At 69.6% G+C, this 54,829-nt stretch carries 56 protein-coding genes, 4 pseudogenes and 1 riboswitch (1 of these 61 cut by a window edge); of the genes and pseudogenes, 40 read left to right on the forward strand and 20 right to left on the reverse strand.

All coding sequences use genetic code 11. The features are described 5' to 3' along the window. The 4 genes and pseudogenes from OHA64_RS07630 to OHA64_RS07645 form a co-directional block, all read left to right on the forward strand. On the forward strand, positions 1–110 hold the final stretch of the coding sequence (locus OHA64_RS07630; RefSeq protein ID WP_405609835.1) for an ABC transporter ATP-binding protein. Its footprint begins 604 nt before the window's first position; only the last 110 of its 714 coding nucleotides appear in the window; the start codon falls outside the window, past its left edge; its stop codon occupies positions 108–110. Positions 111–121: 11 nt separating this feature from the next. Then, complete coding sequence (locus OHA64_RS07635; RefSeq protein ID WP_405609838.1) at positions 122–1,294, forward strand: ABC transporter permease; 1,173 nt, start codon at positions 122–124, stop codon at positions 1,292–1,294. A gap of 134 nt (positions 1,295–1,428) precedes the next feature. Then, positions 1,429–1,740: pseudogene (locus OHA64_RS07640) on the forward strand (helix-turn-helix domain-containing protein); the annotation flags it as partial. Positions 1,741–1,767: 27 nt separating this feature from the next. Further along, positions 1,768–2,047 (forward strand): annotated as a pseudogene (locus OHA64_RS07645) (NADP-dependent oxidoreductase); the annotation flags it as partial. Here OHA64_RS07645 and OHA64_RS07650 read toward each other — a convergent pair. The 4 genes from OHA64_RS07650 to OHA64_RS07665 form a co-directional block, all read right to left on the reverse strand. Next, entirely contained in the window at positions 1,986–3,650 is a 1,665-nt protein-coding gene (locus OHA64_RS07650; RefSeq protein WP_405623892.1) for an MDR family MFS transporter, read from the reverse strand. The pseudogene OHA64_RS07645 and the gene OHA64_RS07650 sit on opposite strands and share 62 nt — an antisense overlap. Before the next feature lie 281 nt (positions 3,651–3,931). Further along, positions 3,932–4,585 carry a TetR/AcrR family transcriptional regulator gene (locus OHA64_RS07655; protein WP_405609841.1) on the reverse strand — a complete coding sequence of 218 codons (654 nt, stop codon included), beginning with the start codon at positions 4,583–4,585 and terminating at the stop codon, positions 3,932–3,934. Between the two features lie 228 nt (positions 4,586–4,813). Beyond that, the gene (locus OHA64_RS07660) at positions 4,814–5,491 is read right to left on the reverse strand and encodes a DUF3159 domain-containing protein (RefSeq protein WP_405609844.1); all 678 of its coding nucleotides are present in this window, start codon (positions 5,489–5,491) and stop codon (positions 4,814–4,816) included. 157 nt (positions 5,492–5,648) lie between these two features. Next, positions 5,649–5,852: a hypothetical protein gene (locus tag OHA64_RS07665; RefSeq protein ID WP_405624439.1), complete on the reverse strand. Its 204-nt coding sequence runs from the start codon at positions 5,850–5,852 to the stop codon at positions 5,649–5,651. Positions 5,853–6,039: 187 nt separating this feature from the next. Here OHA64_RS07665 and OHA64_RS07670 point away from each other — a divergent pair, with 187 nt between their 5' ends. The 3 genes from OHA64_RS07670 to OHA64_RS07680 all read left to right on the forward strand — a co-directional run bounded on the left by OHA64_RS07670 (position 6,040) and on the right by OHA64_RS07680 (position 7,954). Further along, positions 6,040–6,603, forward strand: a complete 564-nt coding sequence (locus OHA64_RS07670; RefSeq protein WP_405623893.1) for a transposase — start codon at positions 6,040–6,042, stop codon at positions 6,601–6,603. After that, positions 6,587–6,925 carry a hypothetical protein gene (locus OHA64_RS07675; RefSeq protein WP_405609847.1) on the forward strand — a complete coding sequence of 113 codons (339 nt, stop codon included), beginning with the start codon at positions 6,587–6,589 and terminating at the stop codon, positions 6,923–6,925. The genes OHA64_RS07670 and OHA64_RS07675 overlap by 17 nt, the downstream gene beginning before the upstream one ends. 177 nt (positions 6,926–7,102) lie before the next feature. After that, complete coding sequence (locus OHA64_RS07680; RefSeq protein WP_405609850.1) at positions 7,103–7,954, forward strand: thioesterase family protein; 852 nt, start codon at positions 7,103–7,105, stop codon at positions 7,952–7,954. 371 nt (positions 7,955–8,325) lie between these two features. Here OHA64_RS07680 and OHA64_RS07685 read toward each other — a convergent pair whose 3' ends face one another. After that, a complete protein-coding gene (locus OHA64_RS07685) occupies positions 8,326–8,889 on the reverse strand; it encodes a GrpB family protein (RefSeq protein WP_266836744.1) in 564 nt (187 codons plus the stop codon). A 594-nt stretch (positions 8,890–9,483) separates the two neighbouring features. Here OHA64_RS07685 and OHA64_RS07690 point away from each other — a divergent pair. The 5 genes from OHA64_RS07690 (at position 9,484) to OHA64_RS07710 (ending at position 14,997) form a co-directional block, all read left to right on the forward strand. Then, positions 9,484–9,840: a hypothetical protein gene (locus tag OHA64_RS07690; RefSeq protein WP_405609853.1), complete on the forward strand. Its 357-nt coding sequence runs from the start codon at positions 9,484–9,486 to the stop codon at positions 9,838–9,840. Positions 9,841–10,589: 749 nt separating this feature from the next. After that, a complete protein-coding gene (locus OHA64_RS07695; protein ID WP_405609856.1) occupies positions 10,590–12,095 on the forward strand; it encodes an amidase in 1,506 nt (501 codons plus the stop codon). A 23-nt stretch (positions 12,096–12,118) separates the two neighbouring features. Continuing rightward, positions 12,119–12,568, forward strand: a complete 450-nt coding sequence (locus tag OHA64_RS07700) for an HIT family protein (RefSeq protein ID WP_405609859.1) — start codon at positions 12,119–12,121, stop codon at positions 12,566–12,568. A gap of 34 nt (positions 12,569–12,602) precedes the next feature. After that, entirely contained in the window at positions 12,603–13,364 is a 762-nt protein-coding gene (locus OHA64_RS07705; RefSeq protein WP_405609862.1) for a MerR family transcriptional regulator, read from the forward strand. A gap of 76 nt (positions 13,365–13,440) precedes the next feature. Continuing rightward, positions 13,441–14,997: an FAD-binding oxidoreductase gene (locus OHA64_RS07710; RefSeq protein ID WP_405609865.1), complete on the forward strand. Its 1,557-nt coding sequence runs from the start codon at positions 13,441–13,443 to the stop codon at positions 14,995–14,997. Between the two features lie 324 nt (positions 14,998–15,321). On the opposite strand, the gene OHA64_RS07715 is transcribed toward OHA64_RS07710, so the two are convergent. Further along, positions 15,322–16,038 (reverse strand): TetR/AcrR family transcriptional regulator, encoded by a 717-nt coding sequence (locus OHA64_RS07715; RefSeq protein ID WP_405609868.1) that lies wholly within the window; start codon positions 16,036–16,038, stop codon positions 15,322–15,324. Positions 16,039–16,294: 256 nt separating this feature from the next. Between OHA64_RS07715 and OHA64_RS07720 the strand changes: the two genes are divergently transcribed. Both OHA64_RS07720 and OHA64_RS07725 read left to right on the forward strand, forming a co-directional pair. Then, on the forward strand, positions 16,295–18,055 hold the full coding sequence (locus OHA64_RS07720) for a CocE/NonD family hydrolase (RefSeq protein WP_405609871.1): 1,761 nt from the start codon (positions 16,295–16,297) through the stop codon (positions 18,053–18,055). A gap of 249 nt (positions 18,056–18,304) precedes the next feature. Next, positions 18,305–18,757, forward strand: coding sequence for a VOC family protein (locus OHA64_RS07725; protein ID WP_405609874.1), 453 nt, complete (start codon positions 18,305–18,307; stop codon positions 18,755–18,757). A 283-nt stretch (positions 18,758–19,040) separates the two neighbouring features. Here the strand turns inward: OHA64_RS07725 and OHA64_RS07730 are convergent, their stop codons facing one another. Next, entirely contained in the window at positions 19,041–19,583 is a 543-nt protein-coding gene (locus OHA64_RS07730) for a TetR/AcrR family transcriptional regulator (RefSeq protein ID WP_266836778.1), read from the reverse strand. Positions 19,584–19,676: 93 nt separating this feature from the next. On the opposite strand from OHA64_RS07730, the gene OHA64_RS07735 reads away from it, so the two are divergent. Next, positions 19,677–20,423, forward strand: a complete 747-nt coding sequence (locus OHA64_RS07735) for an alpha/beta fold hydrolase (RefSeq protein ID WP_405609878.1) — start codon at positions 19,677–19,679, stop codon at positions 20,421–20,423. 862 nt (positions 20,424–21,285) lie between these two features. On the opposite strand, the gene OHA64_RS07740 is transcribed toward OHA64_RS07735, so the two are convergent. Next, on the reverse strand, positions 21,286–22,242 hold the full coding sequence (locus OHA64_RS07740; protein WP_405609881.1) for an IS481 family transposase: 957 nt from the start codon (positions 22,240–22,242) through the stop codon (positions 21,286–21,288). Here OHA64_RS07740 and OHA64_RS07745 point away from each other — a divergent pair. Continuing rightward, the gene (locus OHA64_RS07745; RefSeq protein WP_405623894.1) at positions 22,241–23,353 is read left to right on the forward strand and encodes a helix-turn-helix domain-containing protein; all 1,113 of its coding nucleotides are present in this window, start codon (positions 22,241–22,243) and stop codon (positions 23,351–23,353) included. The genes OHA64_RS07740 and OHA64_RS07745 overlap by 2 nt on opposite strands. Positions 23,354–23,596: 243 nt before the next feature. On the opposite strand, the gene OHA64_RS07750 is transcribed toward OHA64_RS07745, so the two are convergent. Both OHA64_RS07750 and OHA64_RS07755 read right to left on the reverse strand, forming a co-directional pair. Further along, a complete protein-coding gene (locus tag OHA64_RS07750; RefSeq protein ID WP_351196477.1) occupies positions 23,597–23,947 on the reverse strand; it encodes a hypothetical protein in 351 nt (116 codons plus the stop codon). A 2-nt stretch (positions 23,948–23,949) separates the two neighbouring features. After that, entirely contained in the window at positions 23,950–24,414 is a 465-nt protein-coding gene (locus OHA64_RS07755) for a prevent-host-death protein (RefSeq protein ID WP_405609884.1), read from the reverse strand. Positions 24,415–25,010: 596 nt separating this feature from the next. On the opposite strand from OHA64_RS07755, the pseudogene OHA64_RS07760 reads away from it, so the two are divergent. Continuing rightward, positions 25,011–25,085: pseudogene (locus tag OHA64_RS07760) on the forward strand (hypothetical protein); the annotation flags it as partial. Between the two features lie 62 nt (positions 25,086–25,147). Further along, a pseudogene (locus OHA64_RS07765) lies at positions 25,148–25,252 on the forward strand (helix-turn-helix domain-containing protein); the annotation flags it as partial. A 190-nt stretch (positions 25,253–25,442) separates the two neighbouring features. Here OHA64_RS07765 and OHA64_RS07770 read toward each other — a convergent pair. Continuing rightward, positions 25,443–25,718 carry a hypothetical protein gene (locus OHA64_RS07770; protein WP_405609887.1) on the reverse strand — a complete coding sequence of 92 codons (276 nt, stop codon included), beginning with the start codon at positions 25,716–25,718 and terminating at the stop codon, positions 25,443–25,445. Positions 25,719–26,189: 471 nt separating this feature from the next. Between OHA64_RS07770 and OHA64_RS07775 the strand changes: the two genes are divergently transcribed. The 3 genes from OHA64_RS07775 (at position 26,190) to OHA64_RS07785 (ending at position 28,173) form a co-directional block, all read left to right on the forward strand. Next, positions 26,190–26,825, forward strand: a complete 636-nt coding sequence (locus OHA64_RS07775; protein WP_405609890.1) for an ATP-dependent Clp protease proteolytic subunit — start codon at positions 26,190–26,192, stop codon at positions 26,823–26,825. Between the two features lie 7 nt (positions 26,826–26,832). Next, a complete protein-coding gene (locus OHA64_RS07780) occupies positions 26,833–27,138 on the forward strand; it encodes a hypothetical protein (RefSeq protein ID WP_405609893.1) in 306 nt (101 codons plus the stop codon). A 415-nt stretch (positions 27,139–27,553) separates the two neighbouring features. Then, a riboswitch (cyclic di-AMP (ydaO/yuaA leader) is annotated at positions 27,554–27,697 on the forward strand. 2 nt (positions 27,698–27,699) lie between these two features. Beyond that, the gene (locus tag OHA64_RS07785; RefSeq protein ID WP_405609896.1) at positions 27,700–28,173 is read left to right on the forward strand and encodes a C40 family peptidase; all 474 of its coding nucleotides are present in this window, start codon (positions 27,700–27,702) and stop codon (positions 28,171–28,173) included. 94 nt (positions 28,174–28,267) lie between these two features. Here OHA64_RS07785 and OHA64_RS07790 read toward each other — a convergent pair whose 3' ends face one another. Beyond that, positions 28,268–28,726, reverse strand: a complete 459-nt coding sequence (locus tag OHA64_RS07790; RefSeq protein WP_405609899.1) for an ATP-binding protein — start codon at positions 28,724–28,726, stop codon at positions 28,268–28,270. A 212-nt stretch (positions 28,727–28,938) separates the two neighbouring features. Here OHA64_RS07790 and OHA64_RS07795 point away from each other — a divergent pair, with 212 nt between their 5' ends. Together OHA64_RS07795 and OHA64_RS07800 are read left to right on the forward strand one after the other, a co-directional pair. Then, a complete protein-coding gene (locus tag OHA64_RS07795) occupies positions 28,939–29,799 on the forward strand; it encodes a helix-turn-helix domain-containing protein (RefSeq protein WP_405609902.1) in 861 nt (286 codons plus the stop codon). Positions 29,800–29,808: 9 nt separating this feature from the next. Beyond that, a complete protein-coding gene (locus tag OHA64_RS07800) occupies positions 29,809–30,036 on the forward strand; it encodes a DUF397 domain-containing protein (protein ID WP_405609905.1) in 228 nt (75 codons plus the stop codon). 48 nt (positions 30,037–30,084) lie between these two features. Here OHA64_RS07800 and OHA64_RS07805 read toward each other — a convergent pair whose 3' ends face one another. Then, entirely contained in the window at positions 30,085–31,212 is a 1,128-nt protein-coding gene (locus OHA64_RS07805; protein ID WP_405609908.1) for an 8-amino-7-oxononanoate synthase, read from the reverse strand. A gap of 154 nt (positions 31,213–31,366) precedes the next feature. On the opposite strand from OHA64_RS07805, the gene bioB reads away from it, so the two are divergent. From bioB to OHA64_RS07825, 4 genes are all read left to right on the forward strand, one after another. After that, positions 31,367–32,590: a biotin synthase BioB gene (gene bioB / locus OHA64_RS07810; protein ID WP_405609911.1), complete on the forward strand. Its 1,224-nt coding sequence runs from the start codon at positions 31,367–31,369 to the stop codon at positions 32,588–32,590. After that, positions 32,583–33,887 (forward strand): adenosylmethionine--8-amino-7-oxononanoate transaminase, encoded by a 1,305-nt coding sequence (locus OHA64_RS07815; RefSeq protein WP_405609914.1) that lies wholly within the window; start codon positions 32,583–32,585, stop codon positions 33,885–33,887. Before bioB ends, OHA64_RS07815 begins: the two co-directional genes overlap by 8 nt. Positions 33,888–34,050: 163 nt before the next feature. After that, positions 34,051–34,767, forward strand: a complete 717-nt coding sequence (gene bioD / locus OHA64_RS07820) for a dethiobiotin synthase (protein ID WP_405609917.1) — start codon at positions 34,051–34,053, stop codon at positions 34,765–34,767. A 311-nt stretch (positions 34,768–35,078) separates the two neighbouring features. Then, complete coding sequence (locus tag OHA64_RS07825; protein WP_405609920.1) at positions 35,079–35,786, forward strand: class I SAM-dependent methyltransferase; 708 nt, start codon at positions 35,079–35,081, stop codon at positions 35,784–35,786. Here OHA64_RS07825 and OHA64_RS07830 read toward each other — a convergent pair whose 3' ends face one another. Both OHA64_RS07830 and OHA64_RS07835 read right to left on the reverse strand, forming a co-directional pair. Beyond that, positions 35,787–36,161, reverse strand: a complete 375-nt coding sequence (locus OHA64_RS07830) for a fic family toxin-antitoxin system, toxin component (protein WP_405609927.1) — start codon at positions 36,159–36,161, stop codon at positions 35,787–35,789. Beyond that, entirely contained in the window at positions 36,158–36,382 is a 225-nt protein-coding gene (locus OHA64_RS07835; protein WP_356770380.1) for an antitoxin, read from the reverse strand. Before OHA64_RS07835 ends, OHA64_RS07830 begins: the two co-directional genes overlap by 4 nt. 275 nt (positions 36,383–36,657) lie before the next feature. Here OHA64_RS07835 and OHA64_RS07840 point away from each other — a divergent pair, with 275 nt between their 5' ends. From OHA64_RS07840 to mug, 9 genes are all read left to right on the forward strand, one after another. Beyond that, positions 36,658–37,491, forward strand: coding sequence for an ABC transporter ATP-binding protein (locus tag OHA64_RS07840; RefSeq protein WP_405609931.1), 834 nt, complete (start codon positions 36,658–36,660; stop codon positions 37,489–37,491). Between the two features lie 4 nt (positions 37,492–37,495). Then, positions 37,496–40,063 carry an FtsX-like permease family protein gene (locus OHA64_RS07845; RefSeq protein ID WP_405609934.1) on the forward strand — a complete coding sequence of 856 codons (2,568 nt, stop codon included), beginning with the start codon at positions 37,496–37,498 and terminating at the stop codon, positions 40,061–40,063. A 135-nt stretch (positions 40,064–40,198) separates the two neighbouring features. Further along, positions 40,199–40,624, forward strand: a complete 426-nt coding sequence (locus OHA64_RS07850; RefSeq protein ID WP_405609937.1) for a GNAT family N-acetyltransferase — start codon at positions 40,199–40,201, stop codon at positions 40,622–40,624. A 164-nt stretch (positions 40,625–40,788) separates the two neighbouring features. Next, complete coding sequence (locus OHA64_RS07855) at positions 40,789–42,123, forward strand: hemolysin family protein (RefSeq protein ID WP_405609940.1); 1,335 nt, start codon at positions 40,789–40,791, stop codon at positions 42,121–42,123. Then, positions 42,120–43,142, forward strand: coding sequence for a hemolysin family protein (locus OHA64_RS07860; protein WP_405609943.1), 1,023 nt, complete (start codon positions 42,120–42,122; stop codon positions 43,140–43,142). Before OHA64_RS07855 ends, OHA64_RS07860 begins: the two co-directional genes overlap by 4 nt. A gap of 88 nt (positions 43,143–43,230) precedes the next feature. Further along, positions 43,231–44,013 carry an SGNH/GDSL hydrolase family protein gene (locus tag OHA64_RS07865; protein WP_405609946.1) on the forward strand — a complete coding sequence of 261 codons (783 nt, stop codon included), beginning with the start codon at positions 43,231–43,233 and terminating at the stop codon, positions 44,011–44,013. A 31-nt stretch (positions 44,014–44,044) separates the two neighbouring features. Continuing rightward, positions 44,045–44,131: a hypothetical protein gene (locus OHA64_RS07870; protein ID WP_405623895.1), complete on the forward strand. Its 87-nt coding sequence runs from the start codon at positions 44,045–44,047 to the stop codon at positions 44,129–44,131. A 59-nt stretch (positions 44,132–44,190) separates the two neighbouring features. Beyond that, positions 44,191–45,633, forward strand: coding sequence for an adenylosuccinate lyase (gene purB / locus OHA64_RS07875; RefSeq protein WP_405609949.1), 1,443 nt, complete (start codon positions 44,191–44,193; stop codon positions 45,631–45,633). After that, complete coding sequence (gene mug, locus OHA64_RS07880) at positions 45,630–46,178, forward strand: G/U mismatch-specific DNA glycosylase (RefSeq protein ID WP_405623896.1); 549 nt, start codon at positions 45,630–45,632, stop codon at positions 46,176–46,178. Before purB ends, mug begins: the two co-directional genes overlap by 4 nt. 99 nt (positions 46,179–46,277) lie before the next feature. On the opposite strand, the gene OHA64_RS07885 is transcribed toward mug, so the two are convergent. The 3 genes from OHA64_RS07885 to OHA64_RS07895 are packed head-to-tail and all read right to left on the reverse strand — an operon-like array spanning position 46,278 to position 48,427. After that, complete coding sequence (locus tag OHA64_RS07885) at positions 46,278–46,724, reverse strand: hypothetical protein (protein WP_405609952.1); 447 nt, start codon at positions 46,722–46,724, stop codon at positions 46,278–46,280. A gap of 57 nt (positions 46,725–46,781) precedes the next feature. After that, positions 46,782–47,504, reverse strand: a complete 723-nt coding sequence (locus OHA64_RS07890) for an ABC transporter permease (RefSeq protein ID WP_405609955.1) — start codon at positions 47,502–47,504, stop codon at positions 46,782–46,784. Positions 47,505–47,506: 2 nt separating this feature from the next. Beyond that, on the reverse strand, positions 47,507–48,427 hold the full coding sequence (locus tag OHA64_RS07895; protein ID WP_405609958.1) for an ATP-binding cassette domain-containing protein: 921 nt from the start codon (positions 48,425–48,427) through the stop codon (positions 47,507–47,509). A gap of 109 nt (positions 48,428–48,536) precedes the next feature. On the opposite strand from OHA64_RS07895, the gene OHA64_RS07900 reads away from it, so the two are divergent. The 3 genes from OHA64_RS07900 (at position 48,537) to OHA64_RS07910 (ending at position 51,746) form a co-directional block, all read left to right on the forward strand. Next, complete coding sequence (locus tag OHA64_RS07900) at positions 48,537–49,688, forward strand: sensor histidine kinase (protein WP_405609961.1); 1,152 nt, start codon at positions 48,537–48,539, stop codon at positions 49,686–49,688. 14 nt (positions 49,689–49,702) lie between these two features. Further along, positions 49,703–50,365, forward strand: a complete 663-nt coding sequence (locus OHA64_RS07905) for a response regulator (protein WP_405609964.1) — start codon at positions 49,703–49,705, stop codon at positions 50,363–50,365. Positions 50,366–50,588: 223 nt separating this feature from the next. Further along, complete coding sequence (locus OHA64_RS07910) at positions 50,589–51,746, forward strand: ROK family protein (RefSeq protein WP_405609967.1); 1,158 nt, start codon at positions 50,589–50,591, stop codon at positions 51,744–51,746. A 163-nt stretch (positions 51,747–51,909) separates the two neighbouring features. On the opposite strand, the gene OHA64_RS07915 is transcribed toward OHA64_RS07910, so the two are convergent. Together OHA64_RS07915 and OHA64_RS07920 are read right to left on the reverse strand one after the other, a co-directional pair. Beyond that, positions 51,910–52,671 (reverse strand): GntR family transcriptional regulator, encoded by a 762-nt coding sequence (locus OHA64_RS07915; protein ID WP_405609970.1) that lies wholly within the window; start codon positions 52,669–52,671, stop codon positions 51,910–51,912. A gap of 222 nt (positions 52,672–52,893) precedes the next feature. Continuing rightward, the gene (locus OHA64_RS07920) at positions 52,894–53,778 is read right to left on the reverse strand and encodes an RNA polymerase sigma-70 factor (protein WP_405609973.1); all 885 of its coding nucleotides are present in this window, start codon (positions 53,776–53,778) and stop codon (positions 52,894–52,896) included. A gap of 217 nt (positions 53,779–53,995) precedes the next feature. Here OHA64_RS07920 and OHA64_RS07925 point away from each other — a divergent pair, with 217 nt between their 5' ends. Further along, positions 53,996–54,829: an alpha/beta fold hydrolase gene (locus OHA64_RS07925; RefSeq protein WP_405609975.1), complete on the forward strand. Its 834-nt coding sequence runs from the start codon at positions 53,996–53,998 to the stop codon at positions 54,827–54,829.

Consider the following 54,829-nt stretch of genomic DNA (forward strand, 5'->3'; position numbering starts at 1 on the left):
GGGAGATCGCGGCCTCGCTGCCCCGCCAGGTCCACGTCCGCGACGGGCGCATCGTGCACGACTCCGCCCAGAACGCCCAGGGCGACGTTCAGGCGGTGTCCGCGTGCTGAAGGTCTCCCGCATGAGCACCCGCGACGTCGTACGCGTCGGCGCCTCCGGGCTGCGCGCCCGCCCGCTGCGGGTCTTCCTCTCCGCGCTCGGCATCGCCATCGGCATCGCGGCGATGATCGGCGTGGTGGGCATCTCCACCTCCAGCCACGCCGAACTGCAGCGCACTCTCGACCGCCTGGGCACCAACCTCCTCACCGCGTCCCCCGGCCGGACCTTCACCGGCGGCGAGGCCAAACTCCCCGAGCGTTCCATCGACATGGCGGGCCGGATCGCCCCGGTCGAGTCCGCAACCGGCACCGGCAAGGTGACGGCGTACGTCTATCGCAACGACCGCATCCCGGCCGCCGAGACCGGCAGCATCAACGTCAAGGCCGCCCGCCTCGACCTCCTGGACACCGTCGGCGGCTCTCTCGCCCGCGGCGACTGGCTCAACGCCGCCACCGCCAAGTACCCGGCCGTCGTACTCGGCAGCGGCGCCGCCGACCGCCTGGGTATCGGGGAAGTCGGCCCGGACACCCGGGTCTGGCTCGGCGGTCAGTGGTTCAGCGTGGTCGGCATCCTCGACGAGGCGCTCCTGGCACCCGAGCTGAACGACAGCGCGCTCGTCGGCTGGGACGCCGCCAAGCGGTACCTGGACTTCGACGGACACCCCACGACAATCTACGTCCGCACCGCGGACAGCGCGGTCACGTCCGTACGCGACGTCCTCGCCGCCACCGTCAACCCCGAGGCTCCCACCGAAGTGACCGTCAGCCGCCCCTCGGACGCCCTCGCCGCCAAGGGCGCCACCGACAAAGCCTTCACGGGCCTGATGCTCGGCCTCGGCGGCGTCGCGCTCCTTGTCGGCGGGGTCGGCGTGGCCAACACCATGGTCATCTCCGTCCTGGAACGCCGCGCGGAGATCGGCCTGCGCCGCGCCCTCGGCGCACGGCGAGGCGACATCCGCACCCAATTCCTCGCGGAATCCCAGCTGTTGGCAGGACTCGGCGGGATCGCCGGAGTCGTCATCGGGGTGGGCGTCACCACCGCGTACGCCGTCGCGCAGGGCTGGCCGGCAGTCGTCCCGGCCTGGGCGATGGCGGGCGGCCTGCTCGCCACCCTCGCCATCGGGGCCCTGGCCGGCCTGTACCCCGCCGTACGGGCGTCCCGGCTGCCCCCGACGGAGGCGCTGTCCGGGGCCTGATCCCAGGCGGGCACGTCCAAGGTCTGGATGCCCGATCGCGTCGTGCCCGTCCCACTCCGGGGCTGCTCGATGATCCTGCTCGCTACGAACTGAGGCCCGCGTGCCGCAGCACGAGCTGCGGCGCGCGGTGGGTCATGACTGTGCACGCGAACGCGCCCCTCACCCCGGAAGGGCGGCTCCGGTTGTGCCTACGCGTCGACGCTGGACGCCCCATCGCGCACATCGCGGCGGAAGCCGGGATCTCGCGTCGCTGCCTGGCGAAGTGGTATGCCCGATGGCGGACACACGGCGAGGGCGGCCTGCTCGGCCCCTCCTCCCGACCGTCTGCCAGCCCTACGCGCACCAGCGAGGGCATCGCCGACCTGGTGGAAGCGCTGCGGCGGCAGACCAAGTACGGGCCTGCCCGGCTCGCTGCAGAACTTGAGCGGCTGCACGCCGTCACCGTGGCGCCGGCCACGGCATCCTCGTGCGTCGCGGGAGGCGTGGGGAGCGCGGCAGTCGAGATCGCTGCAGCACAAGGTGCCACCGTGATCGGGACAGCCAGTGAACGCAACCACTCCCCACCTCTCTCGACGCCGTTCCCACCACCTACGGCCCCGGCCTCGCACAGCGCCTCACCGCTCTCGCTCCGCACTGCGTCGACCTGACACTCGACACTGCGGCTCCGGCTCGCTGGTCGACCTCGTCGCGATCACGGGCGACCCGACACGCGTCGCGGCGGTCGCCGACCAAGCAGTCGGGTGGCGTCTGGGCACCCTCCACTGCCTCTGGTCGACGCCTCGGCGAGGTCGGCACGGGGTGTGTCGGTGGGGGTCAGGAGGGCGCGGCCGCCGGCGGCGATGGCGCTCTCCTCGGCGAGTCGCTCCGTGCTGGTGGTCGTCTTGAGTGGCTTCTCTTCGATGAACAGGACGGCGATCAGTGCCAGCAGGGCGAACGGGGTGGCCCAGAAGAAGAGTTCTGCGGTGGCGATGCCGTAGGCGTTCTCCACGAGCGCGCGCAAGGGCGCGGGCAGGGTCGTCGGGTCGGGGACACCGTGCCCGGCTCCGCCTCCCGGCGTGTCACCTCCCGATGTGCGGCCGGCGGCCAGTTCGGTGGCGACGCGGTGGGCGAGGACCGCCCCGAGGACGCTGGTGCCCACGGTCCCGCCCATGCTGCGCGAGAAGGAGAGGACGGAGGTCGCGCTGCCCAGAGTGTCGGCGGGCACGTCGTTCTGCGCGGCGAGGACCAGGTTCTGCGTCAGCATGCCGACGCCGGTCCCCAGGACGGCCATGTAGACGCTCAGCAGAACGAAGGGCGTGTGGGATCCGATGGTGGCCAGCAGGGCGAGGCCGGCGGTCATGAGGACGGTGCCTGCCACGAGGTACCGCTTCCACCTGCCGGTCGCGCTGATCCGGTGTCCGGCGAACGTGGAGGCGGCGAGCGATCCCAGGATCAGCGGCAGACTCATCAGACCGGCGGTCGTGGGCGACTTGCCCATGGCCACCTGGAAGAACTGCGAGAGGAAGACGGTGCCGCCGAAGAGGCCGACTCCGACCAGTAGGGAGGCCAGGCTGGTCAGTGCCACGGTGCGGTTACGGAAGATGCTCAGCGGGATGATCGGCTCGGCGGCCCGGGACTCGACCCGGACGGCCGCCGCCAGCAGCAGCGTTCCGCCACCGACCAGGGCGGCCGTCTGCCAGGAGAACCAGTCGAACGTGCTGCCCGCCATCGAGACCCAGATGAGCAGCGAGCTGACACCGGCGACGATCAGGAAGGCACCGAGCCAGTCGATCTTCACGTCGCGGCGGACGTGCGGAAGGTGCAGTGTGCGCTGCAGCAGCGCGATGGCAAGGAGTGCGAAGGGCACACCGATGAAGAAGCACCACCGCCAGCCGAGCCGGGAGGTGTCCACCAGGAGGCCGCCGATCAGCGGGCCGGCCACGGTGGCGCCGGAGAAGACGGCGCCGAAGACGCCGGAGTACCTGCCCAGCTTCCGCGGGGGGATGACGGCCGCCATCACGACCTGCGTCAGTGCCGTGAGTCCGCCTGCCCCCACGCCCTGCACCACCCGGCTGAAGATCAACGTGCCGACACCCTGGGAGAACCCGGCCACGAGCGAGCCGACCACGAACAGGCCCAGCGCCATCTGGAGGAGCAGCTTTTTGCTGTAGAGGTCGGACAGCTTGCCCCACAACGGAACGGTGGCCGTCATGGCCAGCAGCTCCGCGATGATCACCCAGGTGTACGAGGATTGGCTCGCCCCCAACTCGGCGGTGATCCGGGGCAGCGCGTTGGCCACCACGGTTCCGGCGAGGATGGCGACGAACAAACCGGCCACCAGCCCGGAAACCGTCTGAAGCACCTGCCGGGGCGGCATCGTCACCGCTTCCGGCTTCGTCGCAGGGGAATGGTCGGTAGTCACTGAGTCTTCCAATCAAGGACAGCAGGTGGCGTACACACTGGGTACCGAGCGCCACCTGACGGGAATGCTTCGAGGGATCGGGAACGGGCGGTATCCGATCCGGCGCCGGTGGATCGACCTGCCACCCGGCCTGTGTCACACACGGCGAACAGGCGGGCAGCCCGCTCAGGCGCATGCCGAACGGGACACTCAATGCCGGTGTTTGTGCGACCTGACAGGGTCGTCGCGTACGGATCTCAGGTCGTAGCCGCGTCCCCCACGGCGCCTCCCGTGGCACTGCGGATCGCCTGGGCCAGGAGCTGGTGCGCATGTGCGAACTGGCGCACGTCGGCACCGCCGAGCAGGGCGTCGCCGATCTCCTCGTTGACGACTCGTAGGGCGCCCGAGGCGGCCGCCGCGTGCACCTGCACCCTGATGTCGTCGGCCGGCAGGTCAAGTCGGTCGGCGATGCTCCCCGCCAACTCACGTTCTACCTGGTCACAGGCCATCAGCCAGACCGTGCGGAGCGCGGGCTCCCTGCTGCTGAGCGCGATCATCTTCATCGCGAGCACGTCGTCGGCGCGCTCCGCCCTGTCGGCGTCGCGGCCATGCCTGCTCATCTCATCGGCGAGATGGTCATCGAGGGAGAGTTCGGGTTTCCAGCGGCGCAGGGCGGCCATCTCCCACGCGACGCCATGCAAGATGATCGGTTCGGCGCAGCTCTCCTTGCTCCGGAAGTGCCGCCAGATGGTACGCGTCGACAGGCCCACTGCTTCGCCGATCTGGTCACCGCTGGTCGCGGCAACGCCCTGCTCCCAGAAGAGACGCGACGCCTCCCGAGAGATCTCCAACCGGATCCGGCAGCCCCGCTGCTCGCTCATCCCAGGTCCGACGCGATTGCTCACCTGCATGGGGTCACCTCGTCATTCGGCCGTGGGACAAAGACGTCGTTCAGCTGCGGCTATGCCGGCGAAGGGCCTGGAAGTGCCCGGCCGTGTGCTCGCAGCGGCGGTGCGGAGGTCGGCAACCCCACAAGAGACGACGCCCAAATCGGCCGTGGTCGCTCCGCGATGCGGACGCGTGTGCCGGACGGGCCGTGGGGCCCGTCCGGCACGGACGGGGAGCGGGGAGGGCGTCGGTCAGCTGCGCTTGGCGGGCAGCAGCCCTACGGCCTTCAGTCGCTTGTCGGAAGCCCGGGCGGCCCAGGCGACGACCAGGAAGCCGACGGCGAGGAGCGGGTAGCCCATGGCGATCTTGGCGAAGCCCAGGGAGCCGACCTCGTCGGCCTGGTAGAGGTACTGCTGGACGGCGAACCGGGCGCCGAAGATGGCGGCCAGCACCAGGGTGGCGATGTCGTAGTAGAACCGCGAACGCTTGTCGACCCGCCAGACGGTTCCCTTGCCGGTCGTCGAGTTCCAGATCAGGCCGGCCAGGGGCCACCGCAGCACCACGGAGAGGACGAAGGCGACGGCGCCGACCAGGCTCAGCCAGATGCCGATGAGGAAGAAGTCCTTGGCGGATCCCGTGTACCAGGAGATGCCGGCGGCGATCGCCACGCCGAACATGCCGCCGAGCGCGGGCTGGATCGACTCCTTGCGCATCAGCCGCTGCACCGCGATGCCCAAGGCGACGAGCAGGGCGGCGAGGACGCCCACCTTGAGTCCCCTGGCGTTGTTGGCGACGACGAACACCACGGCGGGCAGCGCCGAGTAGATGACCCCCTTGGTGCCGCCCGCCTGTTCGAGCGCCGACTTCTTCGTCCGTTGGTCTGCCGCCTGCATGTCGATCGCCGCCTCCTGGGGACTGGTGGTCTGCATGGTGATCAGCTCTTCCGGGTTCGTCTTGGGGGCAAATTCTGCGTCACTAAGTGACACCTTGACATCAAGTGGCGAACGAAGCCACCTCGCGCGACGTGACCTGGGTCACGCCTCGGCGAAACCCCCGCTCAGCGAGTCGCCCGTCATCACGTGGCGATCAGGGTCCGTACGACGGTGCGGCGATCACGGCGTTGATGCTGATCGGACCCTCGGGAGGTGTCCCGCATCGCGCGGTGGTGAACGGATCGAACAGCGCGATGCCGCCGAACCAAACCTCAGGTGGACCGGCCCCCGCGCGGCGCGCCGACCAGCTCGTGGTCGGATGCGTGGCGTTCGAGCCGTGGCTGATGGGCCTGCCCACGGTGCAGCCACACTCCGCCGCTCGCTGTCCGAAGCCCTCCTGTCAGGGCGTCGGTGCGCGGGGCGATCAGCTCGGTGATCTCTGTGTGGGAGAGCCGGATTTCGCCGTGCTTTTCACACGTGGGCAGACCAGGCGATGTCGGCATCGCCTGAATCAGGGAGGAGTGGTCCGATGGCTCGAACCCCCGATGCCGCTCCGCTCACGCGAGCCCTCGACGGCGTCGAAGCTGACCCGCACACCCTCTCCGGGTGAGACCGGCCCCGTCGCGGCTCACGATCAATACCGCGAGCCGGTGTCCTACCAGATCGGGGTCTTCGTCGCGTATGCCTCCTCAGGAGAAAGGGCTCTGGTGGACCGGAAGCTTTACCTGCCCAGGTCCTGGACTGCGGAGGCGGACCGGTACCGGGCGGCGAAAGTCCCTGACAGTCGTGGCTTCGCGACCACGGGAGAAATGGCCCGCGCGATGATCCTGCGGTCTCTTGCTTCGCCACTCCCCGTCGCCCGGGCGACAGGCGACTGCGCCTACGGACAGGAATGGCCCATGCGCCGCACCCTGGAGGAAGCCGGTGTCGGCTACGTCCTGGCCGTGTTGAAGTCCCAGCAACTGCACGTTCCCTTCGGCCGTATCGGCCAGGCCATCGCCGGCGCTCCCGACAAGGCAGGGGAACGACGTTCCTGCGGCGACGGTGCCAAAAGGCCCGCGTACCGACGACTGGGCAGCAGCCCGTCTGCCGGTGATCGATGTCTTTGACGGGACCGTCCCACCGAACAGCACCCTTATCCCCGAACTGGTCAGGATCGCCGGGGTGCGCTGGGCGCTCGAGGAAGCCTTCCAGGCAGCGAAGGACGAATACGGCCTCGACGAGTACGAAATCCGCCGCTACCCGGGCTGGTACCGGCACATCACCCTGGCCGTGCTCGCCCACACGTTCCTGGCCGCTGTCGCAGCCCCGACCACTGAAAGGGGAGCCGCAGAAACGACCCCATCAGCACCATTCACTTCACCCCGGCAGAAGTCCGCCGACTCCTGGACGCTCTGCTGCCCCGCCTCGGACCCGTTACACACGCCCTGAACTGGTCCCTCTGGCGCAGACGACACCAAGCCGCAGCCCGCCGCTGCCACTACCGAAAAGGCAAGATCGTCGGCGCTGCGCACAGTCGCGGTGCGGCTTGGAGCAACTGGACCTGGTCGTGTGGTACGTCCTGTCCGACCTGGAAGCGCAGTTGACGCTGCTCTAAGGTGATCATGCATGAACACCGCTGACAGTCAGAGGCTCGGTATCCAGATCGATGTCCGGGTGCGACAGGCCGATCTTGGTCGGAACGGCTCGGCAAGCACAATCGGCATGGCGCGCTGGCTGGAAGACGCCCGGATCCGGCTGCGGCTGCACCGCTTCGAACGCCTCATTGGTAAGGGTGGTTTCGGGACGTACCAGATCTTGCTCGTCGGCCAACGGGTCAACCGGCTTGCTCCGGCCGGCCCGACCGGTACCCACGTGCAAGTGCACACCGGCGTTCGCCGGATCGGGCACTCCTCATTCACCTTCGAACAGGCGATCATGGTCGACGACAAGCATGTGGGCAGTGGCGACGCCACCGTCGTGCTGGCCGACAACTCGGGGCCCCTCCAGCTTCCGGACGAGCTGATCGCCGATCTCGACGAGATGCAGCTACCGGAGACAGCTACGTCGGCAGCTGCCCGTCCACGCCCTGAACGCCTGCAACGTGCCCACTACTCGCATTGGGCCACGCTGCGTTCCCGGATCGGTGACGTCGACTCCAACCAGCACGTCAACTTCATCGCATTGACCACTTGGTACGACGAGGCCGTCGCCACCTTCACCTCGCACTCGATTGGGACAAGTGGCGCGGGCTCGGTGCCAGATCTGCCCCCTTCGTCATACCAGATCCAGTATCTCGGTGAGGTGACCTACCCGGGCGACTACGAGATCGGGCTAACGGTCCGCTCCGTCGACGCCGACTCCGTGCACTACGAACTCGGTATCTTCCACGACAGCACCTGCCTGAGCGTGGCCGACGCCGTCGGCCCACGCGGCGAACTGACCTCCGAAGCCCTGAAGGCGGCCCCGACGGCGGACTGACCACAGTCCTCTCGGGGATCCTCTCTGGGACAGGCCCAGGTTCATCCCGGCATTGCGGCGCCACTGGGCCCGATCCGCGCCTGCGGAGGAATGCTCCGATTCTGGGACTCGATCCAGCCGACTCCTGGACGCTCTGCTGCCCCGCCGCTGCGCCAGCGTCCCGAAGAGATCATCGAAAAGGACGGCGTACGCTTCCAGCGGACCCGGTGCAGGCGGACACGGCAGCCGCTTCGTCATCTCGGGCTCCCCAGACCGTAGTTGACGCCTCCACTTACGGCCTACTCCCGCTCGAACCCGCCGTCGACAAACCACCGGTAGGCGTCGCCAGTCGAACAGATTCACAGATCACAAACCCGTGACACCATCCCGCGTCATTGGCGAGTTGCCCTGGCTCGAGTCTTGATCGCGAAGATGACGTCGTTCTTGGCGTCGGCGTAGTCGTTCATGTCGTTCCACTGCTGGCTGAGCAGAGCTCGTTTGACACTCTCGTACAGGGCGCGATCGTCTGCATTGGTGCGCAAGTGGTCACGGAAGAGAAGGTACTCGTGCACCGCTGCGTCCCCTCGTTCATATACGTGCACGTGAACGTCGCGAGTCGGCGTACGCACGAGCCGATGTCCTGGCTCGCGAACCCGCAGTTCGTAACCCGCGGCCAACAGCCCGTCGAGGTAGTCCTCCTCTGCTGTGATGTCGGCCACCGCGACGACGATGTCAACAATCGGTTTGGCGGCAAGGCCTGGAACCGAAGTCGATCCAATGTGCTCGACATCGACGTCCACTGCCGCCAACGCGTCAAGGATCCGACGCCGGTGATGCAGGTAGACCTCCGCCCACCGGGCGTCATAGCTGCCAAGGCCGACCTCGAGCGCTTCTGGACCACCGATGATCTCGACCGTCGTGACGTCCGGCCGACGAGGCTTGCTGCTGTTCATCACCAACACATCCTTTACGTCTTGCGCCAGTTCACCACCTCGATCGACGGGGCTGCGGTTGGCGGCCTTGTCGAGCCTCGCCGTCGTCACGCGGGCTCGGCGGATCGGGACCTGCGTTGCGCCGACAGCGGCGACACGTTCCTGCGACCCGGAAAGGGTCGATTCTACGGCCAGCGCGACATGTTCGGCCCAGGCACAGTTGTCCTTGCTCAGCAGCATGGATTGCGGCGCGCGAACCAACAGGCTCCTGAGGCGGGCCAGAGGACTGTTGGCCCCTCGGATGAGCGGCTGCCCCTCCGCCATCACTGCGGACGCTTTGTCGGCGCCGGGGCCAACGATGTCGGCGTCCCTGCTGTGAGTGCAGTACACAAGAAGCCGATCTGCGAGCGGTCCCTGAGTCTGCCGCCGCTATCCCGGGTCCTCACTCGAGCGGCTCTCGGCAGACAACGCTTGCAACGAAGTCTGGCCTGAGTTACGTTTTCGGGCTGACCATTTCAGCCCGGCCAGGCTGCCGAGGTGCCCGGCAAGGTGGGCAAGACCCGCCGCGTGTTAGCGGCGAAGCCCGCGCCGCGGGCTCTACACAATCTGGAGCCAGTAATGACCGACACCGGCAGCATCTCCGACGGGTTCCACACCTTCGACGAGCTGTACGAATTCAGGTTGCTCTTCCACGCACACGCAGTCCGGGCGTGGCTGGCCGCCGGGTACCCCGTCGTCCGCTCATGGAAGCACCACGACGGTGAACCATGCTTCGGGGGCGGCTGGTTCATAGTCATGGCCCAGCTCCCCACGGGGCAGGTCAGCAATCACTACCGAGCCAATAGCTGGTCGTTGTTCGGTGACGTACCCGAGGTAGAGACGGCGCCCGTGTGGGACGGGCACAGCACCACCGACGTAGCTCGCCGGCTGCGCACCCTCCTCAGTGGGGATGGATCTACGAGCGTGGCGAGTTGACGCTGCGCCGATAGGGCAGTCCGCTTTCGACATGAGTCGCGGAGGGCATCCCCGGTGCCGCCCTCGCCGGCCTCCCACGCGAGCGCCGCGCCCACCTCTTCACCACGGACCATCAGCGAGAAGCAGGCCGGCCTGCGCACCGAAGCGGTCGCCACGCTCCTCAGAGCAGAGGAAGAGGCCCCCGAAGCTGTTGACCTGTCCCGCGCCAGCCGTCTCGCTCAGTTCGCCGCTGACTTTCCGTAGAGGTCGCGGCCGTCGAGGTTGCGCGGGTTCGGGTCGTCGGACGCCGATGTCCGAGGACCTGCACGAGTACGTCGCGGACGACGGTGAAGGTCAGGCGCCAAGTCGGGGTCGGGAAGGCCAGAGCGCGCGAAACGGCGCGCGTCAGCCGCAGCCCACTGACGGCGTCAACCCGGCATAGCAAGAAGGCGGACGGGCCTACGCCTGCCCGGTAGCCGGACACCCCTTCTGCCTCAGGTCAGCCCGAGCTTCATCGCGTGCCCGCGCCCGGTGCTGCGCCCAGAACTCGGCGTGGTGTGATCCCGCTATCCATGAGCTTGAGTGTGCCGTCGCGGCACAGTGTTGACTCAGATTGGGGCTGATCAACATCGCTACGCAGTGTCCGACGCGGTCGTGACCGGCCGGCCGAGACCTGCGCGAGGTCGTGGCCGAGACGCCAATGGCCGAGGCGTCGTGACGTTGGACGTGCCGCGGACCGGGCCCCTTATCGCTCGGATGGGAGCACTCGTATGGGTATCACTTGGGATGAGTACCGGGAGCACGATGCCGTCGGGCTGGCCGAGCTGGTGAAGTCCGGGGCGGTGAGCCCGGTTGAAGTGCTTGAGGCGGCGATTGCCCGTGCCGACGCCGTCGAGCCGACGATCAACGCGATCCGCCACCGACTCGACGACGATGCCCGTGCCCGCGCTCGCAGTCCGCTGGCGGGCCCGTTCGCCGGCGTCCCGTTCCTGATCAAAGACTTGGGCCAGCACCTCGCCGGGGTTCCGACGGGCAGTGGGAATCGATCGCTGGCGCGCTTCCCGCGCCCGGAGACGTCCACGGTGGTACAGCGTTGGCTCGACGCCGGTCTGGTCGTGTTCGGCCGGACCGCGACCCCCGAGTTCGGTGCTCGCGCGATAACCGAGCCGGTCGCGGGGGGCCCGACCCGCAACCCCTGGGATCCGTCGCGGACGCCCGGTGGCAGCTCCGGCGGGTCCGCGGCGGCCGTCGCGGCCGGAGTCGTCCCGGTCGCGGGCGGGAACGATGGCGGGGGCTCCATCCGGATTCCGGCTGCGGCCTGCGGGCTGTTCGGGCTCAAGCCGGGGCGGGGCGTCGTCCCGTCCGGGCCGGAGGTCGACGAGGTCTTCCATGGCGCCGCGGTGCAGGGCGTGCTGTCGCGCACGGTCCGTGACTCCGCCGCGATGCTCGACGTCCTGGCCGGCTCCGCACCGGAGGACCCGTACCGGGCGGCTCCGGCGGAGCGTCCGTACGCCGAGGCCGTCGTCGACGATCCACGCCCGCTGCGGATCGGGCTGAGCACGGAGTCCCCGCTTGGCGGACCGGTTGATCCGCAGGTCGCCGCCTTGGTTCGGGATGCGGGGGAGTTGCTCACCGGACTCGGACACGTCGTGGAGGAGTCCGCCCCGGCCATCGACGGGCAGCGCCTGGCCACCGACTTCCTCACGGCCTGGTTCGCGATGGTCGCCGCCGAGGTCACGGCCGCGCGGGAGTTCACCGGCTGCGGCGAGGGCGACTTCGAGATCGAGACCCGGATGATGGCTGCGATCGGCCGGAGCCTTTCGGCGCCGGAGTATCTGGCCACGCAGTCCCGCTGGCAGCAGCACACCCGGGCGCTGGCCGCGTTCCACGAGCGCTACGACATGCTGCTCACCCCGACCATGGCCCGGCCGGCTTGGCCGATCGGCGAGTTCGATCTCGCCTTGCCGGTCCGGCTTGCCGCACGGGGGCTGCTGGCTGCCCGGATCGGCGGTGTGCTGAGGCGGATGAACCTCGTTGAGAAACTGGCCGTCGCGAATCTTGAGCCCGCGCCCTTCACCCAGCTGGCGAACGTGACCGGGCGCCCGGCGTCGTCGGTGCCGCTCTACCGGATGTCGAGTGGGCTGCCGCTCGGAATCCAGTTCGTCGGGCGCCCGGGTTCGGAGCCGGAGCTGCTGGCACTGGCCGCGCAGTTGGAGCGGGCGCGGCCGTGGGCGCATCTCTGGCCGTCGTTGCCCGATTCGCCGTCCGCGGCCTGACGTCTCTGAGGACAATTTCACGTATGACCACTGTATTCTCACGCATTATCGTCGGCGAGCTGCCCGGACACTTCGTCTGGCAGGATCCGGAAATCGTCGCTTTTCTATCCATCGCTCCGTTGCGGCCTGGCCACACTCTTGTTGTGCCGCGGCGTGAGGTCGACCGGTGGACGGACGCTGACGGGACCCTACTGGCGCGTTGCTTCGAGGTGGCCCAAGCCGTGGGGCAAGGGGTGCAGCGGGCTTGGAACGCTCCGCGTGCCGGCCTCGTCATCGCAGGCTTTGAGGTGCCGCATTTGCATATACATGTCGCGCCGGTCTGGGACATGTCCGACTTTGAATTCAGCAAAGCCAAGCAGGAGGAGGATCAGTCAGCTTTGGCTGAAGCAGCGGCAAAGCTCCGTGCCGCCCTGCTGGCACTCGGTTATGAACAGGCACGGGACTTTGACCCCGGAGTCAGAGACAGGACTTGACTGTGCCGTAGCGGCACCGTGTTGGGTGAGAACCATGAGCTGGAGTACTCGGGAGATCGCCGAGCTGGCCGGCACCAGCCTGCGGGCGGTACGGCACTATCACGAGGTCGGGCTGCTGGCGGAGCCCGAGCGTCGCGCCAACGGCTACAAGCAGTACGGCGTGCCGCACCTGGTCCGCCTGCTGCGGGTCAAGCGTCTGGTCGATCTCGGGTTCTCGCTGAACCAGATCGCGGAGACGGTGGACGAGGGTGAGCACCCCGGGCAGGCACTGCGCACGCTCGACGCGGAGCTGGCCGCGACCATCGAGCGGCTGCAGCGGGCCCGGCTCGAACTCGCGGCACTGATCGACCTGCGTGCCCCGGCCGACCTGCCTACGGAACTCACGCCCGGCGAAGCAACGGCCCTGTCCGAGACCGACCGCTCGCTCCTGCTGGTCATGACCCGGTTGATGAACGGGGAGCAGCTGCAAGCCTACGGTGCACTGGTGCGCAATCTGCCTGCTCACCCGATCAATCGGGAGTTCGGCGAACTGCCCGCCGACGCAGGCGAGCACATCCGCCAAGACCTCGTGGAGCGGATGGTGCCCTACCTGCGCCGGCTGCGGCAGGACCACCCGGACCTGCCCGACCTGTACACGGACAACCCGAGGGGGGAGAAATTCGTCCGAGAGACCATGGAGACGGTCCTGCGTGAGCTGTACAACCCGGCGCAGCTCGACGTTCTGCACCGGACCCACGTGATCGCGGACGAGTCCACCCAGCTCCAACCGGGGCGGAACGCTTCCGAACTTCGTTGACCGCGCCGGTCTCCGGCTCCATGCCGTCGACGTCGCCGTCGACGGCCGCACCCGTGAGCGACACGCAGGAGTGACAATGCAGTCCCATGCCCATGCAGATGCCCCCTACGCAGTCAGCACTGCCTTGCTGGCTGAGCTGCGGTCCACAATCCCTCCGGGCCGTGTGCTCACCAACGGGCCGGAGTACGCAAAAGCAGTGGCGTTGTTCAACGCAGCGGTCGATGTCCGTCCTGCTGTCGTCGTGCGGTGCGCGACCACCGCTGACGTGCAGGCCGCGATACGCGCGTCTCGCAACCATGGGGTGCCGATCTCGGTACGCGGCGGGGGGCATGACTTCTGGGGGCGGGCGTTCCGTCCCGGCGGACTGGTTCTCGATCTGACTGACATGCGGGAGGTTCAGGTCGACATCGGCCGCCGTTTCGCGACGGTAGGTGGCGGGGCGCTCTCGTCCGACGTCGTATCCGCTGCCGAGCGGGCGGGGCTGACAGCGGTCACCGGAACGGCGGGCGCAGTCGGCATGGTCGGCCTCACGCTCGGCGGCGGATACGGCCCCCTGATCGGGCAGTTCGGGCTCGCGGCCGACAACCTGCTCGGTGCCGAAGTCGTCCTGGCCGACGGTTCACGAGTGCACACCGACGCCGACCATCATCCGGACCTCTTCTGGGCGTTGCGGGGCGGCGGCGGCAACTTCGGTGTCGTGACCTCGGCGCGGATCCGTCTGCACCCCGTGCCGACAGTCGTGTCGGGCACCATCTTGTACCCGATCGTCCAGAGCACCGACGTTCTCGCCGACCTCGGTGGGATCCTTCAGGACTGTCCGGATGAGCTGACGGTGGACGTGGGGTTCCTTCCCGGCCCGGACGGGAAGCCGACGGTGTACGTCGCGCCGACCTGGTCGGGGGACATCGAGGTGGGGAACGCCGAGAACGGGCCGGTGCGTGCCCTGGCCAGACTCGGTACACCCGTGCTGGCCGAGATTGGACCGGTCGCCCGTTCCGCGGCGTTGGCCGCGACGGACACCATGTTCCCACCCGGGCGGATGGGCGCGATTCGCACGCGCACCGTCCAGAGCATCTCCGGCTCTATCGCGACCGTCCTGGACCGGGCTGCCCAGGAGTTCACCTCACCGTTCTCCGCGATCGTGTGGCATCAGTTCCATGGTGCCGCCGCCCGTCTGCCCCTCGGCTCGACGGCTTTCGGCCGACGCGAACCGCACCTGATGGTCGAGCTGATCTCATTGTGGGAGGGCGAAAGCAAGGGCAACGCAGGAGCCGGCGATGGTAGGTCCCCGCACCTGCGCTGGCTGGAAGCGTTGCACACGGCGCTTGAGCCGTTCTCGTTGCCGGGTGGCTACGTGAACTTCCTGGGGCCGGAGACTCCCGACCAGGTCGCGGAGTCCTACGGGCCGAACACCGAGCGTTTGCTAGCCGTGAAGTCTGCGGTCGACCCGGACTCCGTCTTCGCCGCCACGCCGCTCCCCAGCGGGAGTGCCGACGCCGGTTCCAGGCCCGTGTCAGGCGTGGAACCGGAGCATCCGGGGGTGCCGGCGGTCCCGCCGGAGAACGGCATCGGGTCGTCGGACATTGGCCACGTTGGCCTCGGGCTTTCACCAAGGGGGCCGTCCGACGGGTGATCAGATAGCCGGGGAACGCCTCTGAACTGGGACGGTGGGCTTGCCGAAGGTCCTGTTCGTCGCCAAGGGAGAAACGCTCCCCGGGTCCAGGGCGCCGGGCAGGGTCAGGCGCCACCGGCCGCTGTATCCGGGATGGAGAGCCGGGGTCTTCGTCGGACTGTCCGAAATAGCGCCCTGGGCCACAGAGTTCATATGGGCGCTACGGCGTTGTCTTGCCCTGGGAGATCGGCGGTTGAGCGGCGTACACAGTACGTGCAGCAGCGGCCTTGTCCCCTCCTGCCTCCGTGGCTGAGCCCATCGGAGTGTGCCGCTCAGGGTGCACCCTTACTCCTGTCGATCGGCAGCGCCCTCGTCCGGCGCGGCGGGCGCCTCGTCGACCTGGACCGGGTCGCCCACGGCGCCCCCGGTGGCCGTGCGGACAGCGTCCGCAATGAAGGCGAAACTCTCGTCACCGAGCTTCCGCGGATCGGTGCCGTCCAGAAGGCCGGCTCCGACGTACTCGTTGATGACTCGCAGGGCGGCCGCGGCGGCCGCGGCGTGCAGACGTACCTGTAGGTCGTCGAGCTTGAGTCCGAGGCGAGTCGCGACGACCGCGGCCAGTTCGTGTTCCACCTGGTCGCAGGCCATCAGCCAGGCCGTGCGCAGGGCCGGTTCGGTCTCGGCCAATCGAATCATCTTGACGCCCAGCCCGGCATCGGCCTGCTCCGAAGGGCTGATCTCGCTGACCAACCGTTTCGCCTCCGTGGCGAAGTGCTCCTCCAAAGAGCGGTGCAGCGGCCAACTGCGCAGAGTGGCCAGTTCCCACTCCACGCTCTGCGCAACGATCGGCTCCGCGCAGCTCTCCTTGCTACGGAAGTGACGCCAGATGGTGCGGGTCGACAGGCCCACCGCCTCGGCGATCTGGTCACCGCTCGTGCCGTCGACGCCCTGCGCCCAGAACAGGCGTGCCGCCTCCCGCGAGATCTCCAGACGCACACGACGGCGGCGCTGCTCACTCATCCCGCCACGGCTGCGTTCGGTCGATACCACGTCGTCGGCCATCTTTTCGCCACCCTTTCACCATCACGCTCACTCAATGCCATATTGACATTAAGTGACGCCGCACGCCAGCCAGTGCGCACGCCTCGATCCGGGCTCAAGCGCATCCACTTGCAATACCTGTCACTTAGTGACACCGTCACTAAGTGACAGAAAGGTCCCGCCGCGCGGTGGCCTTTGCCGCTCGCTGTGCAAGGCCGACCTGCGCAGCGAGTGATCCCCTTCCGAGCCCACCCCTACCCGAGCTCCGGAGTACCGCATGAGGAAACGACCAGCCGCCACCGCCGCAGCCCTGCTCACGGCCTGCGCTCTGACCTGCGGCCTCATAGGGGCCGCCGTCGCCGCGCCGGACCAGGAAACCGACGGCGGCCGAACCGGGAGGACGACCGTCGCCACCGCTACCGATTCGATCACGCACGAGGAGAACGAGCGGGTGCCGGAGGGGGCGCGCTGGACCCAGCACTACTTCCCCTCCTCGGACGGCTCCAAGACCGAGCTGCACGCCGACGTTCTGCTTCCTGAGAAGCTCCCCGAGGGTGCGAAGGTGCCCGTCATCATGTCGGCCAGCGCGTACTTCGGTCACTCGGGGGAGATGGAGGTCGAGGAGGAACACGCCGGCCCCTCGGAGCGCTTTCAGGACCTCCTGGAGGGGACCGACCTGTTCGACAAGGGGTACGCCTTCGTCATGGTGGACACCCGTGGCTTCGGCGGCTCCACCGGATGTCTCGACCTCGGCGGGCCAGGAGACCAGGCCGACGTCAAGGCCGCGATCGACTGGAGCGCGAAACAGCCCTGGTCCACCGGAGCGGTGGGAATGTACGGAAAGTCCCTCGACGCCTACACCGGTCTCCTCGGCAACAACGTGAAACACGACGCGCTGAAAGCCGTCGTCGCCCAGGAGCCCATCTGGGATCTGTATCAGCAGCTCCATTCCAACGGCGTGCCGCGTCCGAACAGCGTCCAGCTGCCCACCAGCTACAACCGCATAGCGGGCCTGCCCCAGTTGCCGGACGAGGACAAGCGGTACCGGACCAATGCCGCGTACGAGAAGAAGCACCCCGAGTGCCTGGTGCTCAACTCCTTCGGCCCCTCCATCGGTGATCCGGACGACCCGTACTGGAAGGACCGCAGCCCGGCCAGGAAGGCGAAGGACACCGCCACTCCGCTTCTCTTCACTCAAGGCACCGCCGAGACCAACACCCTGCCCGTGGGGATGGAGGAGTTCCTCGACAATCACCGCGGCCCCCAACGGGCCTGGGTCGGCCCCTGGGACCACGTACGCGGCAATGAGCGCACGCAGGACGGGAAGCTCGCGATGGGCCGCGCGAACTGGTTCAAGGAGACACTGTCCTTCTTCGACGAACACCTCAAGGGCATCGACCCGAAGATCCAGTTCCCGAACTACGCCGTCCAGGACAACCTCGGCAACTGGCGCGCGGAGAAGTCCTGGCCCACAGCGAACCGCTCCGCGAACCTCCGTCTCGGCAATGGCTCGTACGTGGACAGCGGAGCGGGTTCGCAGCCGACACCCCCGGAACAGGAATCCGGTCGTGACGCTGGGAGCTTCCTCGTCTGGTCCGGACCTCTTGAGACGGCCACCCGGGTCACCGGCACGCCCCGGGTCACCATGACGGCCAAGGGTGAGGGCAACGTGATGGTCAAGCTGTATGACGTGGACGAGGACGGCAACGCTGTCGCATTCGACGAGCGAGTCTCCCGGCTGGACCGGGACCGGCTGGACATCGGCCTGAAGTCGACCGACTGGACCCTGCGGGCCGGCCACCGCCTCGCCGTGGAGATCGGCTCGGTGCGCACCGGCGATTGGCTCGACACCCCCTCCAAGCAAAAGATCCGGATCAGTAACGCCCGTCTCCATCTGTCCCTGGACAACCCGGCTGAAGACATCGCCACCGGTGGCGACCGAGCGCCGTGGCTCGACACCTTCATGCAGATCAACGCGGCGAAACTGAAGCCCGGCCCAGCCACGTTCTCGGTGCCCCAGGCCCGTGCGCGGCGCTGAGGACGCCACACCGCTGGACATCCTCCTCGCGTTGGCTCGCAGGGCGGAGCACAGTTCCCCCACGCAGCGCGGCCGACGACCATGCCGCGGGGCCCCGGCCAGGCCGGTGGGCGGGGCCCCGCGGGCCCAGCGTCACCACAGGTGCCAGGCGGCACAGCCCAGCCCCGCCGTCCCGCCACCGAAAGCCCACGGACCAGCGCGAACGACAGGCCGGAAACAGCTCAGTTCAACAAACCAAGGGAGACCCCCGTGCCCATCAGCCTTCCGCCTCTCCTTCACGTCGGCATCATCGTGGAAGACTTCGACCGTGCCGTCGCCGACTACGAGAAACGGTGGGGGGTCAACACAGAGCAGATAACGGATCTGGAATTTCCCACGGCCAAACTTCACGGGGAAGAGGTCGGCTCCTCTGCCCGCTACGGCTTCATCAGGACGGGATCTTCGGAGATCGAACTGATCCAGCCGCTCGATGGCCGCTCACCGTACACGGAGTTCCTCGACCTCCACGGCGAAGGCGTCCACCACCTCGCCTACGTGGTGGGAAGCATCGACCAGCACCTCGAATCGCTGCGAGCGACGGGAGAAGGGGCTCCGGTCACCTTCGAGGCATCGATCGCAGGCCGGACACGCTTCGTGTACTTGGACGGTCTGGCCCATGGGCCGGCCATCGAGCTGATCGAAAGGATCGGCGAAGACGCCTGACCGCGACACGGTTTCGGACGAACGCGACACGGCAGCGGGCTCTCACATCTGACGTCGCGCTGGCCAGTGTTCACGAACAGTCGCCATCCTCCCCGCTCGTGCGCGCGTGCCAACGGTCCATGCGCCCGAGCGGCAACCGGCGACTGGCGGGCATCCGATAAGCCAGCCGTGCTCCGAAGCGCCTTCGCGTCCACATCAAGGAGGGCTGCACGACGAGCGGCACGATGCGGCCTCCGGCCCAACGTCCGAGTTCGGGCCCAGCCCGCACCCAGAGACCCGGTCGTCAGAGGGTGGGTGCGAGGCCGGCCCGGAGGATGTCGAGGTAGTTGTCGATCGCGGCCCCCTGCCGCTCGGCCGGGTGCTCGCTGACGGCGTGGATCAGGCCGCACAGGAGCTTGAGCAGGTTTTCGCCGGTGAGGGCAGGGGCAGGGCGGATGCGTGCGAGCAGGTGGGAGGTGACTTCGACCAGCTCCCCCTTGGCCCGGTGCAGAGAGTCCGTCTCGTCGGACCCGGTGATCAGAACGTCGGTGAGGCCCGGTCGCGCCAGGGCGGTCAGGAGTGCCGTGCGGAGGAAGTCAATGAGTGCCTTGGCGGGATCGGGATATCCGTCGGCTACGGTCGCGGCATCGATGAGCTCTCGGACCGCCTCTTCCAGGACGGACTCCCGCATGGCCCGCTGCGTGGGGAAGACCCGATAGACCGTCCCGACCCCCACGCCCGCCCTGCGCGCGAGCTCGTTGAGGGTGAGCGCAGTCTCCCCGCCGATGACGGCGCCGCGAGCCTCATCGAAGATCCTCTGCCTGTTGCGTGCGGCATCCGACCTCATGATCCCTCCTTCGCACACCTATGTGGATAACCTATCAGGTGGGTGCTACGGTGAAGTGGATAACCAATCCACTTCACTGTGTCAGGAGCGGTCATGACCGTTGTGTTCATCCATGGAGTACCGGAGACGCCCTCCGTCTGGGACGACCTCCGGGGACGGATCGACCGCCCCGCCACGGCCCTGCGGCTGCCCGGATTCGGCAGCCCTCGCCCGGCCCACCTGGACGGCAAGGAGGCGTACGCCGGCTGGCTGGCGAACGAGCTGCGCGCCCTCGGTGAGCCCGTCGATCTCGTGGGCCACGACTGGGGTGCGCATCTGGTGATGCGGATCGTCTCCGCCTACGACGTTCCGGTACGCAGCTGGGTGTCCGACGTCGCACACGGCTGGCACCCCGACTATCAGTGGCACGAGGCGGCCACCCTCTTCCAGAAGACCCCGGAGGGCGAGGAACTGCTCGCGTCGCTGCGCACCCAGACCCCCGGCAGCCCCAGCTTCGGCGACTTCCTCCGCCCCCGGGGGATGAGCGCCGAACTGGCGGCAGAGGTCGACACCGCCCACGACGAAGAGATGAGCAAAGCCATCCTGACGCTCTACCGCTCGGCCTGGCCCAACTTCTACACCGACTGGGGCAAGGACTTCGACCACCCCGCCTCCGCGCCGGGGCTCGTCCTGATCCCAACCGGCGATCCGATGGCGCAGCCCGCGATGGACCTGGATATGGCCACGCGAACCGGAGCACAGACAGCGGAACTGGACAACCTCACCCACTACTGGATGCTCCAGGATCCTGATCGGGGCGCGGAGGTACTCAACCGATTCTGGGACTCCCGGCCCGCATGACATCCGGTACCGGTGGGCGACCTCCTCGCGGTGATGAGGTCGCCTGCACGTGATGCTTTGAGTGACGTCCGAACGGTGTGCTGTGGCCAAGGCGAGTGAACGCTCGTGGTGCGGGATGCCACTCCAGTGCTGGGCGATCCATACGAGCCATTGCGCGCTGACGGTTTGATCGGCTGCGTAGTGGGCTGCGAATCCTGCGTTCTGAGCTGGCTGCGTGCTCATCCGGCTGTACAGGTGCTGCAGTACCTCGCCGAGCCTGGCGGCTCTGGTGGGCGGGTCACTGAGCAGGACATGGAGGCTTGAGAAGAGATCCGCGCTGAGGGGCACGTGATGTTGTGCGAGGCGTGGGGTGAATGCGTCGACGAGTGCAGTACCCGCTTCTCTGCCCGCGTCGGTGGTCATGACCGCGGCAAGGTGTCGGCGGGCGAATGCGGCTTGTGCATTGTCGGTGGTGAGGTTCGCCGTCAGGGCCGTCCGGCAGGCGCAAGCGGCGTCCTGGGCTGCTGGGTCGTTGGTTGTGACCCGCATGAAGGTCAGGAGAGCTTCCGCGAGCCTGTTTCCGGCCAGGCAGGCCCTCCCGCGCACTTCAGCCTCGCCACCTCCAGTTGGGCCATGGCGGCACCCAGCGCGCGCCGCAAGGCCCCAACAGCGGCCCCAGCCGAGTCGGAGCGCTGGCCAGGTTTCGGTACTACACGAGACCACCTGACACGACGTCTGCTGGGGCAGTCACTCCTTAATCGGCAACACCAGCCTCCTGCTCATCGGTGTTTTCCCCGCGACGGAAGCCGTTTCAGTGATCCGCCCTCGCAACGTCATCCGGCGAGATGTCTTCAAATGTCAGTGTGCGACTGAAGATTACCGGTTACGCCTGGGTCGCGGTCCTCTGCTTGAGGCGTTCGTAGGGGGTCTGGCCGCCGAGGCCGCCGTGGGGGCGATGGTAGTTGTAGTAGTCCTCCCACTCGCGCAGCTTGTCGTTGAAGACCTCGGCATCGTCGATGATGACGCCGTCGAGGAGCCGGTAGAACTCCTCGGCGTCGATGCGGTGGGAACGTTCAACCTTCCCGTTCAGCCGCGGTGTTCGCGGCTTGATGTAGGTGTGAGCGATGCCCTTGTCGAGCACGTGCCAGTGGAAGGCGGACTGGAACTCGGCCCCGTTGTCGGTCTGGATGACCTCGACCTGGAACGGCAGGCGCTGGATGACGTAGTCCAGGAACTGGATGGCGGTGGCCTGGTTCAGCGTGGGGTAGATCCGCAGCACCCGCAGGCGAGTGCAGTCGTCGATCGCGGTGAATTGGAAGTACTTGTTACGGCCGCCGCGCCGCCCCTGTGGCATCGAGGCGAGCGGCTCGATGAACTTCACGTCGATCTGCACACGGTGGCCGGGCAGCTGCTTCTCGTACCGCTTCCATCTGCGGTCGTGGCGCTTGTAGCGCTGGGAGGTTGGCAGGCGGCCCATGTCCAGGCGGTTGAGGATGCGCCAGACGCCGGACTTGCTGATGGTGACGTCGTGGTACCGCTTGAGGTACATCGCGATCTTCTCCGGGCCGAAGTGGTAGTTCTGCCGCAGGTAGATGATCTTCCCGACGACCTCGACGTGCATCGCATTGGGGCTGTGCTTGGGGGCCTTGGAACGGGTGCGCAGGCCCTCAACACCCTCGGCCTGGTAGCGGCGGTACCAGGTGTAGTACGCCTGCCGGCTGATCCCGAAGTAGCGGCAGGACATCGCGACGTTCCCGCTGATTTCTTCGACGTGGCGTATGACCGCCAGGCGCCGCTTGGCCTCACGGTCAAGCGGCGGGGTGGGGTTGGACTTCGACATGTGGATCTCCGTAGTGATCGGAGACCCAGGTGTCAACGATGATCGTCAGTTTTATAAGTACCGCTACCGGGCTGTCCGCGAAGTGCTCGGCGGGTCTCCGATCGGTGAGGTCGCGGCCCGGTACGCCACCTCGCGCCAGATCCTGCACAGCTGGCGGCGGCGGTTCGAGCAGGAGGGCATGCCCTCTCTGCTGGATCGCTCCCGCCGGCCGCGGAACAGTCCCACGCGCCTGTCCGCCGAGGTTGAGACCGAGATCTGCGAGCGGCGCCGCCGGCATCCCCGGTGGGGTGCCCGCCGGATCTCCCACGAACTGGCTGCTCGTGGGCTGGAGTCGGCGCCTTCGCGGGCCACGGTCCACCGGGTGCTGTCCCGCAACGGCCTGGTCCGCCCCCAGGAACAGCAACATCCGCGCAAATACAGCCCGTGGCAGCGCGAAGCGCCCATGCACCTGTGGCAGATGGACCTGGTCGGAAGGAGGCAGCTGTTGGGTTCATCAGCTGCAGCAGGCGACACAGCCGAGAACAGCAGCGATATACCACGGTCAGTTCGACGCCCGGCACGCACGACCGTGAGCGTAGAGCACGCCGACAATCAGAGCGCCTCGCGAACACGATGGCCGCGCCACCCGGCCCCTCCGGTCGCACTCGAGGACCTCCGGAAAGCGGGAGCCGCCAAGGCAGAGGGCGCGCCTCCTCTGTCACAGGCACAAGTCGACCGGATCGTCGCCATCCTGCGCCGGGAAGGCTCTCAGGCCAGTGCACATCGTGGACGCGGAGCGCCACACCGGACGACTGGGGGCCGTGGGAGCGGTACCCGGCGGCACGGGGTGCGGTCACGCTCCTCTCGCGTTCGCGCTCACCCAGTGCCGCAGCGCGAGCCTGCTGGTCTGGTCCTCCCTGACGCGACCGAGACGGACTACTGGACCGGGATGGCACCGGCGATGCTGGTGATCGCCCTCGACTTCGGGACCGGCGTCATCGCGCGGACCAGGCCGCAGTCTATGGAGTGGACCACGACAACCGGAGATCGCCTCGGCGCTGTTCACCTCCGCCCAGCACTTCGGCGTCACCCCCGGGCTCGCGACCCCGTCGAGCAGGCGTTCGCAGTGTGACGAGAAAGCCCTCTCTCTATCGAGCATGCACGATTTCTTGGACTAGCGGCGCGAGCCCTTCAAGCTGACGAAGTCGCTTCACGCAGAGACTTCCCCTCCGCGGAGTGATCGGGGAGATCGAGTCGCCCTCACAAGGCCGCGCCGCCCTCAAGTGAAGTCAAAGTCCCCGGTCGCGGCAGCCACACGGCGATCATCCCAATGGGATGATCGCTCACCGACGATGTGCGACGCTGCGAAGCGCGCCTACTTCGTCTCGTTCGGGTGGCTCGTGTGCACCTGCTCCAGGAAGACCGTGCGCTCGTGGACGTAGAACCAGATGCGCGCGGTGCCCTTCGCAGTCGGTTTGTGCTGCCACCGCTCATGGGTCGCGCCGCCACGCTCGATGACGCCGAGTTCACCCTTGAGTCGATAATTCGTCGGCGTCGTGGACAGTGGCGTCCGCGTGAGGAAGTCCCAGGTCTCCGTCATGGGGTTGCGGATCGTTGCGACGAGGTTGCGCCATCCCTTCTGCGCGTCGGCTGTGGCGAAGCGGATCTCGTACTCGATCTTCTTCGGAGGGCGAGGAACCAGCTCGCCCTTCCTGGCGGCCGCCACGGCTACGGACGCTCCACGGTCTCATCGTCGTCGAGCCACTCCAGACCGGCGCTGCCGCTGCTGAGCCCGGCCGCGACGGCGGTGGCCGTCTCCTTCCAGGAGGTCAGCTCTGCGATCGCGAGGTGCGGCTGGTCGGTGGCGAACGACGCGCGCGCCGCATCGACGAGGTCCTGCGCGCAGGACTCCCGGTCGGCCGACGACAGCGCGAGCATCCAAGGGAAGGCCTTGGACATCCGCTCGGCGAGCGAGCCGCGGTCGTCGAGGGTGACGGTGATGAGCTGCGCGGCAAAGTTCAGCAAGCGGGCACGACCTTCGGCCTCGCGCTGCGACATCAGGACCAGAGCCTCGCCGTCGCGCCGGGTCACCGTCACGGGGTGGTCCTCGGCTTCGGCGAAGACCTCGGCGGAGTGCTTGCTCAGGTCCGAGGAGCGCCGAGTCGCCACGGGGAGGTCTGCTGAGATGGTCATGGATCCATAGTATTCGGAACGTATTCGGAAGTCCAGTGGAGGCCGCGGAGTGCGTGCGCCGGACTCGGCCTCCGGATGCGGCCCGAGGTCAGATCTCAGATCTCCTTGATGCTTGAGTCAGTCCCGAACTCGCAGCCGGTCGATCGTCGAGATGGGGAGCGCACTTACAGAGCTGCTTACCTGCCATGCACAAGCAGGTCGCGGGTCTCGTCCGTGGGCAGCGCTTCGACCGGCAGCGCGACTCGACCAGCGAGGTCATTGCGGATCTCGTCCAGGAACCAGGTAGCGCCGGTTGTGACCGCGAGATCACAACGCTGGGACCCGGCCGAGGTCGTCCGGATTCTCCTGGAAACGGAGATCAAGGGCCGGGACGAGGCGACGCGGCGCAAATCACCGCCGTCTTGCCCAGCTGCCTTCGGGGCAAGACCTTCGACTCCTGGAAAGAGGCCGAATCCTCGATCCCGGTTCCCACCCGCACGCGCTCATGACGCTGGCATGGGCCAGCCGGGCGGAGAACTTGGCGGTCGCCGGGCCCAGCGGCACGGGAAAGAGCCACCTGGGCGGAGGCACTGGCGAACCAGTCGATCGACCAGGGCATGAAGGTCGCCTGCTTCACCCTGGAATCGCTCACCGCCCATCTCGGGCGGGCCACCGTCGACAACACGGTCTCCAAGGCCGCCGCCAAGCTCACCAGGTGCGACCTCATCGTCGTCGACGACATCGACTTGCTGGGACCGTTGCACGATGGCGGGCCAGATTTCTGCAACGCCGGCTCGACGGGCTGGCTGACGAGCCACGTCCCGAAGCGCCCTGCACCATCACCGATGCCCAGGTGGAAGACACGGCGAACGCGTTCGTCACGGTCAGGCAGGCCAGTCGCAGCAGCACGACCAGCCATCATGCCGGGTGATCGCCAGCCGCGCGAGAGTACCGATCCGAGCATCCGCGCTCAAGGCCCCACGCATTCCGCATACCGCCTCCCACCTGGGTGGATGAGGTTTTCGGCACGGGCACCGGTGGCAGCACCGTCACCGGCAGCCCCTCCCGCCACGCGGCACCGTCGAGCCCGGCACCGGCACCGGTGAGCACACTGTTTCCTGCTCCACCTCGGTCACGGCAATCGTCCCGGCGGCGGACACAGCCAGGGCCTCGACCAGTTCCTCCCGCGCGATCACCCGCCGGTCCAGCTCGGTCTCCGCGGCCTCCAACACTTCAGCCAACCGCGCGGCTTCCTCCCGCAGACCGTCCACCCGCAAACGGGCAGCCGCCTCCCGCTCCTCCAGCATTCCCAACACCGACGTCACCGCACCCCTCGGTCATGAAGCGGACACAAGACGCCGCATGCCTCCCTCACCCGTGCGAAACCATGCCTGACCAGCAGAAATCAAGGGATCACGTTCGGATGAGGTACGGCTTCTCGGCATTCCAATCGGCCTTCTGGAGGCATTCCTTGAGGATCCAGTCGGCCAGCTGACGTACGGCAGTGAAGAGCCGAGCCTCCCGCACCCGTTGACGGACGCTCATACCGCGGCGAGCCGCGACAATCTCGCAGGTCAGGGCCGGCCAGCGACATCGGGGGAACAACCGGGGAGGTCCCGGAGGTGAGGGCGACGCCCCCCCCGGCAAACAGTGACAGGAATGTGAGACACGATCCCCCACAAGGAGCAAAAGAGCGCCTCTGACCTGGGCATTTAACTTGATCACTAGAACGCGTCCCCATCATAACGTCACGTACATCCTGTACATTTTTTACAGACGCCGAAGGAGGGGTACCCATGACCCGACCGTCCGCCCGCCACGTCCTGCCCGAGTTCACCGAACGCACCAGCTCCGGGTCCCGGACGATGGATCCGTACTCGAAGCTCCTGGAGGGGCGGATCGTCTTCCTGGGCACACCGATCGACGACATCTCGGCGAACGACGTGATGGCCCAGTTGATGTACCTCGAACACCAGGACCCCGACCGGGACATCTCGCTGTACATCAACTCCCCCGGCGGCTCGTTCACCGCGATGTCGGCGATCTACGACACGCTGCAGTACGTCACGTGCGACGTGGAGACCTTCTGCCTGGGCCAGGCCGGCTCGTCGGCCGCGGTGCTGCTCGCCGCGGGCACGCCGGGCAAGCGCTCCGCGCTGCCCGGCGCACGGATGGTGATCCACCAGCCCGCGTTCACCGAGCCGATCGAGGGGCAGGCCAGCGATCTGGCCATTCAGGCCGAGGAGTTGACCCGGGTACGGAGCCGACTGGAGGAGCTGCTCGTACGGCACACCGGGCGGACGCCGGAACAGGTGCACGCGGACATCGAGCGGGACAAGATCCTCACCGCCGAGGAAGCCGTGGAGTACGGCCTGGTGGACCGCCTCGTCCCGAGCCGCAAGGCCTCACGTCCCGCACCCGGCGCGAGGTGACCCCCCGATGCTGCCCGATCTGCCACCGCTGCCCGCCCTCACCAGCGCCGAGGGCGAATTGATCGACCGTTACCTCGACGTGGTCGACCTGCTCGGCCGGATCAACCCGGCGCAGCACGGGGACACGTACCGAGGACTGCGTGCCGCGCAGGCGCTGGTCGGCAAGGCGGCCGCGCTGCGGGACGCGCTGGAGCTGATGCACCGTCGGGGCGAGACCGAGCTGCACGCCGACACGCTGGCGCGTGCGCTGCGCGTGCTGGACGGGGAGCGCCGCACGGCCCGCGTCACGGTGCCGCCGACCTCCGGCAGTTGACGCACTGCCAGCCGGTCCGGACACGCCGCCCCGCCCCCGAGCGTCCGGACCGGAGCCGAAACGGACCAAACGGGGTACCGCTGTTCGGAGTAGACGCGGCTCCTTTTATCGGCCCTTCCAGCTTGCGCAACGCGCGTAGTCAGGGGACGAATCAGGACGTTCCGATGCTGGTCCGGGCACCTGCGAGCCCTTCAACAGCCCTTCGAACACGAGGGTGTCCACCCGAACGGGTGAGTGGTGAGTAACAACACAAACCCTCGGTTCCATTGGGTTTTTGGGACATCCGTGAGTCAAGATCCGTGACTGACGACAAGACCCCGCCACAACGGCGGGGCGATCCGGGCGGGCGCCGAGTCCTGCCGCCGCCCGGATGACCGGTCGACAGGAGTGGATCGGCAGGAGTGGAGGACCCAAGCACGACGGGTCGCCGGAACGGTCGTCTCCGCATGGGAGACGCCGGGTCGAGCAGCCCTTGGGGTGAAGCCGCGTCAGCGGCCGGGCAACTTTGTCAGCCCGAATCCGACAGGTCATCCTTCACAGGCGGCTGACGAAGGGTTGCGCATGACTGCGCTCAATCGTGTCCCGTCGCTCATGGTCCGGGCCGGTACGGCCTCGGCCTTCGCCATCGCCGCCGTCGGCGGCTCGATCGTGGTCCCGGGTGTCGCCTCCGACGCCGCGGCCGCCACGCCGGCGACGAAGGCACTCCAGGTCGCGGCGTCCAAGAAGGGCTCCGCGTACAAGTACGGGGCCACCGGACCGAAGAGGTTCGACTGCTCCGGACTGACGCTGTACTCGTTCAAGAAAGCGGGCAAGAAGCTGCCCCGCACGGCAGCCCAGCAGTACAACAAGACGCGCCACATCTCCTCCAAGAGCCGCAAGGCGGGAGACCTGGTGTTCTTCCACTCGGGCTCGAACGTGTACCACGTCGGCATCTACGCCGGGAAGGGCAAACTCTGGCACTCCCCGAAGACCGGGGACGTCGTCCGACTGCAGAAGATCTGGACGAAGAGCGTCTGGTACGGCCGGGTCAAGTGACCCTCCCGCGCGGGGCGACGGCGAGCTGACACGCCGTCGCCCCCGTGGGGCCTTTCGGGGTGCCCGTTCACCCATGGCCGCGCCCACCGCACGGCTACGGCTCCTGCTGTCCCGCCGCCGGTACCGGCTCGGCCGGGACGGACCACGGCAGTTCGATGAAGACCGTCTTGCCGCCCTCCCGGGTGGGCCTGACTCTCAGTTTGCCGCCGCACTCGGCGGCCAGCCACCGGATGATCACCATCCCCCGGCCGTTGTCCTGCTGGACGGCGGCCGGCAGTCGTTGGGGGAATCGCGGGTGGCTGTCGGTGACACCGATGCGCAGGTGTTCGTCACGGTCGAGCGCGATGTCCACGGTGAAGGTGGGTGACTGCCCGAACGTGTGCTGCACGGCGTTCGTCGTGAGTTCGGAGACGATCAGCCGGATGCTGTCGGCGATGTCCGAGTCCGCCGCCAGTCCCCACTCCACCAGGGTGGTGAGCACATAGGCGCGGGCCGCGGAGACCGAGGCGGGAACGCTCGGCAGAGTGACGGATGCTTCCAGATGGTCTGCCATGGCGACGTCGTCCCTTTCCCAGGGGCCCGCAGTCCGACACGGAGCGGATGGTTCGAGTACGGTCCCGGACTGGTGCTTCGTCGCCAGACTGCCATTACCGCGGCGGTCACGGGAGGCGATCCACCAAGGAATGCATATATCTGTCGCTCGAAGCGGTGAACTCTATGACGACAGAGCGTATTTGGGTGCCTCGGTTGGAGTAAGGAGTAGCCATGCAGCACGGTCCCGCGGTGCGCCGCCGGAAACTGGGCGCGGAACTGCGTTCCCTGCGCACCGGTACGGGGCTCACGAGTGGTGAGGCGGCTCGGTTGGTGGGCTGGCACCAGTCGAAGGTGAGCCGCATCGAGACCGGCGCCAGTGGGGTGAAACCGGCCGATGTGCGATTACTGCTGGATGCCTACGGAGTGCGTGACTCTCAACTACGGGAGTTGCTGCTGGTGTTGGCGGGGTCCGACGAGAGCACCGGCCGGCATCACTGGTGGCACGCGTACCGCGGGGTGCTGCCGCCCACCTACCGGGACTTCATCAGCCTGGAGTCGCAGGCGAGCGAGATGCGCACGCTGGAGACCTCCGTGGTGCCCGGCCTGTTGCAGACGGCGGAGTACGCCCGGGCGGTGACCAGGGCGGCGGCCGACGGCCTGGACGACGAGCGGGTGGACGCACTGGTCGAGGTGCGGCTGGCCAGGCAGGACGTGCTGCGATCGCAACCGCCGTTGACACTGGGCGCCGTACTGGACGAGGCGGTGCTGCGGCGCGAGGTCGGCGGCCCCAAGGTGATGGAGCGACAGCTGGAGCGCCTGGTCGAGGCCGCACGGCTGCCCCAAGTGCGGTTGCAGGTACTGCCGTTCGCAGCCGGGGCACACATAGGTGTCACCGGGCCTTTCGTTATCTTCTCATTTTCGAGCACGTCTGATCTGGATGTGGTTGTTCTCGACCACTTGACGAGTAGCCTCTACCTCGAACGGAAAGAAGACCTTCAGGCCTACACCGAGGCCTTCAACTCCCTTCAGTTTCACGCCCTTTCGCCCAAGGACTCGTTGGATTACATCGCCGCGATAGGTGACGGCGCGTAAGGAGGCACCATGACCGCACTGCCTCGGCACGTACCTTCCACTACCGATCTGCCCGACGCGCGGTGGCTGCGCAGCAGCTACAGCACCGGAGCCAACAACTGCGTCGAGACGACCCGGCCGAATTCCGGCCGCTGGGCCGGTCTGCTCGCCGTACGCGACTCCAAGGACCCGGCCGGACCCGCGCTGCTCTTCTCCCCCGAGAGCTGGGCGGGCTTCACGACCGCGTTCCGGTCCTGATCAGCCCCCAGCCCATCAGGGTGCGGCGTACGGCCGTGTCACGCCGACTCATGGTCGTGTCTCGCCGATCACCCGTACAGCGCGTTCGATCTGCCCCGCGGAGAGATCCGCGCGGGCGGTCAGTCTCAGCCGTGAGATGCCGTCGGGAACGGAAGGAGGTCGGAAGCAGCCCACGGCCAGCCCGGCGGTACGGCAGTCGGCCGCCCAGCCGACCGCCGTCTCCGGGGACGGCGCGCGCACGGAGACCACCGCGGCGTCAGGGCGTACCGCCCGCAACCCCGCGGCGGTCAGACGTGCGTGGAGTTCGCCCGCGACCTCGCGTGCCCGCGCCGCCCGGTGCGGCTCCCGGCGCAGCAGCCGCAGCGCCGCCATGGCCGCGCCGGTCGCCGCGGGGGCGAGGCCGGTGTCGAAGATGAACGTCCGGGCCGCGTTGACCAGGTGGTCGATCACTCGGGCGGGGCCGAGCACGGCGCCGCCCTGGCTGCCGAGCGACTTGGACAGCGTGACCGTTACGACGACGTCGTCCGCCCCCGCGAGACCCGCCGCCTGCGGGGCGCCGCGGCCGCCGTCGCCCAGGACGCCGAGTCCGTGGGCGTCGTCGACCACCAGCCCGGCGCCGCGCTCCCGGCATGCCGCGGCCAGGGCGGCCAGCGGGGCCGCGTCGCCGTCCACCGAGAAGACCGTGTCGGACACCACGACGGCGGGGCCCTCGTGCGTCCGCAGGGCCTTGCCCACGGCGTCCGGGTCGGCGTGCCCGACGACCTGGGTGGTGCCCCGGGCCAGTCGGCAGCCGTCGATCAGCGAGGCGTGGTTGCCCGCGTCGGAGACGATCAGCGAGCCGTGCGGGGCGAGCGCGGTGACCGCGGCCAGGTTCGCGGCGTAGCCCGACGAGAAGACGAGGGCCGCCTCGAAGCCGCAGAAGTCGGCCAGCTCGCGTTCCAGCTCGGCGTGGAGCGCGGTGGTCCCGGTGACCAGTCGCGAGCCGGTCGCGCCGCCGCCCCAGGTCCGGGCGGCCTCGGCCGCGCCCTCGGTGACCTCGGGATGGCGGGCCAGGCCCAGGTAGTCGTTGCTCGCGAGGTCCAGGAGCGGCGAGTCGGCGGGGCGGGGACGCAGCGTCCGTACGAGCCCGGCGCGGCGGCGTCGTTCCGCCTCCTCGTCGATCCAGCCGAACGCCATCGGTCCTCCAGGGCTTTTGGCTTTTGTAGGCAGTGCACAGACACTAGCGGGACAACCAGGCACCCAGTGTGTGGCGATACCCACACGTCGAAGCGCCTCTGTTGTGCGAACTCTCCTTGGCCCCGGACGGCTCCTTAGGACAGGATCGGCTTTCATGGACCTGCTGAACACGCTGGTGGAAAAGGGGCTGCGGCGCGAGGTGCCGAGCCGCGAGGAGGCGCTCGCCGTCCTCGCCACTTCCGACGACGACCTGCTCGATGTGGTGGCCGCGGCCGGCAAGGTACGCCGGCACTGGTTCGGCCGACGGGTGAAACTCAACTACCTCGTCAACCTCAAGTCGGGCCTGTGCCCGGAGGACTGTTCCTACTGCTCGCAACGGCTCGGCTCCACCGCCGGCATCCTCAAGTACACCTGGCTCAAGCCCGATCAGGCGTCCGAGGCGGCGGCCGCCGGGTTGGCGGGAGGCGCCAAACGGGTGTGCCTGGTGGCGTCCGGCCGCGGTCCCACCGACCGGGACGTGGACCGGGTCGCGGGCACCATCAAAACCATCAAGGAACAGAACGAGGGCGTCGAGGTGTGCGCCTGTCTCGGACTGCTCTCCGACGGCCAGGCGGAGCGGCTGCGCGAGGCGGGCGCGGACGCCTACAACCACAACCTGAACACGTCCGAGGCGACGTACGGGGACATCACGACCACCCACACGTACGCCGACCGGGTCGACACGGTCACCAAGGCGCACGCGGCCGGCCTGTCGGCCTGCTCGGGTCTGATCGCCGGTATGGGCGAGTCGGACGCGGACCTGGTGGACGTGGTGTTCTCGCTGCGCGAGCTGGACCCGGACTCGGTTCCGGTCAACTTCCTGATCCCGGTCGAGGGCACCCCGCTGGCGAAGGAGTGGAACCTCACCCCGCAGCGCTGCCTCAGGATCCTGGCCATGGTCCGGTTCGTCTGCCCGGACGTCGAGGTCCGTATCGCCGGCGGCCGCGAGGTACATCTGCGCACCATGCAGCCGCTCGCCCTCAACCTGGCCAACTCGATCTTCCTCGGCGACTACCTCACCACCGAGGGTCAGGCGGGCAAGGCCGACCTGGAGATGATCGCGGACGCCGGGTTCGAGGTGGAGGGCACCGACCAGGTCACTCTCCCCGAGCACCGGGTGGCGGCCGGTGGCGGCTGCGGGTCGCACGACAGCGGGAGCGCCGGGTGCGGGTCGCACGAGGAGGCCGGCTGCGGGTCCCAGGAGGGCACCGGGTGCGGGTCGCACGCGGACGGCGGGGTGTGCGGTTCCGCTGCCGCGGCCACGGCGGTCGAGCCCCGGACGGATCTGGTCGCCGTACGCCGTCGGGGTGCCGGAACGGACCTCGCGCCCAATGCCTGACCTGCCGGTGCCCGAGCTGACCGTGCCCGAGCTGCTGGAGCTGGACCGGCGCCACGTCTGGCATCCGTACGGCCCCATGCCCGGCCGGCAGGACCCGCTCGTCGTGGAGTCGGCGAGCGGGGTGCGGCTGAAGGTCCGGACGGCCGGGGGTGCGGATGCCGAGGTGGTCGACGGGATGTCGTCCTGGTGGTCGGCGATCCACGGCTACAACCACCCGGTTCTGAACGAGGCCGCGCGTGAACAGCTCGGTCGGATGAGCCATGTGATGTTCGGCGGTCTCACGCACGAGCCCGCCGTACGGCTGGCGAAGCTCCTTGTCGACATGTCGCCCGAAGGTCTGGAGCATGTCTTCCTCGCCGACTCGGGTTCGGTGTCGGTCGAGGTCGCGGTCAAGATGTGCCTGCAGTACTGGCGCTCGCTCGGCCGCCCGGCGAAACAACGGCTGCTGACCTGGCGCGGTGGCTACCACGGCGACACCTGGCAGCCGATGTCGGTGTGCGACCCCGAGGGCGGGATGCACGAGCTGTGGAGCGGGGTGCTGCCCCGGCAGGTCTTCGTGGACGCGCCGCCCGCCGGATACGAGGAGTCGTACGCCGAGCTTCTGCGCTCCGCGATCGCGCGTCACGCCGACGAGCTGGCCGCGGTGATCGTCGAGCCGGTGGTGCAGGGCGCCGGGGGGATGCGGTTCCACTCCCCCGCGTATCTGCGGGTGCTGCGCGAGGCGTGCGACGCGCACGACGTGCTGCTGGTGTTCGACGAGATCGCGACCGGGTTCGGGCGCACGGGCGCGCTGTTCGCGGCGGAGCACGCGGCGGTGACTCCGGATGTGATGTGCGTGGGCAAGGCGCTGACCGGCGGCTATCTCACGATGGCGGCGACGCTCTGCACCGCGCGCGTGGCCGACGGCATCTCACGCGGCGAGGTCCCGGTGCTCGCCCACGGCCCCACCTTCATGGGCAACCCGCTGGCGGCCTCCGTCGCCTGCGCATCCATCGAACTCCTGCTGGGCCAGGACTGGCTGTCGGAGGTCAAGCGGATCGAGGCGGGACTGTGGGAGGGGCTGGCCGCGGCCTCGGAGCTGCCGGGAGTGAAGGACGTTCGGGTCCTCGGCGCGATCGGTGTCGTCCAGCTCGACCACGCCGTCGACATGACGGCGGCCACGGCGGCCGCCGTGCGCGAGGGCGTGTGGCTGCGGCCGTTCCGCGACCTCGTCTACACGATGCCGCCGTACGTCACCGGCGACGCGGACGTGGCGCGGATCGCGCGGGCGGTGTGCGCGGCGGCGCGAGTGGGGTGAGCGGGGGTGAGCGGCACGGGTGCCTGGCGTGGTGCGTGTGGAATGAGCGAGTTGGGCCGCACCAGTGGAATGGGCGCGCTGAGCGGCACGAGTGGGATGGGCGCGTTGAGCGGCACGAGTGGGATGGGCGCGTTGAGCGGCACGGGCGAGTGGGAGTGATGAGATGCCGGTCCTGGTGATCACGGGCACGGGTACGGAGATCGGCAAGACGGTCACGACCGCCGCCGTCGCCGCGGCCGGCCTCGCGGCCGGACGGTCGGTGGCCGTGTTGAAGGCCGCGCAGACAGGCGTACAACCCGACGAACCGGGGGACGCCGAGGAGGTGACCCGGCTCGCGGGTGCCGTGACGGCGGCCGAAATCGCCAGGTATCCCGACCCATTGGCGCCCGCGACGGCCGCGCGCCGGGCCGGGCGGGCTCCGGTGCGCCCGCAGGACATCGCCGAGGCCGCCGCCAAACTGGCCACCGAGCACGATCTGGTGCTGGTCGAGGGGGCGGGCGGACTGCTCGTCCGGTTCGACGCGGAGGGCGGGACGCTGGCCGACGCGGCCGAACTCCTGGCCGCGCCGGTGCTGGTGGTGGTGTCGGCCGGCCTGGGCACGCTGAACACCACGGAACTGACGGCACGTGAACTCCGCGGGCGCGGCCTCGATCTGGCCGGAGTCGTGATGGGTAGCTGGCCCGACGTGCCGGATCTGGCGTCGCGCTGCAACCTCGTGGACCTGCCGGAGGTGTGCGGGGCACCCCTCCTCGGGGCCCTGCCCGCCGGGGCCGCGACGCTCGCCCCCGCCGACTTCCGCACGGCGGCGCCGAGTTGGCTGGCGCCACGGCTGGACGGCACATGGGACTCGGAGGCGTTCCGCAGGCGCGAAGCTCCCTAGGGTCTGTGCCACTTCCACGAGGAGCCGGACCGGCCGATCCGGGAGCTGATGCCGACCGGGAGAAGGCACCTCGCAGGGTGGTCGATCGTGCGGGGACTCGGTGGGAGGCGGAGGCAGATCTCACGATCGGTCGGGGCTCCGGCTCCAGGCGCGGGCGACTGCCGATTCCGTCGTCCGCGCACCCCTGGTGGGTGGCAGTCTCGGCGGCCGTCCGGGCGACCAGCGGCTGCTCCGGGTGGCACAACCGCGGGGGGTGCGAGGCGCCCGTTAGGGGGAGAATCGTGGTGAGGTCCGCCTGCAGGGAGGTTGCCATGCCGCTACCGCTCCGGCCCACCGGCTCCGGCAAGGTGTCCCGGGACGCCGTCCACCACCCGCTGTTCGCCCGGTACTACGCCCGGGCCAGTGTGAGCGCCGAGACGAGAATGGGCATGGGCCGGATCCGCGAACGGATGCTGGCCGGCCTGTCGGGGCGGGTGATCGAGATCGGCGCGGGCAACGGCCTGAACTTCGCGCACTATCCGCGCGCGGTCTCGGAGGTCGTGGCGATCGAACCGGAGCGCCTGCTGCGGCAGTTGGCGGTGGAGTCCGCCCTGCGGTCCGAGGTGCCCGTCGACGTGGTGCCGGGTGCCGCGGAGGCACTGCCGGTCAAGAGCGAGGCCTTCGACGCGGCGGTGATCTCACTGGTGCTGTGCAGTGTGCGGGATCTGCCGCGCGCCCTCGGGGAGGTGCGCCGGGTGCTGCGGCCCGGTGGCGAGGTGCGGTTCTTCGAGCACGGCCGGGGCGGTGGCCCGACGATGAGGTTCACCCAGCGCGCGCTCGACCGCACGGTGTGGCCGGTGCTGAGCGGCGGCTGTCATCTGACCCGCGACCCGGTCGCGGCGCTGCGCGACGCCGGTTTCGAACTCGGCCCCTACCGGCGGATGGCAATGCCGGAGAACGGACCGAAGCTGCCCATGTCGTACTGCGTGCTGGGCACCGCGTGGCGTCCGGCGACCGAGGCGTCCGCCGACGGGCGGTGATCACAGGGTCCACCGCCGCAGTTCGTGCGCGATGTCGTGGACCGAGGCCTCGCCGCCCTTGACCAGCCGGGCCAGGTCGCGGACCTGCTCGGGCGAGGTCGTGACCTTGAGTCCGCCGGCCACCAGGTAGGCGTACGCGACCGCGACCGCGAAGAGGGCGTTCGAGCGTTCCAACGCGGGGACGTGGATGAGGAGTTGGAGCAGCGCGGCGGCACGCGCGTGCGGGCTGTCGTAGACCGGGACCTCGAATATCTCGGCCTCGTGGCGCGCCACGGCGGCGACGAGAGCGCCCCAGTCGGTGACCTGGGGGTCTCCCGGCGTCTTCTGCTCGGCGAGCATCAGCAGCCAGGCGAGGTCGATGCTCAGATCACTCAACGGCCCTCGCGCTCCGAGCCGAACTCCTCGGCGAAGACGGACTCGTACTGCTTCATGAAGTCGGCGGCGGCTTCCACGAAGGTGTGGCCCACCTCCCCGGTGTCCTGTTTGACCAGTTCCTCGATGTAGCGGTTGACGCTCAGGCCACGGGCCAGGGCACGCTCGCGGGCCGCGCGGGCCGTGCCCTCGTCCACGCGCACGTTCAGCTGGGTCTTCGCCATACCGAGAAGCTAGCGCCAAATCGCTAGCATCGGCAAGTGCTCCTCCCGGAGATGGAGGATGCCCCTTACATCGACATCAGAGGCCCGACCTGGGGTGGAGAACACTCGGGACCCACGGGGGATGTCAAGTGTGGGCCGGATCACATTAGGCTCAGCCGGACGGAAACGTCGTACGTCCCGAAAGCGACGGGAAAGTCCTACCTCCCGAAGCGCCCCAGAAGCACTCGACAAGCACCCACAAGCAAAGTCACACGTCCAGAAGCGAGGAGGCAGTCTTGTCCACCCCTGCTGCTCAGCATGTGCCGGGCCGGGCGTCGGCCGACGGGGTCGCCGCCCGTGCCCGCGGCCTGACCAAGGCGTACGGCTCGGGCGAGACCACGGTGCTGGCCCTGGACTCGGTGGACGTGGACATCGCGCGTGGCCGGTTCACCGCGGTCATGGGGCCGTCGGGCTCCGGGAAGTCCACGCTGATGCACTGCCTGGCGGGGCTCGACACCGTGTCGGCCGGACAGGTGTGGCTCGGCGACACCGAGATCACGGGACTGAGGGACCGCGAGCTGACCCGGCTGCGCCGGGACCGGATCGGGTTCATGTTCCAGTCCTTCAACCTGATCCCGACACTGAACGCGGCCGAGAACATCACCCTGCCCATGGACATCGCGGGCAAGAAACCCGACGAGAAGTGGCTCGACCAGGTCATCGACACGCTCGGGCTGCGAGACCGGCTGCGGCATCGCCCGTCCCAGCTCTCCGGCGGCCAGCAGCAGCGGGTCGCGTGCGCGCGGGCGCTGGCCTCCCGGCCCGAGCTGATCTTCGCGGACGAGCCGACCGGCAACCTCGACTCGCGGGCGGGGCTGGAGGTCCTCGGGTTCCTGCGCGAGGCGGTGGACCAGCTCGGCCAGACGGTGGTGATGGTGACCCACGACCCGGGTGCCGCCGCCCACTCCGACCTGGTGCTCTTCCTGGCGGACGGGCGGATCGTCGACGAGACGGAGCACCCGACGGCGGACGCGGTCCTCGAACGCATGAAGCGCTTCGACGTGACCCGTGCCCCGTTCGACGGGGGTAACGAGGCCGAGGGCCGGGACCCCCTCCACAAGGAGGGCTGACCTCGTGCTGAAGGCGACGCTCCGCAGCTTCCTCGCCCACAAGGGGCGCCTGCTGCTCTCGGCACTGGCCGTCGTCCTGTCCGTGGCCTTCGTCGCGGGCAGCCTGATCTTCTCCGACACGCTCAGCCGGACCTTCGACCGGCTCTTCGCCTCGACCGCGCCCGACGTCACCGTCAGCCCGAAGACGAACCTCGACGAGGCGGTGCCGTCCGGCATGACGGCCACCCTGCCGGCGGCGCTCGCGCAGCGGGTGGCCGCGGTCGACGGGGTCGCCGCCGCGCGCGCGGACGCCGAGGTGCAGAACATCACCGTCGTGGACGGCGAGAACGAGTCCGTCGGTCCGACCACCGGCGCCCCCACCATCGGCACCGACTGGAGCCCCGACCAGCGCAGCCCCGTCGAGCTCACCTCCGGCCACGCGCCGCGCGGGCCGGCCGAGGCCCTGCTCGACTCGGAGTCCGCCGACCGCAAGGGCGTGCGGATCGGGGACACGCTGACCGTGATCGCGGGGCCGGGCTCGTTCAAGGTCAAGGTCGTCGGGATCGCCACCTTCACCACCACCAACCCCGGTGCCGCGCTAGTCTTCCTCGACACCCCGACCGCGCAGTCGAAGCTGCTCGGTGACGCGAAGGGCGCCACGAGCATCTCGGTCGACGCCGACGAGGGCGTGAGCGACGCACAGCTGAAGCAGCGGGTGGCCGCCGCGCTCGGCGCGAACCGCTACGAGTTCCGGACCGCCGACGAGCAGGCCGAGTCGGACGTCCAGCAGTTGGGCGGCTTCCTCGACGTCATCAAGTACGTCATGCTCGGCTTCGCCGGAATCGCCGTGCTGGTCGGTGTGTTCCTGATCGTCAACACCTTCTCGATGCTGATCGCGCAGCGCACCCGCGAACTGGGCCTGCTGCGCGCGCTCGGCGCCGACCGGCGCCAGGTCCGCCGCTCGGTCCTCACCGAGGCGCTGCTGCTCGGGCTGGTCGGCTCCACGCTGGGTCTGGCCGCGGGCATCGGGCTCGCGGCCGGGCTGATCGCACTCATGAACACGCTCGGCATGAACATCAAGTCGAGCGAGATGGTGATCGGCTGGGGCACACCGGTCGCCGCGTACGTCGTCGGTGTCGGCGTCACCTTCGTCGCCGCGTATCTGCCGGCCCGGCGGGCGGCGGGCGTCTCGCCGATGGCGGCTCTCGCGGACGCCGAGATCGCGGGCGTCGGCAGGCCGCTCAGGACCCGCGCGATCGTGGGCGGTGTGGTCGGGGCGGCCGGCGCGGCCGCGCTCGTGGGCTGCGTCGTCGCGTCGAAGACCGCTTCGGCGGCCTCCCTGCTGGGCCTCGGCGTCGTCCTGACCCTGCTGGCCACCGTCATCGCGGGCCCGCTGCTGGTACGCCCGGTGATCCGGGTGCTCGGCGGCGCCTTCCCCGCACTGTTCGGGTCCGTCGGCCGGATGAGCCAGCGCAACGCGCTGCGCAACCCCCGCCGCACCGGCGCCACCGCGGCCGCCCTGATGGTCGGTCTCGCCCTGGTCGGCGGGATGTCGGTGGCGAGCGCGTCCATGACCAAGTCCTTCGACCAGCAGATCGACAAGACGCTGGGCGCCGACTACGTGATCCAGAACGGCAACTTCCTGCCCTTCCCGCAGGAGCTCACCGACGCGGTGCGCAAGACCCCGGGCGCCGGGCTCGTCGTACGGTCGCGGTTCACCCCGGTCGCGGTGCGGCTGCCGGACGGCGACCGGGTGGAGACGACCGCCGCCGCCTACGACCCCCAGCTCGACAAGGTCGCCCGCATCACCTACGCGCGGGGCGACACCGCCGAGGCCCTCGCGACCGGCCGCATCGCCATGGACGTGGACTTCGCACGCGATCACGGCGTACGGGTGGGCAGCGCGATCCCCGTCGAGTTCCAGGGCGGACGCTCCACCGAACTGACCGTGGGCGCCCTCACCGACCAGGAGTCCGCCGAAGGGTTCGGCACCCAGGGCGGCCTGTACTTCGGCCTGGCCACCCTGGAGCGGTTCGCGCCGGGCGGACAGGACTCCGCGCTGTACGTGAACGCCGCCTCAGGAACGAGCGACGACGAGTTGCGCACGAACCTGGAGCGCACGCTCGACCCCTATCCGCAGGTACAGGTGCGCGACCTGGCCGACTACAAGAAACTGATCCACGATCAGATCTCGGTCCTGCTGTACCTCGTGTACGCGCTGCTCGGGCTGGCGATCGTCATCGCGGTGCTCGGGGTGGTCAACACCCTCGCCCTGTCCGTCGTGGAGCGCACCCGGGAGATCGGGCTGCTGCGGGCGATCGGGCTGGCCCGGCGTCAGCTGCGCCGGATGATCCGGCTGGAGTCGGTGGTGATCGCGGTGTTCGGCGCGGTACTGGGGCTCGCGTTGGGACTGGTGTGGGGCGTGTGCATCCAGCAGGTGCTGGCGTTGCAGGGCATGAACGCGCTGGCGGTTCCCTGGACCACGATCGTGGCGGTGGTGGTCGGCTCGGCGGTGGTGGGGGTGGTGGCGGCGCTGCTGCCCGCGTTGCGCGCCTCGCGCATGAACGTGCTGGCGGCGATCGCTCACGAATGACGGAGTCCGGATCGGTCCTCAAGCCGCGTGCGGATGAGGGTGGTTCATGTGCCGTCCGGCCCGCTTCGGTGTCGGGGACCGGTCCGGATGCTGGAATTGCGTGTCCAGGCGTGGCGGGCGTGATGGGATCGCCGTATGACTGACCTGCGGATACGGGCCGCGACGCCCGACGACCTCGATGCCGTACTCGCCTTCTGGAAGGTGGCCGCCGAGGGCACCAGCATCAGCGACGACCTCAGCGGGGTGGAACGGCTGGTCGCCCGCGACCCCGAGGCGCTCGTCCTGGCCGAACTCGACGGCGAGCTCGTCGGCACGGTGATCGCCGGATTCGATGGCTGGCGCTGTCATCTGTACCGGCTGGCGGTACACCCGGACCGGCGCCGTCGGGGCATCGGCGGCGCCCTGCTGGCCGCCGCCGAGGAGCGCTTCGTACAACTGGGCGGACGTCGCGGTGACGCGATGGTGCTCACCCGCAACGAGACCGCGCAGCACGCCTGGCGGGCCGCCGGTTACGGGCCCGAGGAGCAGTGGCGACGCTGGGTGAAGCCGTTCACCGACTGACGCGCGGTCCGCCGATCACCCTTTTGTCCATCCTTTACCGTTGGAGGGCACTCGGTCCTCCATGAAAGGTGTGAGCGTCCGCCCATGGGCGAGCCTCCCAGAACGCGACATCGCGCGATCGCGATCCTCTCCGCCCTGTCCGATCCTGGGACGGAGGTGAACCGATGACCGAAGTGCTCCTCCTGCTGGTGGCGATCTTGCTGTCGCTCGCCTGTGGTGCCTTCGTCGCCGCCGAGTTCTCTCTGACCACCGTCGAACGCAGCGAGCTGGAACGCGCGGTGGAGCGGGGCGAGCGGGGTGCCGCCGGTGCCTTGAAGGCCGTACGGAACCTGACCTTCCAGCTCTCCGGCGCGCAGCTCGGCATCACGGTCACCAACCTGGTGGTCGGCATGCTCTCCGAACCGTCGATCGCCGCGCTGATCGCGGGCCCGCTGGAGTCGCTGGGTGCCTCCCGGTCCACGGCGAACTCGCTCGCCCTGGTGCTGGGTACCGCCCTGTCGACGGTGTTCCTGATGGTGGTCGGCGAGCTGGTGCCCAAGAACTGGGCGATCTCCTCGCCGCTGGCCGTGGCCAGGCGGGTGGGCAACGGGCAGCGCTGGTTCAGCGCCGCCTTCCGCCCCTTCATCACCCACCTGAACAACACCGCCAACCGCGCGGTGCGTCTGTTCGGTCTGGAGCCCGCCGAGGAACTGGCCTCGGCGCGCGGCCCGCAGGAGCTGGCCGCGCTGGCCCGGCACTCGGCCCGGGAGGGCGCCCTGGAGGCGGACACCGCCGAGCTGTTCGTGCGAACCCTGAACCTGGCCGACCTGACCGCGGAGAACGTGATGACACCACGCGTCCAGGTCATCGCCCTCGACGTCCAGGCGACCTGCGAGGACGTGGCGAACGTGACCCGGGCGACGGGCCTGTCCCGGTTCCCGGTCTACCGCGGCAGCCTGGACTCGGTCGTGGGCATCGCCCACATCAAGGACGTCCTGGCGGTAACGGCACAGCGCCGCCCGCTGGTCCCGGTCTCCGAGATCACGCGCGAGCCGCTGCTGGTTCCGGAGTCCCTCACCGTCGACCGACTGCTGGACCGGCTGTCCGGCAAGCGGACCATGGCCGTCGTCATAGACGAATACGGCGGCACGGCGGGCGTGGCCACGCTGGAGGACATCGTCGAGGAGGTCGTCGGCGAGGTGCGGGACGAGCACGACCCGCACGAGACGCCCGATCTGGCCCCGGCAGGCGACGACGACGAGGGGCGCACCCTCTACTCCGCCGACGGCTCCGCCCGCATCGACCAGCTCGCGCGCGTCGGCCTGCGGGCGCCCGAGGGGCCGTACGAGACACTCGCCGGCCTGGTCGCGACGGAGCTCGGCCGGATTCCCGCGGTCGGTGACCGGGTCGAGGCCGCGGGCTGGCGGCTGGACGTGGTGGACGCGTCGGGGCGCAGGGCCGCGCGGCTGTTGCTGCACGCGCCGCTGACCAAGGACAGGACGGAGGTGGAGGGCAGGTGACCGCCGTCCAGTTGTTGATCGGTCTGGCGACCCTCGTCGTCAACGCCTTCTTCGTCGGCGCCGAGTTCGCGCTGATCTCCGTGCGCCGCAGCCAGATCGAGCAGTCCATCGAGACGGGGTCGGAGGGCGACCGGCGCGCGAAGAGCGTGCTGTGGGGTCTGGAGCACGTGTCGGCGCTGATGGCGGCCGCGCAGCTCGGCATCACGCTGTGCACCCTGGTGCTCGGTGTGGTCGCGGAGCCCGCGATCGCGCATCTGCTGGAGCCGGTGTTCCATGCTCTGGGTGTGCCCGAGGGCGCCGGACACGCGGTCTCCTTCGTCATCGCGCTGACGGTGGCGACCTATCTGCACATGCTGCTCGGCGAGATGGTGCCGAAGAACATCGCCCTCGCCGAGCCGGTGCGCAGCGCGCTGCTGCTCGGGCCGCCGCTGGTCGCCCTGGCCCGTGCGCTGCGCCCGGTGATCTTCGCCATCAACGCCTTCGCGAACGCCCTGCTGAAACTGCTGCGGGTCGAGACCAGGAACGAGGTCGCGGCCACCTTCTCGGACGCCGAGCTGGCCCGGATCGTGCGGGACTCCGGCGAGGCGGGCCTGATCGACGACCGGGCGCAGGAACGGCTGCGCGACGCACTGGAGCTGGGACGCCGGCCGGTGCGGGACGTGGTGCTTCCGCTGGACCGCGTGGCCTACGTGTACCTGGGTGTCACACCCGAGCGGCTGGAGGCGCTGTCGGCCGAGACCGGTTACTCCCGTTTCCCCGTGGTGGACGAGGGGCGTCGCATCATCGGCTACCTCCATGTCAAGGACGCGCTGGACAAGGCCCCGCGGGACCTGCCGTTCCAGCACCGGGACATGCGGGCCATCGCCCGGGTGCGGGAGGGCACACCGCTGGACGACGTCCTGACGGCGATGCGGGGCAGCCGTACCCATCTCGCGGCCGTGATGGGCGCGGACGGGCGGCTGACCGGACTGGTGACCATGGAGGACGTGCTGCGGGAGCTGTTCGGTCAGCGGGCGTGAACGGAGGTACCCCCGCACGGTCCACCCGGGACGGGCACCCGGGCCGACCGACCGGCGGGTATGGGACCGGGTTACCATCTCTGTCGCCATGCAGAAGAACCCCACACACACCAGCCTGGTCGCGGTCGGCGACTCCTTCACCGAGGGCATGTCGGACCTGCTGCCGGACGGCACCTACCGGGGCTGGGCCGACCTGCTCGCCGGGCGGATGGCGGCCCACTCCCCCGGCTTCAGGTACGCGAACCTCGCGGTGCGCGGCAAGCTGATCGGGCAGATCGTCGCCGAGCAGGTCGACGTGGCGGCGGCCATGCGGCCCGACGTGATCACCCTGGTGGGCGGGCTCAACGACACGCTGCGGCCGAAGTGCGACATGGGCCGGGTACGCGCCCTGCTGACGGAGGCCGTGGAACGGCTCGCCCCGGCCTGCGAGCAGCTGGTGCTGATGCGCAGCCCGGGCCGCCAGGGCCCGGTCCTCGAGCGCTTCCGGCCGCGCATGGAGGAGCTGTTCGTCTGCGTCGAGGAGCTCGCCGACAAGCACGGCGCGCTGGTCGTCGACCTGTACGGGGCGCCGTCCCTCGGCGACCCGCGGCTGTGGGACGTGGACCGGCTGCATCTGACGGCCGAGGGCCACCGCAGGGTCGCGGAGGCGGTGTGGCAGGCGCTCGGGTACGAGCCCGACGACACCGAGTGGCGCACCCCGCTGCCTCTCACACCGCCGCCGGGGTGGGCCATGCGCCGGGTCGCGGACGTCCGCTTCGCCCGGCAGCACCTGCTGCCGTGGATCGCCCGCCGGCTGACGGGCCGCTCATCGGGCGACGGACTGACACCGAAGCGACCCGACCTGCTGCCGTACGAGCGCCCCGAGGACTGATCGGCCGGAGCTGCCGGACCTGGTCGCGGGACTGCGCGGCAGGACGCCGGCCTGCTGGTGCGCGTCGGAACCGTGCCACGCGGATGCGCCGGCCGCCCTCGCCGAGACGCTCTCGTAGGTTCCGACGAAGACACCCGTGGGGCTGGCCTGCGGGAATCGCCAGTAGAATCCGTACACGTGACTTCCGCTCCCGCCAAGCCCCGCATCCCGAACGTCCTCGCCGGACGCTACGCCTCCGCCGAGCTCGCCACGCTCTGGTCGCCCGAGCAGAAGGTGAGGCTGGAGCGTCAGCTCTGGCTCGCCGTGCTGAAGGCCCAGAAGGACCTCGGGATCGAGGTGCCGGACGCGGCGATCGCCGACTACGAGCGCGTCCTCGACCAGGTCGACCTGGGCTCCATCGCCGACCGCGAGAAGGTCACCCGGCACGACGTGAAGGCACGGATCGAGGAGTTCAACGACCTCGCCGGGCACGAGCACGTGCACAAGGGCATGACGTCCCGTGACCTCACCGAAAACGTCGAGCAGCTGCAGATCCGGCTGTCGCTGGAGCTGACCCGCGACCGTACGGTGGCGGTGCTCGCCCGGCTGGGCAAGCTGGCCGGTGAGTACGGCGAGCTGGTCATGGCCGGCCGCTCCCACAACGTGGCCGCGCAGGCCACCACCCTCGGCAAGCGTTTCGCGACGGCGGCCGACGAGCTGCTCGTCGCCTACGGCCGGGTGGAGGAACTGCTGGGCCGCTACCCGCTGCGGGGGATCAAGGGCCCGGTCGGCACGGCTCAGGACATGCTGGACCTGCTGGGCGGGGACGCGGCCAAGCTCGCGGAGCTGGAGCAGCGGATCGCCGGGCACCTGGGCTTCTCGCAGGCGTTCACGTCCGTCGGCCAGGTCTATCCGCGCTCGCTGGACTACGAGGTCGTGACCGCGCTGGTGCAGCTGGCGGCGGCGCCCTCGTCGCTGGCGAAGACGATCCGGCTGATGGCCGGGCACGAGCTGGTGACCGAGGGCTTCAAGCCCGGCCAGGTCGGTTCCTCCGCGATGCCGCACAAGATGAACACCCGCTCCTGCGAGCGCGTCAACGGCCTGATGGTCATTCTTCGCGGTTACGCGTCCATGACCGGCGAGCTGGCGGGCGACCAGTGGAACGAGGGGGACGTGTCCTGCTCGGTGGTGCGCCGAGTGGCACTGCCGGACGCGTTCTTCGCCCTGGACGGCCTGTTGGAGACGTTCCTGACCGTGCTCGACGAGTTCGGCGCGTTCCCGGCGGTGGTGGCGCGGGAGCTGGACCGCTACCTGCCGTTCCTCGCCACCACCAAGGTGCTGATGGGCGCGGTGCGCGCGGGTGTGGGCCGTGAGGTCGCGCATGAGGCGATCAAGGAGAACGCCGTCGCCTCGGCGCTCGCGATGCGCGAGCAGGGTGCCGAGCGCAACGAGCTCCTCGACAAGCTCGCCGCCGACGCGCGCATTCCGCTGGGCCGCGCCGAGCTGGACGCGCTGATGGCCGACAAGCTGTCCTTCACGGGCGCCGCCGCCGATCAGGTCGGCGTCGTCGTCGGCCGGATCGAGGAGATCGCCAAGCAGCATCCGGAGGCCGCCGGCTACACCCCCGGGGCGATCCTCTGACCCGCTTCACCCCCGAGGAGCTGGAGGCCGCCCGCGACCGTCTCGTGCCGGACGTCGTCGCGGACGGCCTCAAGGTGCTGTTCTGCGGCATCAACCCCGGCCTGATGACGGCCGCGACGGGCCACCACTTCGCCCGTCCGGGGAACCGGTTCTGGCCGGTACTGCATCTGTCCGGGTTCACCTCGAGGCTCCTGAAGCCGTCGGAGCAGCGGGAGTTGCTGTCGTACGGGCTCGGCATCACCAACGTCGTGGCGCGGGCGACCGCGCGGGCCGACGAACTGGGCGCGGAGGAGTACCGGGAGGGCGGGCGCCTGCTGGCGCACAAGGTGGCACGGCTGCGGCCCCGCCGACTGGCCGTGGTCGGGGTCACCGCCTACCGGGCCGCCTTCGACGACCGCAAGGCCCGGGTGGGGCCGCAGGAGCGGACGATCGGCGACACACGGGTGTGGGTGCTGCCCAACCCGAGCGGGTTGAACGCGCACTGGACCGCGCGGACGATGGCGGAGGAGTTCGCGCGGCTGCGGCTGGCTGCCGAAGCGGACTGAGGCCTGGCCGGTCGGTCACCGCGGGTCGCTGACCGCGAGTTGATCACGGCGGGTCGGTCACGGCGGGTCGGTCACCGCCAGTTGGTCACCGCGAGTTGGTCAGGGCGGGTCCGTTTCGGTCACCAGGACGAGGAGATGGATCCCGTCGCCCAGGTCCGCGTCCGCCACACCGACGGCGATCCAGCGGCCCGTGCCGTCCGGTTGCCACAGGTTCAGCTCGTCCACCAGGGTGCTGGCCGTCGCCCAGGGCTCCGGTATCGCCTCGCCGCGGTCGATGCGCACCACGAGCGTGCCCATCTCCCATGGTGGCTGCTGCGCACCCCAACGGTCGTCCAGCAGAAGGGTGATGTGCTTCTTGAGGGCGTGGAAGTCCTCCACGGTGCGCACTCGCCGCGCCGCGTCGCCCGTCCACGTCCCGTGGGTCGCCTCCAACGACACGATGCGGTAACCAGGTCCCTCCATGAGCACATCCGACTCGCTGTGCCCCCCGGTGAGGTCCCCGGTACACAGCGAGTCGATCCTGGCAAGGTATTTCGCGCTGTCCATGTGATCCAGTAAAGCGGGCGGCACTGACAATTGGCGGCGCGTCAGGCGCTTCCCGCCTCAGGTGTCCCGACGGAGTACCCTCCACGCCCCTGCCAGCAGCGCGGCCGCCGCCCACAGTGCGGTCACCGCGAGACCCGTCCAGGGACCGAGGGAGCCGCCCCAGGTCTGGTGGAACACCACCTGGCCCGCGCGGTCCGGCAGGTAGTCGGCGACCCCGGCCGACATGTCCCCGACCACGAAGGAGACGATGAGCAGGAACGGGATGAGGATGCTCAGCGTGGCGACCCCGCTGCGCAACACGGCGGTGAGTCCGGCGGCGAACAGGGCCATGAGCGTGAGGTAGATCCCGCAGCCGACCGCACCTCGCACGCCTTCGGCCCAGCTCATCCCGCGCGCGTCGGCCCCGAGAACCGCCCTGCCCACGGCCAGGCTCGCGGCGCCCGTGAGCAGACCGACAGCCAGGGACGGGACGGCGATCGCGACCGCTTTGGCCGCGAACCACCGGCCTCGCCGGGGAACCGCCGTGAGCGCGGCGCGCAGGGCGCCCCCTTGGACGTCGGACGAGACGGCCGTCGTACCGAACGCGATCGCCGCCATCTGGCCGAAGTTGAACCCGAAGAACGTCGAGAACAGCGGGTCGAAGTCCTCGTCGCCGGTGTCCAGCGCGCCGAGTGCGGAGAAGGCCGTCGTCACGAGCAGGACCGCGCACAGCGTTCCGACGAGCGACCGAAGGGTACGGATCTTGATCCACTCCGCGTGGAGCACGGGAACGAACGCCATGGTCATGCCTCCTGGTGCAGTGCGGTGAACTCGGCTGAGGTCGCCGTCAGATCGAGATAGGCCTGTTCCAACGTGGCCTCCTCCGAGGCGAGTTCGAGAATCGGGACACCGGCGGCCGAGACGAGGCGTCCGATGTCGTCCACGCGTGCCTCAGGCACGGTCCAGTGACCGTCCTCGTGCCGTACCGCGTCGTGGCCGTGGGCGGTGAGGACACTCGTGAGGGCGGTGCCGTCGGTCGTACGGATCCGCACCCGGGGTCGCACGCGCGCGTGGATGAACTCCCGCATCGGGGTGTCGGCCAACAGGCGTCCCCTGCCCAGGACGACGAGTTGGTCGGCGAAGGAGGCGGTCTCGTTCATCAGGTGGCTGGAGACCAGGACCGTGCGTCCCTCGGCCGCAAGCCGGCGCAGCAACTCGCGGAGCCAGATGATGCCCTCGGGGTCGAGGCCGTTGGACGGCTCGTCGAGCATGACCACCTCGGGGTCACCGAGCAGGGCGGCGGCGATGCCGAGGCGCTGACGCATTCCCAGGGAGTACGTGCGAACCCGGCGGTGCGCCACCGATGTGAGCCCCGTCTCCGCGAGCACCTCGTCGACCCGGGTGACCGAGACGCGGTTGCTCGCCGCCAGGACACGGAGGTGGTCGCGGCCGGTGCGGGAGCCGTGCGCGGCCTCGGCGTCGAGCAACGCGCCCACGTGGCGCAGGGGTTCGTCGAGCGTGGCGTAGGGACGGCCGCCGATCGTGGCGGTTCCCGAGGTGGGCCGGTCGAGGCCGAGGACGAGCCGCATGGTGGTCGACTTGCCGGCGCCGTTGGGGCCGAGGAAACCGGTGACCCTGCCGGGCAGGACACGGAAGGTGAGGGCGTCCACGGCGCGCCGGGTGCCGTACTCCTTGGTGAGGGCTTGGACGTCGATGCTGGTCATGTCGGCAAGCCTGGCCGTCGACGGCGGGTCCGGTCCTCCCCCGTGGGTGGAGATCCGCTCCCCCGTGCGGGGGAGGCCGATTGTCAGTGCCGGCTGGCACGATGCCCCAATGGCCCGCTTCCTGCGCCCGCTCCTTCGCGGGACGACGTACACGCGCTTTCTGCACCTGTGGGTGCCGATGCTGATCGTCAGCGTGTGGCTGTGGGTCGAGATGTCCTTGCCGTGGGTGCCCGCGCTCGTACTGATCCCGGTCGGTCTGATCCCGGCGGTGCGCCGGGGCGAGGGCGTGCAGGCGCGGTTGCTGCTGACCCCGGGCGAGCAGGGCACGGAGATCTCCGTGGAGCCGTCGGCGACCTGGCGGGACCGGCTGCGGACCGTGCTGTGGCTGGAAGCGCGCATGGTGCTGGGCGGCGTGGTGGGGGTGGCGACGGTCTGGCTGCCGGCGCTGTCGTACACGCTGGCGGAACTGGCGTACGGGAGAGTGCCAGAGTTTCCGGTCCTCAACGAGGCAACTCCGCACTGGGCGTTCGCGTTGCTGGTGCCGATCCCGCTGGTCGCGTTCTACGGACTCGTGGTCGGACTGGGTGAGTTGATCACCATGCTCGCGCACCGGCTCCTCGGGCCCTCTCCGGCGGAACGGCTCGCCGCACTCGAAGAACGCACGGAACAACTCATGGAACGCACCCGCATCGCCCAGGAGCTGCACGACTCCATCGGGCACGCCCTGACGGTGGCGGTCGTGCAGGCGGGCGCGGCGCGGGCGGCCGGCGATCCGGTCTTCACCGACCGGGCGTTGGAGGCCATCGAGGAGACCGGCCGGACCGCGCTGGAGGATCTGGAGCGGGTGCTCGGAGTCCTGCGGGAGTCCAAGCGGCCGGTGAGCAGCAGGCCGACGCTGACGGACGCCGACCGGCTGCTGGAGTCCGCCCGGGTCTCCGGTGCGAAGGTCGACGCCGAGTTGACCGGGCCGCTGGACACGGTGCCCGGCCCGGTCTCCCGTGAGGGCTACCGCATCCTCCAGGAGTCCCTGACGAACGTGCTGCGGCATGCGGGGGCCGTGCCCGTCCGGGTCCGTGTCACGGTCGGCGACGGCACGCTCGACCTGGCGGTGCGCAACCCGCTCACCGCCGCGATACCGGGGCCCGGGCGGGGCAACGGGCTGCGCGGCATACGCGAGCGCGCGGCCCTGCTCGGGGGACGCGCGCGGACCGGTCCGGACGAGGGCGACTGGCAGGTACATGTGGAACTGCCGTTGCGCTGATCTACGCTGGCCGCATGCCGGTCACCGTTCTCCTCGTCGACGACGAGCCCCTGGTCCGCGCCGGTCTGCGAGCCGTGTTGGAGGCGCAGCCCGACATCGAGGTCGTCGGGGAGGCGGCCGACGGGGCGGCGGTGATCCCGCTGGTGCGGCGGCTGCGGCCGGACGTGGTCGCCATGGACGTACGGATGCCGCTGCTGGACGGGATCGAGGCCACCCGCGCGGTGCTGCGGACGGTCGACGACCCGCCGAAGATCGTCGTCGTGACCACGTTCGAGAACGACGAGTACGTGTACGAGGCGCTGCGGGCCGGCGCCGACGGGTTCCTGTTGAAGCGGGCCCGGCCGGCCGAGATCGTGCACGCGGTACGGCTGGTCGCCGCGGGCGAGTCGCTGCTGTTCCCGGCGTCGGTGCGGCGCCTGGCCGCCGAGTACGGGGAGAGCGGCGGGAACCGTGCTGCGCGGGACGTGCTGAAGCGGGCCCGGCTGACCGAGCGGGAGGCGGAGGTCCTGCGGCTGATGACCCGGGGGCTGGCGAACGCGGAGATCGCCGCCCGGCTGGTCGTCGGGACGGAGACGGTGAAGTCGCATGTGAGCGCCGTTCTGGCGAAGCTGGGGGCACGGGACCGTACGCAGGCCGTGATCACGGCGTACGAGTCGGGGTTCGTCGCACCCGGGTGACCGGATCCGCGCGGTCGGGTCCATCACCGACACCGACCGGCTTCGTGCGGTCGGCGCCGCCGGGCTGACGGCTCCGTGTGGTGCGGCCGGCCCCTCTGCCGGGCTGACCGGCTCCTCGGGTGGCGGGATAGGAGGTGCGGCCTCCTGCCGCCCGGCACTCGCCGGGGTCCGCCGCGCCGAGTACGATCCGGCCAAACACGGGCACGAGCTGGGAGGACGGACGGTGGGGCGGCTGACCGGCGGGGATCCCTCACTGCTGCGGAGGATCAACTCCGCGGTGGTGCTGCATGCGCTGCGCGCCACGGACTGCGCCACCCTGACCGAGATCACCCGGGTGACAGGGCTGTCCCGGCCGACGGTCGAGGGTGTCGTCGAGGGGCTCATCGAGGCCGGGTACGTCGTCGAGAAGGCGGCCGACGAGAGCGTGGTCCGACGGCAGGGGCGACCGGCGCGGCGCTTCAGGTTCCGGGCCGAGGCAGGTCATCTGCTGGGACTGGAGATCGGGGCGCACCGCGTCGCCGCGCTCCTGTCCGACCTGGACGGCCAGGTGATCGGCGCGCAGGCCAAGGACGTCGACGAGACGGCGTCCGCGGACGAGCGTCTGGAGCGGCTGCGGACCGCGGTGGCCGACCTGCTGCGCCGGGCCGGGGTCGCACGCGGCTCCCTGCGGGCCGTCGGGGTCGGCACGCCGGGGATCGTCGAGGCGGACGGCACGGTACGGCTGGGCACGGCGCTGCCCGAGTGGACGGGGCTGCACCTGGGCGAACGGCTCAGCCGCTCCTTCAAGTGCCCGGTCCTGGTGGAGAACGACGCCAACGCCGCCGCGGTCGCCGAGCACTGGAAGGGCGCCGCGACCGAGTCCGACGACATCGTGTTCGTCCTGGCCGGGCTGAGCCCTGGCGCCGGCGCGCTGATCGGCGGGCGGCTGCACCGGGGCTACGGCGGGGCCGCCGGGGAGATCGGCGCACTGCACCTGCTGGGCCGGGAGGCGACCCCGGAGACGCTGCTGTCCACCACGGACGAGCCCCTGCACCCGCTCGACGAGCAGGCCGTCGCCGATGTCTTCGCCCTGGCCCGCGAGGGCGACCAGCGGGCCCGCGCGGCGGTGGACCGCTTCATCCAGCGGCTGGTGCACGACGTGGCGGCGCTGGTGCTGGCCCTCGACCCGGAACTGGTCGTGGTCGGCGGCTGGGCGGTCGGCCTGGACGGCGTACTGGAGCCGCTGCGGCGGGAGTTGGACCGGTACTGTCTGCGGCCCCCGAAGGTCGCCCTGTCACTCCTGGGCGAGGCGGCCGTGGCGACCGGCGCATTGCGGCTGGCCCTCGACCATGTGGAGGAGCAACTGTTCGCGGTGGAGGGCACGGTGACGGCCCGCCGCTGAAGTCGTCGGGCGGCGGGGCGTGCGCGGGCCGACGGGGCTGGGCCGATGGGGCTTCCGGGATGCACGCGGAGGTCCGATGCGGCTCATGGGGAAGCCCGCCGTGCTCACGCCCGGTGCCCGCGCCCCGGGGTTCCCGGGGCGCCGACGCCGTGGTGGTGTGCGGTCAGGACGCCTGGCGTTCCGGGTCCTGGTCGATCTCCACCGAGCCGGAGTCCCCGAAGGTCAGCCGGCAGGTGTCCGCGCGGTAGGTGGCCACGGAGACGGCGGCGGTGCGGCCGCCGGCGAAGTAGCGGGTGGTGACGACGAGGACGGGCGCCCCGGGGAGCCGGTCCAGCTCCTTGGCGTCGTCCGCGCGGGCGGAACCGAGCTCGACGGCGCTCTCCTGGCCCTCAAGCTCCAGCCGCTGCAGCTCACGCAGCACGCCACGCGCGCGTGCCGCCCCGGACGGGCCGTCGATCGCGGACAGTTCGGGCACCGCCGACGTGGCGATGTAGAGCAGTTCCGCGGCGACGCGCTGGCCGTGCGTCGTACGGGAGCGGCGCACCGTGTGCACGGGCTGGTCGTCGCCGGTCTCCAGCGCCGCGGCGACGGCCGCTGGCGGCACCTCCAGGGTGGAGTCGACGGGCTGCCAGACATCCCCGGCCGCGCCCTGCCAGTCAGGCTGCTCCGTGCCGACGGCCACACCAACACGGGGCGGAGCGACGGTCGTACCGACACCACGGCGGCGCTGCAGCCTGCCTTCGAGTTCGAGCTGCTCCAACGCCTGGCGGAGCGTGGCGCGGGCGACGCCGAAGCGGGCGGCGAGGTCACGCTCGTTGGGCAGGATCTCGCCCACGGAGAATTCGGAGTCCAATGCCTGACTGAGCACCGTCTTGAGATGCCAGTACTTCGGTTCCGGCACCGTTTCGAGCTGCGTGGTCCCCACCCTGTCCTCCGCAATCGCCGTGGTCCCGCGGCGTTTTAGCGCCCTTGTTTATTAAAGGTTGTTGCACTTCTCTGCGACCATAGGACGGCCCCCACCCTTGGTCAAGACCAATCCTCGATCGCCGGGGCCGGATCCGGACGGATCGCAGCGAAGCGTTCACGGAGCGTTCGCACGACGGCGCCTCGTGACACGACGTCAAAACCGGGCACGTCAACCCGGGTCTCAGACGAAGGCCAGAGCTTGCAGCTTGTCGGGGTTACGGATGATGTAGACGGACTGGACGCGTCCGTCCAGGACGTCCAGCTGCAGGACGGAGTCGGGCTTGTCGCCGGACAGGACCAGGAGCGCGGGGCCGCCGTTGAGCTCCAGGAAGCGGAAGGACAGGTCGGCGATGCCCTTCCCGGCGACGCCGACGAGGAAGCGGGCCACCTTGTCGGCCGTCTCCAGGACCCGCAGTGGAGCCTTGGACTTGCCGCCACTGTCGCCGACCAGTCGGACGTCCGGAGCGAGCAGGGACAGCAGCCCCTCCAGGTCACCCTCCGCGGTGGCGGCCAGGAACCGTTCGGTGAGGTCGCGCCGCTCGGCCGGGTCGACCTCGTAACGGGGTCGTCGCTCCTCGACGTGCCGACGGGCCCGGCCGGCGAGTTGACGTACGGCGGGCTCGCCCCGGTCGAGCACGGCCGCGATCTCGGCGTACGGGTAGCCGAACGCCTCCCTGAGGACGAAGACCGCGCGTTCCAGCGGTGACAGCGTCTCCAGGACGACAAGGACGGCGAGGGAGACCGTGTCGGCGAGCACCACCTGGTCCGCGGTGTCGGGCACGGCGTCCGTGAAGTCGGTGACGTACGGCTCGGGCAGCCATGGACCGACGTACGTCTCGCCGCGCGCCTTGACCTGGCGCAGCCGGTCGATGGCCAGGCGGGTGGTGACGCGCACCAGGTAACCGCGCGGCTCCCGCACCTCGCTCCGGTCGGCGGCCGACCAGCGCAGCCAGGCCTCCTGTACGACGTCCTCGGCATCGGCCACCCGCCCCAGCATGCGGTAGGCGACGCCCTGGAGAACGGGGCGGTGCGCTTCGAAGACGTCGGTCACGGTGTCGGCGCTCACCTCTCCATCCCAGCCGAGTCACGCGGCCGTGTCCAGGCGATTACGGGGCAGGCCCCCTCAGGCCTCGGGCACCAGGGTGTCAATGCGTCAGGGCGTCAGGGCGTCAGGGCGTCAGGGCGTCAGGAAATTCGGAGAATCCGGGGCTACCGGCTGGTAATAATTGCTGACAAGCTGTCTACCCCTTGTCGTCAGTGCCTCCCGGCCGAGGAGCATCCGCATGTCCGCCACCACCGTTTCCTTCGACGTGCCCACCCCGCGGGGTCCCCGGCCCGTCACCGTCTCGTACACGCGCGCGGGCAGCGGCGACCCCCTGCTCCTGCTGCACGGCATCGGGCACCACCGGCAGGCCTGGGACCCGGTGGTGGACATCCTCGCGGCGGAGCGCGACGTCATCACCGTGGACCTGCCCGGGTTCGGCGTCTCCCCCGGCCTGCCGGACGGGCTTGCGTACGACCTGCGTACGACGACGGCGGTGTTCGGCGCCCTCTGCGAGGCCCTGGAGCTCGACCGGCCGCATGTGGCGGGCAACTCTCTGGGCGGCCTGCTCGCCCTGGAGCTCGGCCGGGAGAAGCTCGCACGATCGGTCACGGCCCTGTCCCCGGCGGGGTTCTGGACGCAGGCCGAGCGGCGCTACGCGTTCGGCGTGCTGATCACCATGCGGCGGATGGCCGAGCGGATGCCACTCCCCCTGGTCGAGCGGCTGTCCCGCACGGCCGCCGGTCGCGCCGCCCTGACCAGCACCATCTACGCCCGCCCGAGCCGCCGTTCGCCCGAGGCCGTGGTAGCGGAGACGCTGGCGCTGGCACGGGCCACGGGGTTCGCCGACACACTCCGGTCCGGCGCCACCGTCCAATTCACGGACGACATCCCGGGCGTACCGGTCACCCTGGCCTGGGGTACGCGGGACTGGCTGTTGGTGCCGCGCCAAGGCGTGCGGGCCAAGCGGATCATTCCCGAGGCGCGGCTGGTGCGACTGCCCGGCTGCGGCCACTGCCCGATGAACGACGATCCCGCGCTGGTCGCCCGCGTCATCCTCGACGGCAGCCGCTGA

The sequence above is a fragment of the Streptomyces sp. NBC_00076 genome, assembly GCF_045041235.1.
Classification (GTDB): Bacteria; Actinomycetota; Actinomycetes; order Streptomycetales; family Streptomycetaceae; genus Streptomyces.

What these genes read in the sequence shown, in the direction of transcription:
- OHA64_RS07755 (WP_405609884.1), bottom strand. Translation starts at nt 24,414, where the DNA reads ATGACCATCTCAGCAGACCTCCCCGTGGCGACTCGGCGCTCCTCGGAC.
- bioB (WP_405609911.1), top strand. Translation starts at nt 31,367, where the DNA reads ATGGACCTGCTGAACACGCTGGTGGAAAAGGGGCTGCGGCGCGAGGTG.
- OHA64_RS07895 (WP_405609958.1), bottom strand. Translation starts at nt 48,427, where the DNA reads ATGACCAGCATCGACGTCCAAGCCCTCACCAAGGAGTACGGCACCCGG.
- bioD (WP_405609917.1), top strand. Translation starts at nt 34,051, where the DNA reads ATGCCGGTCCTGGTGATCACGGGCACGGGTACGGAGATCGGCAAGACG.
- OHA64_RS07790 (WP_405609899.1), bottom strand. Translation starts at nt 28,726, where the DNA reads ATGGCAGACCATCTGGAAGCATCCGTCACTCTGCCGAGCGTTCCCGCC.
- OHA64_RS07855 (WP_405609940.1), top strand. Translation starts at nt 40,789, where the DNA reads ATGACCGAAGTGCTCCTCCTGCTGGTGGCGATCTTGCTGTCGCTCGCC.
- OHA64_RS07800 (WP_405609905.1), top strand. Translation starts at nt 29,809, where the DNA reads ATGACCGCACTGCCTCGGCACGTACCTTCCACTACCGATCTGCCCGAC.
- OHA64_RS07805 (WP_405609908.1), bottom strand. Translation starts at nt 31,212, where the DNA reads ATGGCGTTCGGCTGGATCGACGAGGAGGCGGAACGACGCCGCCGCGCC.
- OHA64_RS07900 (WP_405609961.1), top strand. Translation starts at nt 48,537, where the DNA reads ATGGCCCGCTTCCTGCGCCCGCTCCTTCGCGGGACGACGTACACGCGC.
- OHA64_RS07720 (WP_405609871.1), top strand. Translation starts at nt 16,295, where the DNA reads ATGAGGAAACGACCAGCCGCCACCGCCGCAGCCCTGCTCACGGCCTGC.
- OHA64_RS07785 (WP_405609896.1), top strand. Translation starts at nt 27,700, where the DNA reads ATGACTGCGCTCAATCGTGTCCCGTCGCTCATGGTCCGGGCCGGTACG.
- OHA64_RS07780 (WP_405609893.1), top strand. Translation starts at nt 26,833, where the DNA reads ATGCTGCCCGATCTGCCACCGCTGCCCGCCCTCACCAGCGCCGAGGGC.
- OHA64_RS07825 (WP_405609920.1), top strand. Translation starts at nt 35,079, where the DNA reads ATGCCGCTACCGCTCCGGCCCACCGGCTCCGGCAAGGTGTCCCGGGAC.
- OHA64_RS07660 (WP_405609844.1), bottom strand. Translation starts at nt 5,491, where the DNA reads ATGCAGACCACCAGTCCCCAGGAGGCGGCGATCGACATGCAGGCGGCA.
- OHA64_RS07795 (WP_405609902.1), top strand. Translation starts at nt 28,939, where the DNA reads ATGCAGCACGGTCCCGCGGTGCGCCGCCGGAAACTGGGCGCGGAACTG.
- OHA64_RS07680 (WP_405609850.1), top strand. Translation starts at nt 7,103, where the DNA reads ATGAACACCGCTGACAGTCAGAGGCTCGGTATCCAGATCGATGTCCGG.
- OHA64_RS07745 (WP_405623894.1), top strand. Translation starts at nt 22,241, where the DNA reads ATGTGGATCTCCGTAGTGATCGGAGACCCAGGTGTCAACGATGATCGT.
- OHA64_RS07635 (WP_405609838.1), top strand. Translation starts at nt 122, where the DNA reads ATGAGCACCCGCGACGTCGTACGCGTCGGCGCCTCCGGGCTGCGCGCC.
- OHA64_RS07700 (WP_405609859.1), top strand. Translation starts at nt 12,119, where the DNA reads ATGACCACTGTATTCTCACGCATTATCGTCGGCGAGCTGCCCGGACAC.
- OHA64_RS07715 (WP_405609868.1), bottom strand. Translation starts at nt 16,038, where the DNA reads ATGGCCGACGACGTGGTATCGACCGAACGCAGCCGTGGCGGGATGAGT.
- OHA64_RS07740 (WP_405609881.1), bottom strand. Translation starts at nt 22,242, where the DNA reads ATGTCGAAGTCCAACCCCACCCCGCCGCTTGACCGTGAGGCCAAGCGG.
- OHA64_RS07890 (WP_405609955.1), bottom strand. Translation starts at nt 47,504, where the DNA reads ATGGCGTTCGTTCCCGTGCTCCACGCGGAGTGGATCAAGATCCGTACC.
- OHA64_RS07850 (WP_405609937.1), top strand. Translation starts at nt 40,199, where the DNA reads ATGACTGACCTGCGGATACGGGCCGCGACGCCCGACGACCTCGATGCC.
- OHA64_RS07885 (WP_405609952.1), bottom strand. Translation starts at nt 46,724, where the DNA reads ATGGACAGCGCGAAATACCTTGCCAGGATCGACTCGCTGTGTACCGGG.
- OHA64_RS07650 (WP_405623892.1), bottom strand. Translation starts at nt 3,650, where the DNA reads ATGCCGCCCCGGCAGGTGCTTCAGACGGTTTCCGGGCTGGTGGCCGGT.
- OHA64_RS07690 (WP_405609853.1), top strand. Translation starts at nt 9,484, where the DNA reads ATGACCGACACCGGCAGCATCTCCGACGGGTTCCACACCTTCGACGAG.
- OHA64_RS07905 (WP_405609964.1), top strand. Translation starts at nt 49,703, where the DNA reads ATGCCGGTCACCGTTCTCCTCGTCGACGACGAGCCCCTGGTCCGCGCC.
- OHA64_RS07670 (WP_405623893.1), top strand. Translation starts at nt 6,040, where the DNA reads ATGCCGCTCCGCTCACGCGAGCCCTCGACGGCGTCGAAGCTGACCCGC.
- OHA64_RS07735 (WP_405609878.1), top strand. Translation starts at nt 19,677, where the DNA reads ATGACCGTTGTGTTCATCCATGGAGTACCGGAGACGCCCTCCGTCTGG.
- OHA64_RS07815 (WP_405609914.1), top strand. Translation starts at nt 32,583, where the DNA reads ATGCCTGACCTGCCGGTGCCCGAGCTGACCGTGCCCGAGCTGCTGGAG.
- OHA64_RS07835 (WP_356770380.1), bottom strand. Translation starts at nt 36,382, where the DNA reads ATGGCGAAGACCCAGCTGAACGTGCGCGTGGACGAGGGCACGGCCCGC.
- OHA64_RS07865 (WP_405609946.1), top strand. Translation starts at nt 43,231, where the DNA reads ATGCAGAAGAACCCCACACACACCAGCCTGGTCGCGGTCGGCGACTCC.
- OHA64_RS07925 (WP_405609975.1), top strand. Translation starts at nt 53,996, where the DNA reads ATGTCCGCCACCACCGTTTCCTTCGACGTGCCCACCCCGCGGGGTCCC.
- OHA64_RS07655 (WP_405609841.1), bottom strand. Translation starts at nt 4,585, where the DNA reads ATGCAGGTGAGCAATCGCGTCGGACCTGGGATGAGCGAGCAGCGGGGC.
- OHA64_RS07730 (WP_266836778.1), bottom strand. Translation starts at nt 19,583, where the DNA reads ATGAGGTCGGATGCCGCACGCAACAGGCAGAGGATCTTCGATGAGGCT.
- OHA64_RS07695 (WP_405609856.1), top strand. Translation starts at nt 10,590, where the DNA reads ATGGGTATCACTTGGGATGAGTACCGGGAGCACGATGCCGTCGGGCTG.
- OHA64_RS07705 (WP_405609862.1), top strand. Translation starts at nt 12,603, where the DNA reads ATGAGCTGGAGTACTCGGGAGATCGCCGAGCTGGCCGGCACCAGCCTG.
- OHA64_RS07710 (WP_405609865.1), top strand. Translation starts at nt 13,441, where the DNA reads ATGCAGTCCCATGCCCATGCAGATGCCCCCTACGCAGTCAGCACTGCC.
- OHA64_RS07775 (WP_405609890.1), top strand. Translation starts at nt 26,190, where the DNA reads ATGACCCGACCGTCCGCCCGCCACGTCCTGCCCGAGTTCACCGAACGC.